This window comes from Bradyrhizobium sp. UFLA06-24 (assembly GCF_054967145.1).
On sequence record NZ_JADFUE010000008.1, the window covers coordinates 111,596 to 167,670 of the forward strand.

Below are 56,075 nucleotides of genomic sequence, written 5' to 3' on the forward strand. Positions count from 1 at the left end.
CGTGGCCCGGTGCAGGGCTACGTGGCCAGACGCAGCTCGTCCGGAACCAAGACCAACACGCCGATCATGGAGACGCCGCAGGCCGTCTCGGTGATTTCAGCGGATCAGATCAGCGACCAGAAGCCGAACAAGCTCGATGAAGCGCTGCGCTATACCGCAGGCGTGCGTGCCGGCACCTTTGGCGCCGATACCCGCAACGATTGGTGGCTGATCCGCGGTTTCAAGTCCGACGACGTCGGCCTGTTCCTCGACGGCATGCAGCTGTTCTACACGTCCTATGCGAGCTGGAAGCTGCAGCCTTCCAACATGGAGCGCGTGGAGGTGTTGCGCGGTCCATCGGCCGTGCTCTATGGCGGATCGAGCCCAAGCGGCATCGTCAATGTCATCAGCAAGATGCCGCCGGCCGAACCGATCCGTTACGTCGAAACCGGGGTCAACAATTTCGGCAACGCCTATGTCGGCTTCGATGTCGGTGGACCGGTCGCGACGCAGCCCCAGGACGGCAAGCTGTTCTACCGCCTCGTCGGCCAGGTCCAGAACGGCGGCACGCAGGTCAACTTCACGCCGGACAACAATTACTTCATCGCGCCGTCCTTCACCTGGAAACCGGACGCCGACACGACCTTCACGGTGCTGGCCTCGGCATCGAAGCAGGACACCCGCGGCATCAACTTCCTGCCGTACCAGGGCACGGTGACTAACGCGCCGTTCGGCAAGATCCCGACCAGCTTCTTCGCCGGCGACCCCAATGTCGACAAGTTCACGCGCGAGCAGGAGATGCTCGGCTATCAGTTCGAGCGCAATCTCACCGACGATCTGACGTTCCGGCAGAATGCGCGCTTCGCGCATATCGACCTGACCTATCGCGGCTTCGTCGGCAATGGGTGGGACAATATCAACACTGCCACCATGGCGCGCTACAATTGGTACGCGAAGAACACTGCCAACCAGGCCAATCTCGACAACCAGTTGGAGTACCGCTTCGACACCGGTCCGGTGAAACACACCATGCTGTTTGGAGTCGACCTGAAGGGATATCAGATCGACGATTACCAGGCGTTCAACTTCGGCACCGTTCCCTCCATCAACGTCTTCAACCCAGCCTATGGCCTCGACGTCCCGCTCACGGGCGCACCGTTCCGCAACTTCCAGATCACGCAGAAACAGGCCGGCACCTATCTCCAGGACCAGATGAAGCTCGGCAACTTCACGCTGGTGCTGAGCGGCCGCAATGACTGGGTCGAGACGACGCAGGCTGCGCGCGATACCGGCGCAACCGTGGCCCAACGCGACGACAGCAAATTCAGCGGACGCGCCGGGCTGATCTACAATTTCGACAACGGAATTGCGCCCTACGTCTCCTACGCAACGAGCTACAATCCGATCATCGGGCTCAATGCGCAGAACCAGCTGTTCCTGCCGGAGACCGGCCGGCAGGCCGAGATCGGCGTGAAAGTCGCGCCGAAGGGATTTGACGGCTACTTCACGGCCTCGGTGTTCGACCTGAAGCGTCAGAACGTGGCGACCACCGATCCGTCGAATGTTCTGCTGCAAAACCAGACCGGCGAGGTGACCTCGCGCGGCATCGAGCTCGAAGCGGTGGCCAACGCCAGCAGGGAGCTGAAGCTGATCGGCAGCTTTACTGCCTACCACCTCTTCACGAGCAGGGACCTCGACCCGTCCCTGATCGGCAAGACGCCGACCAACACGCCGGAGATGCTGATCTCGGGCTGGGCGGACTACACCTTCAAGGACGGGCCGCTGGAGGGATTCGGGTTCGGCGGCGGCGTGCGTTATGTCGGCTCGTCCTGGGCCGACACTGCCAACACCCTCGAGGTTCCCGCGGTCGTGCTCGGCGACCTCGCGCTGCATTATGAGTGGCAGAACTGGCGCACCGCGCTCAACGTGATCAACCTGACCGACAAGATCTACGTCGCGAGCTGCGCTACGGCCTCGTCCTGCTTCTACGGCGACCGTCGCCGCATCACCGCCAGCGTCTCCTATAAATGGTGAGGCAGGGGAGGCTTTTGTGAGAGCGCGCACCGTCAGGCGCTGGTCCGTGGTCCATACCTGGACCAGCCTGATCTCGACACTGTTCCTGCTGTTGCTCTGCCTGACCGGGCTGCCGCTGATCTTCCATCACGAGATCGATGAGCTCCTGGGCTACACCCCCCAGCCCGAAGCTCATGCGGGCGCGGCGCGTGCGACGCCCCAAGTCGTCGCCGCCGCCGCGCTCGCCGCCGATCCCGGCCGCGTCCTGCAATATGTGTCCTGGGACAAGGACGAGCCCGGGGTCGTGATGGCCTATACCAACAGCGTGCCTGATGGCGCGCCCGACAACGCGACCGTGCGCGCCTTCGATGCCGTCTCGGCCAAGCTGCTCGGGCCGGTCGGCGTCGGGCCGATGCTGATCGTGCTCAAGCTGCACACCGACATGTTTGCAGGCCAGGCCGGCAAGTTGTTCCTCGGCGCGATGGGACTGCTGTTTGCAACAGCCATCGTCTCCGGTGTGGTGCTGTACTGGCCGTTCACCCGCCGCCTGCACTTTGCCACCATCCGTGGCAGCGCCTCGTGGCGCGTCCGCTGGCTCGACTGGCACAATCTGATCGGCGTCGTGACGCTCGCCTGGGCGCTGGTGGTGGGCTTGACGGGCGTCGTCAACACCTGGGCCGAGCTGATGCTGAATCAGTGGAAGGCAACCGAACTCGCCAGCATGGTCGCGCCCTATGTCGGCAAGCCGCCGCCCGTCCATCTAGCATCGCTCGACGAGGTGGTGGCGCGCGCCAAGCTGGCCGCGCCGGGCATGGAGGTGGCCTTCATCGCGTTCCCCGGGACACCGTTCACGTCCTCGCACCATTTTGCAGCCTTCATGCGCGGCGACACGGCTTTGACTGCGCGGCTGCTCAAGCCCGTGCTGCTCGACGGCGAAACCGGGAAGGTGGCCGATACGAGGGCGCTGCCGCTCTATCTTCAGGCGCTGTTGATCTCACAGCCGTTGCATTTCGGCGATTATGGCGGGATGCCGCTCAAGGTGATCTGGGCCGCGCTGGACGGGCTCACCATCGTCGTGATCGGCAGCGGCCTCTATCTCTGGCTGGCGCGGCGGCGGAAGCGGGGCCCGGCCGCAGCGACGCATTCGCCAGACGAGCCCCGGTCCCGTCGTGATGCATGGCTCCTCTGACCTCGCGCGCCTGTGGATACGTGTCTTTGCTGCACCTGTCCTGCTCGCAGCCGCGACCATCCTTGGCCTCCTGGCTGCCCTGCTCTGGGGAACGGCCGGCCAGTATGTCGCCTGGGTGACAGTCGGGGCGCCGGTTGCGGTCGTCGGCTGGGTTTGGCTGCGGCGCTTCAGCCAATAACCCGACCAATTTCGCCGACGATCCCTGGCAAATAGCGCCCGCGGCGGCTGCGCCGCAATCTCGGAGCTGTTGCCCTGCAAAACCGTTCCCGCCCTTGTCGGGTCAGGCGATCTGCTCCATACCAGCCGCGGGGTGATTCCGGGATTTCCACCGGTCTGGAAGCAGCAAAGGGCCTGAAAAGAGCGTGTCTTGCGCCCATTGGTGCACTGCGCTAAGGCTCAGAATAATTCCAAATCGGACGAATCCGTGGCCGGCCCGAGGCTGCGGGAAAAAGGGCTCGTCAATGAGCGGCATTCTACAGAACTATCTTCCACTCGTCGTATTCATAGGGGTAGCTGCTATCATCGGCCTCGTGCTGCTGATCGCGCCCTTCATTGTGGCGTTCCAGCAGCCGGATCCGGAAAAGCTGTCGGCGTATGAGTGCGGTTTCAACGCCTTCGACGACGCCCGCATGAAGTTCGACGTCCGCTTCTATCTCGTCGCCATCCTCTTCATCATCTTCGATCTCGAGGTGGCGTTCCTGTTTCCCTGGGCGGTGGCGTTCGGCAAGCTTGGCGCGACCGGCTTCTGGTCCATGCTGGTGTTCCTCGCCGTACTGACGGTGGGCTTCGCCTATGAATGGAAGAAAGGGGCACTCGAATGGGATTGAACCCTGTATCGTCCACGGGTCCGGCGATCGCGCCGGCCCCCAAGGGCATTCTGGATCCGTCGACCGGCAAGCCGGTCGGGGCCAATGATCCGTTCTTCCTCGAAGTCAATCACGAGCTGTCCGACAAGGGCTTCTTCGTCGCCGCGACCGACGATCTCATCACCTGGGCCCGTACCGGCTCCTTGATGTGGATGACGTTCGGTCTCGCCTGCTGCGCCGTCGAGATGATGCAGGTGTCGATGCCGCGCTACGACGTCGAACGCTTCGGCTTCGCCCCGCGTGCGTCGCCGCGTCAGTCCGACGTGATGATCGTCGCGGGCACGCTGACCAACAAGATGGCGCCGGCGCTGCGCAAGGTCTACGACCAGATGCCCGAGCCGCGCTACGTCATCTCCATGGGCTCCTGCGCCAATGGCGGCGGCTACTATCACTATTCCTACTCGGTCGTGCGCGGCTGCGACCGCATCGTGCCGATTGACATCTACGTGCCGGGCTGCCCGCCCACGGCGGAAGCGCTGCTCTACGGCGTGCTGCTGCTGCAGAAGAAGATCCGCCGCACCGGCACCATCGAACGCTAAGGTTTTACGTCATGGACGACGCCAAGCTCGACGCCCTGGGGCAGACGATCGTGAGCGCGCTTCCGGGCGCCGCCATCGGCTATCAGGTGGCGTTCAACCAGCTCACGGTTGATGTCGAGGCCAGTAAGATCGTCGGGGTGGTCAAGTACCTCCGCGACGATCCGAACTGCCGTTTCGTCAACTTCACCGACATCACGGCGGCCGACTATCCGTCGCGCGAAAAGCGCTTCGATGTGATCTATCACTTCCTGTCACCGACCCTGAACACCCGCATCCGTCTGAAGGCCCAGGCCGACGAGACGACGCAGGTGCCGTCGCTGATCGAGGTGTTCCCGGGGGCGGACTGGTTCGAGCGCGAGGCCTACGATCTCTACGGCGTATTCTTCGTCGGCCACCCTGACATGCGCCGCATCCTCACCGATTACGGTTTCGAGGGGCATCCGCTGCGCAAGGACTTCCCGCTCACCGGCTTCCTTGAGGTCCGCTACGACGACCAGGAGAAGCGCGTGGTGTACGAGCCCGTCAGGCTCAACCAGGAATTCCGCAAGTTTGACTTTTTGTCTCCGTGGGAAGGCGCCGACTATCCGGTCCTTCCGGGCGACGAAAAAGCGGGACCGAAGGCCTGATCATGAACGAGCAACCTGAAAATCTCCGCAACTTCACCATCAATTTTGGACCGCAGCATCCTGCGGCCCACGGTGTGTTGCGTCTTGTGCTCGAATTGGACGGCGAAGTCGTCGCCCGCGTCGATCCCCATATCGGCCTGCTTCACCGCGGCACCGAGAAGCTGATCGAGCAGAAGACCTATCTGCAGGCGATCCCGTATTTCGACCGGCTCGACTATGTCGCGCCGATGAACCAGGAGCACGCCTTCTGCCTCGCTGCCGAAAAGCTGCTCGGCATCGAGGTGCCGCGCCGCGGCCAGTTGATCCGCGTGCTCTATTGCGAGATCGGCCGCATTCTCTCGCACCTTCTCAACGTCACGACGCAGGCGATGGACGTCGGCGCCCTGACTCCGCCGCTGTGGGGCTTCGAAGAGCGCGAGAAGCTGATGGTGTTCTACGAGCGCGCCTCGGGCAGCCGTATGCACGCGGCCTTCTTCCGTGTCGGCGGCGTGCATCAGGACCTGCCGCAGAAGCTGATCGACGATATCGAGGCCTGGTGCGATCCGTTCCTGAAGGTCGTGGACGACCTCGATCGCCTGCTGACCGCCAACCGCATCTTCAAGCAGCGCAACGTCGACATCGGCGTGGTGCCGCTCAAGGAAGCCTGGGAGTGGGGCTTCTCGGGCGTGATGGTGCGCGGCTCGGGCGCGGCCTGGGACCTGCGCAAGTCGCAGCCCTATGAATGCTATGCCGAGATGGATTTCGACATTCCGATCGGCAAGAACGGCGATTGCTACGATCGCTACCTGATCCGCATGGAAGAGATGCGCCAGTCGGTGCGCATCATGAAGCAGTGCATCCAGAAGCTGAATGCACCGGATGGCAAGGGGCCCGTCGTCGTCGCCGACAACAAGGTTGCGCCGCCGCGCCGTGGCGAGATGAAGCGCTCGATGGAAGCGCTGATCCACCACTTCAAGCTCTACACCGAAGGCGTTCACGTGCCGGAAGGCGAGGTCTACGCCGCGGTCGAGGCGCCCAAGGGCGAGTTCGGCGTCTATCTGATCGCCGACGGCACCAACAAGCCCTACAAGTGCAAGATCCGCGCGCCGGGCTTTGCGCATCTCCAAGCGATGGACCACATCTGCCGCGGCCATCTGCTCGCCGACGTTTCGGCCATTCTCGGCTCGCTCGACATCGTGTTCGGAGAGGTCGATCGGTGATGGCGCAGGCGCCGATCCAGTTTGACCGTGCCTCGGGGGCGCTTGAAGGGGCCAACCTGTGGGAGCGGACGGCTGCCTTGGCGCTGGTGACGGGATCGAAGATCTCCTCGCACTTCTCGCATATGGGCTACATCGCCTGCGCCAATCTGCTGCGGAAGACGCTGCCGGAGCGCAACATCGCGATCAGGCTCAATCCCGACGCCGTGTTCGAATTCCCCTACGGCGACGGCTATTGGAGCAAGCTGCTCAACCGCGCCTACAATTACGAGGACGAACTGGAGCTGCTGTTCGCGGACTCCATCGACGTCGACTACACGCTGCTCGATTGCGGCGCCAATTACGGTTACTGGTCGGTGCTGGTCTCGAGCAAGCCGTTCGGCTCGCACAAGGCGATCGCGATCGAGCCGTCGGGCCAGAACTATCCCAAGCTCGCCAACAATGCCGAGATCAACGGCAACCGCTTCGAGACCATGAAGTGCGCCATTGGTGCGGCCCGCGGCACCGCGCGCCTGTCGGGCACCAAGCACGAGGCCTTCAGCATTGCCGGCGCTCCGTCTGATGGCGGTGAGGACGTGCCCGTCCTCGCGCTCGACGATCTCATCGAGGATGGCAGGATCGCAGCATCAGGCAAGTACCTGATCAAGCTCGACGTCGAGGGCGTCGAGATCGAGGCGATCAAGGGCGGCACCCGGTTGCTCCAGGCCGACAGCGTCATCATGTGCGAGGAGCACGGCAGCGACCGCTCGCATGCTGTGTCGCGCTACATCCTCGAACAGACCCCGCTGAAGCTGATCGTGTTCGATCCGCGCAGCAACCGGATGGAGACCGTGACCGAGCTGTCGATCCTCGATCGCATCAAGGTCTCCACCCACGTCGGCTACAACGTTTTCGGCACCGCAAGCGCGTTCTGGCAGGACAGGATCGATGCCCTGAATGCGAAAAACGCGCGCCGTATGCAGTGAGAGATAACAGATGTCCGTTCGCCGATTAGCACCGAAGGAAGTCCAGCCCGCGAGCTTCGCGTTCACGGAGGAGAACCTCGCGTTCGCCAAGCAGCAGATCGCGAAATATCCGGCCGGACGCCAGGCCTCGGCCGTCATTGCCATCCTCTGGCGCGCGCAGGAGCAGAACGAAGGCTGGGTGTCGGAAGCCGCGATCCGGGTCATCGCCGACATGCTCGACATGCCCTATATCCGCGTGCTGGAAGTCGCGACCTTCTACACGATGTTCCAGCTCGCACCGGTCGGCAAGAAGGCCCACGTCCAGGTCTGCGGCACCACGCCGTGCCGCCTGCGTGGCGCCGAGGATCTCATCCACGTCTGCGAGAGCCGCATCCATCACGATCCCTTCCACCTCTCCAAGGACGGCAATTTCAGCTGGGAAGAGGTGGAGTGCCTGGGCGCCTGCGTGAACGCGCCGATGGTGCTGATCGGCAAGGATACTTATGAGGACCTGATCACGGAAAGCTTCGGCAAGGTGCTCGACGGCTTTGCCTCCGGCAATCCGCCGAAGCCCGGCCCGCAGAACGGCCGCCAGTTCTCCGCGCCGGCGGGCGGGCCGACCACGCTGAAGGAGACCTCCTGATGGGTCTTCCGTCTCAGGCGAAGCAGGGGAGCGAGGCCGTGAAGAAATGGGGCTTCGTCGCCATGCATGCCGCGCTCGCGGCCGCCTTCATGTTCCTGCTGCAGCGTTTCGCGATGAACGCGTCGCAGGAATCCAGTCTGCTCTGGGCGCTGACCTTCGCCGTCTGCGCCGCCGGGCTTGCGTACAAGCAGGCCAATCGTTGATCGGAAAGCACTGATATGCTCGAGGACAAGGACCGCATCTTCAAGAACCTCTACGGCCTCCATGATTGGGGGCTCGAGGGTGCGCGGCGCCGCGGCGCCTGGGACGGCACGAAGAACATCATCGACAAGGGCCGCGACTGGATCATCAACGAGATGAAGGCATCGGGCCTGCGCGGCCGCGGCGGCGCCGGTTTCCCGACCGGCCTGAAATGGTCCTTCATGCCGAAGGAGTCGACCGACGGTCGTCCCAGCTATCTCGTCGTCAACGCCGACGAGTCGGAGCCCGGCACCTGCAAGGACCGCGAGATCATGCGGCACGATCCGCATCTCCTGGTCGAGGGTTGCCTGATCGCCAGCTTCGCGATGAACGCGCACACCTGTTACATCTACGTTCGCGGCGAGTTCATCCGTGAGCGTGAGCGCCTCCAGGCCGCGATCGACCAAGCCTATGACGCCAAGCTGGTCGGCAAGGACAACGTCAACGGCTGGCCATTCGACATCTACGTCGCGCACGGCGCCGGCGCCTACATCTGCGGCGAAGAGACCGCGTTGCTCGAAAGCCTCGAGGGCAAGAAGGGCCAGCCGCGGCTGAAGCCGCCGTTCCCGGCCAATGTCGGCCTGTTCGGCTGTCCGACCACCGTGAACAACGTCGAGTCGATCGCGGTTGCACCCGACATCCTGCGCCGCGGCGCGGCCTGGTTCGCCGGCATCGGCCGTCCGAACAATGTCGGCACGAAACTCTTCTGCATCTCCGGCCACGTCGAGCGGCCTTGCAACGTCGAAGAGGCCATGGGCATTCCGTTCCGTGAGCTGATCGAGAAGCATTGCGGCGGCATCCGCGGCGGCTGGGACAACCTCAAGGCCGTGATCCCCGGCGGCTCGTCGGTGCGCATGGTGCCGGCCGAGCAGATCATCGACACGCCGATGGATTTCGACAGCCTGAGCAAGCTGCGCTCGGGCCTCGGCACCGCGGCCGTGATCGTGATGGACAAGTCGACCGACCTGATCCGTGCGATTGCCCGCATCTCCTATTTCTACAAGCACGAGAGCTGCGGCCAGTGCACGCCGTGCCGCGAGGGCACGGGGTGGATGTGGCGCGTGCTGACCCGCATGGCCGAAGGCCGCGCCCACAAGCGCGAGATCGACATGCTGCTCGAAGTCACCAAGCAGATCGAGGGCCACACCATCTGCGCGCTCGGCGATGCCGCTGCCTGGCCGATCCAGGGCCTGATCACGCATTTCCGTCACGAGATCGAAGCGCGTATCGACGAATATTCGCACAAGGCCGATGTCGACGATATCGGTGTCCGCGACCCCGTGAACATGGTCGCGGCGGAGTAAGAGACATGACCAAGCTCATCATCGACGGCAAAGAGATCGATGTCCCCGCCGAATACACGCTGCTTCAGGCGTGCGAGGCGGCAGGTGCCGAGATTCCGCGCTTCTGCTATCACGAGCGCCTGTCGATCGCCGGCAATTGCCGGATGTGCCTCGTCGAGGTGAAGGGCGGCCCGAAGCCGGTCGCATCTTGCGCTTGGGGCGTGCGCGACTGTCGTCCGGGCCCCAAGGGCGAGCCGCCGGAGATCTCCACGCGTTCGCCGATGGTGAAGAAGGCACGCGAAGGCGTGATGGAATTCCTTCTCATCAACCATCCGCTGGACTGCCCGATCTGCGACCAGGGCGGCGAGTGCGACCTGCAAGACCAGGCGATGGGCTATGGTGTCGACACCAGCCGCTTTGCCGAGAACAAGCGCGCGGTCGAGGACAAATATCTCGGCGCTCTGGTCAAGACCTCGATGAACCGCTGCATCCAGTGCACGCGCTGCGTCCGCTTCTCGGCGGAAGTCGCCGGCGCGCCTGAAATGGGCGCGACGGGGCGCGGCGAGGACATGGAGATCACGACTTATCTCGAGCACGCGTTGACGTCGGAACTGCAGGGCAATCTCGTCGACATCTGCCCGGTCGGTGCGCTGACCTCGAAGCCCTATGCGTTCGCGGCCCGTCCCTGGGAGCTCGGCAAGACCCAGTCGATCGACGTCATGGACGGCGTCGGATCGGCGATCCGCGTCGACACCCGCGGGCGCGAGGTGATGCGCATCCTGCCGCGCATCAACGAGGCCGTGAACGAGGAGTGGATCTCCGACAAGACCCGCCACGTCGTCGACGGCCTGCGCACCCAGCGGCTCGACCGGCCCTACATCCGCGAAGCCGGCAAGCTGCGCGCGGCGAGCTGGCCCGAAGCCTTTGCGACGATCGCGGCCAAGGCGGCGCGCACCGACGGCAAGCGCATCGGCGCGATCGCGGGCGACGTCGCCGGGGTCGAGGAAATGTTCGCGCTGAAGGATCTCTTGGCAAAATTCGGCTCGGCCAATCTGGCGGTGCAGGGCGGCGACGCCTTCGATCCCGCGCTCGGCCGCGGTTCCTACATCTTCAATCCGACGCTGGCGGGCGTCGAGCAAGCGGACGCATTGCTCATCATCGGCGCCAATCCGCGGAAAGAGGCGGCTGTGTTCAATGCCCGCATCCGCAAGCGCTGGCGCACCGGCGGCTTCAAGGTCGGTGTGATCGGTGCCAAGGCCGATCTCACTTACGATTACGATCATCTCGGCGCGGGCACCGAGACGCTGAGTGAGCTCGCGGCCGGCAAGCACTCCTTCATGGATGTGCTGAAGAACGCCAAGAATCCGATCATTCTGGTCGGCGCGGGCGCGGCCGCGCGTCACGACGGCGCGGCCATTCTCGCAGCCGCCGCCAAGCTTGCGCTCGACATCGGCGCGGTGAAGGACGGCTGGAACGGTTTTGGCGTGCTGCACGAGACCGCCTCCCGCGTCGGCGCGCTCGACATCGGCTTCGCCGCATCAGGCGGTGGTCTGAACGCCGCGCAGATGACGACCTTCGGCACGCTGGACCTCCTGTTCCTGCTCGGCGCCGACGAGATCAACGCGCCTGATGGCACCTTCGTCGTCTATATCGGCACCCATGGCGACCGCGGCGCGCACCGCGCGGACGTGATCCTGCCGGCAGCCGCCTACACCGAGAAGTCCGCGATCTACGTCAACACCGAAGGCCGGGTGCAGATGACCGGTCGCGCCGCGTTCCCGCCGGGCGAAGCCCGCGAGGACTGGGCGATCGTCCGTGCGCTGTCGGAAGCGCTCGGCAAGAAGCTCGGCTACGACTCGCTCAGCGCGCTGCGCCAGGCGGTCTTCAAGGCCGTGCCGCACCTGATCCGTCTCGACCAGATCGAGGCCGGATCGGCCGACCAGATCAAGAAGCTGGCGGGGAAGGGCGGCTCGCCGGAGAAGGCGCCGTTCAAGCCTCTGGTCGAGGACTTCTATTTGACCAACCCAATCGCGCGTGCGTCCGCCGTGATGGCGGAATGCTCGCGTCTCGCCTCCGGGCACATGCTGACCGCAGCGGAGTGAGCGTGATCTGATGGAATTCTTCGAAAGCGCATTCTGGACCGGTTTCCTTTGGCCGCTGATCATCATGATCGCCGAGAGCGTGCTCGTGCTCGTCGTCCTGCTGGTCGCGATCGCCTACATCCTGCTCGCCGACCGCAAGATCTGGGCGGCGGTGCAGATCCGTCGCGGCCCGAACGTGGTCGGCCCCTGGGGCCTGTTCCAGTCCTTCGCCGACCTCCTGAAGTTCGTGCTGAAGGAGCCGATCATCCCGGCCGGCGCCAACAAGGGCGTGTTCCTGCTGGCGCCGCTGGTGTCCTGCGTGCTCGCGCTTGCCGCCTGGGCGGTGATCCCGACCAATCTCGGCTGGGTGATCTCCGACATCAATGTCGGCATCCTCTTCATCTTCGCGATCTCCTCGCTGTCGATCTACGGCATCATCATGGCCGGCTGGTCGTCGAACTCGAAGTACCCGTTCCTGGCCGCGCTGCGCTCGGCGGCGCAGATGGTGTCCTATGAAGTCTCGATCGGCTTCGTCATCATTACCGTGCTGCTCTGTGCCGGCACGCTGAACCTCTCGGCCGTGGTCGAGGCGCAGCATGCGCGCGGCCTTGCCAGCCTGATCGGGCTGCCGCAGCTGACGATCCTGAACTGGTACGTCTGGCCGCTATTCCCGATGTTCGTGGTGTTCTACGTCTCGGCGCTGGCGGAAACCAACCGCCCGCCCTTCGACCTGGTCGAAGCCGAATCCGAGCTGGTCGCCGGCTTCATGGTCGAATACGGCTCGACGCCGTATCTGTTGTTCATGCTCGGCGAGTATGTCGCGATCGTCACGATGTGCGCGATGGCGACCATCCTGTTCCTCGGAGGCTGGCTGCCGCCGGTGGATCTGCCGCCCTTCAACTGGGTGCCGGGCATCATCTGGTTCTCGGTGAAACTGTTCTTCATGTTCTTCCTGTTCGCGATGGCAAAGGCGATCGTGCCGCGCTACCGCTACGACCAACTGATGCGCCTCGGCTGGAAGGTGTTCCTGCCGCTGTCGCTGGCGATGGTGATCGTGGTGGCCGGCGTGCTGCAATTCGCCGGCATCGCGCCGAAGTGAGGGCCGCCATGGGTATCAACGTCAACGCCACTGCACGCTCGCTTCTGCTGTCGGAATTCGTCTCGGCGTTCTTCCTCGCCATGCGCTATTTCTTCCAGCCGAAACCGACGCTGAACTATCCGTTCGAGAAGGGCCCGATCTCGCCGCGCTTCCGCGGCGAGCATGCGCTGCGTCGCTATCCGAACGGCGAAGAGCGCTGCATCGCCTGCAAGCTGTGCGAGGCGGTCTGCCCGGCGCAGGCTATCACCATCGAGGCCGGCCCGCGCCGCAACGACGGCACCCGCCGCACCGTGCGCTACGACATCGACATGGTGAAGTGCATCTATTGCGGCCTCTGCCAGGAGGCCTGTCCGGTCGACGCCATCGTCGAAGGTCCGAACTTCGAGTTCGCGACCGAGACCCGCGAGGAACTGTTCTATGACAAGGCCAAGCTGCTCGCCAACGGCGATCGCTGGGAACGCGAGATCGCGAAAGCGATCGAGCTCGACGCGCCGTACCGGTGAGGTGAGGGCATGATCCTTCCCGCGCTGTTCTTCTATCTCTTCGCCGGCGTCTGTGTCGCCTCGGCCGTGATGGTGATTGTCTCGCGCAATCCCGTGCACTCCGTGCTGTACCTGATCCTGGCTTTCGTCAACGCCTCCGGCCTTTTCGTGCTGATGGGCGCCGAATTCCTCGGCATGATGCTGATCGTCGTCTATGTCGGCGCGGTCGCGGTGCTGTTCCTGTTCGTGATCATGATGCTCGACGTCGACTTCATCGAGCTGCGCGAAGGGTTCATCCAGTACCTGCCGGTCGGCGTCGTGATCGGCAGCATCTTCTTGTTCGAGCTGCTCCTGACGGTCGCCGCCTGGGTCATCAACCCCAACGTGAGCAAGACCATCACGGCGCCCATCCCGACCAACGTATCCAACACCGAGGCGCTCGGCCTCGTGCTCTATACGAAGTACGTCCACTACTTCCAGCTCTCGGGCATGGTGCTCCTGGTCGCCATGATCGGCGCCATCGTGCTGACGCTGCGGCACAAGGCGAGCGTGAAGCGGCAGGACATCAACGTTCAGAACGCGCGTACGCCCGAGATGGCGATGGCGATGCGCAAGGTGGCGCCGGGGCAGGGGCTCTCGGACGCCGATGCGGCGGAGTGGGTGAAATGACGATCGGGCTCGGACATTATCTGGCGGTCGGCGCGATCCTGTTCACGCTCGGCATCCTCGGCATCTTCCTGAACCGCAAGAACATCATCGTCATCCTGATGTCGATCGAGCTCATCCTGCTCTCGGTCAACATCAACCTAGTGGCATTCTCGACCTTCCTCGGCGACATCGTCGGTCAGGTCTTCGCGCTGCTGGTCCTGACCGTTGCGGCCGCCGAAGCCGCGATCGGTCTCGCCATTCTGGTGGTCTATTTCCGCAACCGCGGCTCGATCGCGGTTGAGGACGTCAATCTGATGAAGGGCTGATCGCATGATCCGGAAAAGTGGGTACCGGTTTTCCGACCAGATCATGCGGAAAGAGTAAGACAAATGGTTCAGGCAATCGTTTTCCTGCCGCTGCTGGGCGCCATTCTGGCCGGCCTGATCGCGCTCGTCGGCGCCCATGGCCGCAACCCCTCGGGCGACGAGCTCGAGCATCACGGCGATCACGGCCATGATCACGGTGCTGGCGCACACGCTCATGCCTCCGACACGATCAACCAGGACGCGTCGGTCATCCACGAGACCCACCACGAGCCCGGCGACGGGCACGACGATCACGGCCACGGCCCGGTCGAGCCGCCGGCGGCGGGCTCGCGCGGCGCCGAGCTGATCACGACCGCGCTGCTGTTCGTCTCGGCCGCGCTGTCCTGGATGACGCTGGTGGATGTCGGCTTCAACGGCCACGACCTCAGGATCCAGCTCCTGCCCTGGATCTTCTCCGGCGAGCTCGAAGTCTGGTGGACGCTGCGCGTCGACACGCTTACCGCCGTGATGCTGGTGGTGGTGACGACCGTGTCCTCGCTCGTGCACCTCTATTCCATCGGCTACATGGACGAGGACCCGAACCGGCCGCGCTTCTTCGGCTATCTCAGCCTGTTTACCTTCGCCATGCTGATGCTGGTGACCGCCGACAACCTCGTGCAGCTGTTCTTCGGCTGGGAAGGCGTGGGCCTGGCGAGCTACCTGCTGATCGGCTTCTGGTACCAGAAGCCGTCGGCGAATGCCGCCGCGATCAAGGCCTTCGTGGTCAACCGCGTCGGCGATTTCGGCTTCGCCCTCGGCATTTTCGCGATCTTCATGCTGACGAGCTCGACGGATTTCGAGACCATCTTCCATGCGGCTCCCGGCCTCACCGGCAAGACCATCGACTTCCTCGGCTGGCATGCCGATGCGCTGACCCTGACCTGCCTGTTGCTGTTCATGGGCGCGATGGGCAAGTCGGCGCAGTTCCTGCTGCACACCTGGTTGCCGGACGCGATGGAAGGCCCGACCCCGGTCTCGGCGCTGATCCACGCCGCGACCATGGTCACCGCCGGCGTGTTCATGGTGGCGCGCCTGTCGCCGCTGTTCGAGCTCGCCCCGAACGCGCAGGCCGTCGTGATGTTCTTCGGTGCGACCACCGCGTTCTTCGCCGCGACCATCGGTCTCGTCCAGAACGACATCAAGCGCATCGTGGCGTATTCGACCTGTTCGCAGCTGGGCTACATGTTCGTGGCGATGGGAGCAGGGGCCTATTCGGTCGGCATGTTCCACCTGTTCACGCACGCCTTCTTCAAGGCGCTGCTGTTCCTGGGCTCCGGCTCGGTGATCTACGCGATGCACCACGAGCAGGACATCCGCAACATGGGCGGCCTCTGGAAGAAGATCCCGTACACCTTCGCGGTGATGACCGTCGGCACGCTGGCGCTGACCGGCTTCCCGCTGTTCGCCGGCTACTTCTCCAAGGACGCGATCATCGAGGCGGCCTATGCCTCGCATAATCCGTTCTCGACCTACGCCTACCTGCTGACGATCGTGGCTGCGGGTCTGACCTCGTTCTATTCCTGGCGTCTGGTGTTCAAGACCTTCTTCGGCGAACCGCACGATCAGGCGCACTACGAGGCCGCGCACGAGAGCCCGATCTGGATGCTGATTCCGATCGGCGTGCTCGCCGTCGGCTCGGTCCTGGCCGGCTTCCCGTTCAAGGAGTTGTTCACCGGGCCGCACGGCGTGGAGGAGTTCTTCCGCGAGTCCGTGAAGATGAATCCGCATATCCTCGAGGATATGGAGCACATGCCGCATCTGCTCGGCTGGCTGCCCTTCGTGATGATGGTCGGCGGCTTCCTGGTGTCCTACACCTTCTATATCCGCAAGCCGTACCTTCCGGTCGAGCTCGCGAACACCCAGCCGATGCTCTACAAGTTCCTGCTCAACAAGTGGTACTTCGACGAGCTCTACGACATCATCTTCGTCCGTCCGGCGAAGTGGATCGGTTACCAGCTCTGGAAGAAGGGCGACGGCTTCATTATCGACGGCTTCGGCCCCGACGGCGTCTCGGCCCGCGTGCTGGATATCACCCGCAACGTCGTGAAGATCCAGACCGGCTATCTCTATCACTACGCATTCGCCATGCTGATCGGCGCAGCCGGCCTGATCACCTGGTTCATGTTCGGCTTTGGAGGCCAGTAAATGACAACCTGGCCCATCCTTTCGGTCACGACGTTCCTGCCGCTGGTCGGCGCGCTGATCGTTTACCTGAGCCGCGGCGATGACGAGGCTAGCCGGCGCAACTCGCGCTGGATCGCGCTGTGGACCACGATCATCACCTTCGCCGTGTCCGTGATCCTGGTCATGCGCTTCGACCCTGCCAATGCCGACTTCCAGTTCGTCGAGAAGACGGCGTGGCTGGCCACCGGCATCACCTACCACATGGGCGTCGACGGCATTTCGCTGCCGCTGGTGATCCTGACCACGGCGGTGATGCCGTTCTGCATCATCGCGAGCTGGAAGGCGATCACCAACCGGGTCCGCGAATACATGATGGCGTTCCTGATCCTGGAAACGCTGATGATCGGCACCTTCTCGGCGCTCGATCTCGTGCTGTTCTATTTGTTCTTCGAGGGCGGCCTGATCCCGATGTTCCTGATCATCGGCGTCTGGGGCGGTCCGCGCCGGGTCTACGCCTCGTTCAAGTTCTTCCTCTACACGCTGCTCGGCTCGGTCTTGATGCTGCTCGCCATCATGGCGCTGTACTGGAACGGCGGCACCACCGACATCCCGACCCTGATGCACACCGCCGTGCCGCGCTCGATGCAGACCTGGGCCTGGCTGGCCTTCTTCGCCTCGTTCGCGGTGAAGATGCCGATGTGGCCGGTGCACACCTGGCTCCCCGACGCGCACGTCGAGGCGCCGACCGCGGGCTCCGTGGTCCTCGCCGCGATCCTCTTGAAGATGGGCGGCTACGGCTTCCTGCGCTTCTCGTTACCGATGTTCCCGCTGGCCTCGCATGATTTCGCGCCGTTCGTCTTCACGCTTTCGGCCATCGCCATCATCTACACCTCGCTGGTGGCCTTGATGCAGGAGGACATGAAGAAGCTGATCGCGTACTCCTCGGTCGCGCACATGGGCTTCGTCACCATGGGCATCTTCGCCGGCACCATGCAGGGTGTCGCCGGCGGCGTGTTCCAGATGATCTCGCACGGCATCGTCTCCGGCGCGCTGTTCCTTTGCGTCGGCATCGTCTACGACCGCCTGCACACCCGCGAGATTGCGGCCTATGGCGGCCTCGTCAACCGGATGCCGCTCTACGCCATGACCTTCATGGTCTTCACCATGGCCAATGTCGGTCTGCCCGGCACCTCCGGCTTCGTCGGCGAGTTCATGACGCTGCTCGGTACCTTCAAGGTCTCGATCCCGACCGCGTTCTTCGCCACCTTCGGCGTGATCCTCTCGGCGGCCTACGCGCTGTGGCTCTACCGCAAGATCGTGTTCGGCGCGCTGGTCAAGCCGTCGCTGATGAGCATCAAGGATATGACCTTGCGGGAGTGCGTGATCCTGTTCCCCATGATCGCGCTGACGATCCTGTTCGGCGTCTATCCGAAGCCGGTGCTCGACATGTCGGCCGCCTCGGTCCAGCAACTCGTCAACAACTACAACACCGCTGTGACGGCCGTGAAGGCCGCCGCACTGCTCCATTGATCGGGCAGGTCAGGATATCGCCATGAGCTTTACGACTGCAGGTTATCAACTGGCACCGGTGCTGCCCGAGCTCGTGCTCGCGATCGGCGCCATGGCGCTTCTGATGCTCGGGGCCTATCGCGGGCAGGGCACCACCAGCGCGGTGACCACGCTGGCGACCGTGCTCCTGATCGCGGTCGGCGTGCTCGAGTACATGCTGCCCGCGGGCAAGCAGGTGACCTTCGGCGGCAGCTTCATCGTCGACGACTTCGCGCGCTTCATGAAGATCCTGGCCCTGGTCGGCTCGGCGGTGACGCTGATCCTCTCGGCCGAGTTCCTCGCCGACCCGTCGCGTCGCATCTTCGAATACGCCATCCTGGTGCTGCTCTCGACGCTCGGCATGATGGTGCTGATCTCGGCGGGTGATCTGATCTCGCTCTATCTCGGCCTCGAATTGATGTCGCTCGCGCTTTACGTCGTGGCGGCCTCGAACCGCGACAACGCCAAGTCGACGGAAGCCGGCCTGAAGTATTTCGTGCTGGGCGCGCTGTCCTCGGGCATGCTGCTCTACGGTTCCTCGCTGGTCTACGGCTTCACCGGCACGGTGAGCTTCACCGGCATCGCCGCGGCGGCGACGATCTCGAACACGGGCCTCGTGTTCGGCCTCGTCTTCCTGCTCGCCGGGCTCTGCTTCAAGGTCTCGGCCGTGCCGTTCCATATGTGGACGCCCGACGTGTACGAGGGCGCGCCGACGCCGGTCACGGCCTTCTTCGCCTCGGCGCCGAAGGTGGCCGCGCTCGCCGTCTTCACCCGTGTCACTCTGACCGCTTTCCCCGGCATCGTCTCGCAGTGGCAGCAGATCCTGGTCTTCGTGGCGATCGCCTCGATGGCGCTGGGCTCGTTCGCCGCGATCGGCCAGAGCAACATCAAGCGCCTGATGGCCTATTCCTCGATCGGCCATATGGGCTTCGCGCTGGTCGGTCTTGCCTCCGGCACGGTCGAGGGCGCGCAGGGCGTCCTGATGTACATCGTGATCTATGTCGCGATGACGCTCGGCTCGTTCGCTGTCATCCTCGCCATGAAGCGCAACGGCCAGGCCGTCGAGCAGATCAGCGATTTCGCCGGCCTGTCGCGCACCAATCCGCTGCTCGCCTTCATGTTCGCGATGCTGCTGTTCTCGCTCGCCGGCGTTCCGCCGCTCGCCGGCTTCTTCGCCAAATGGTACGTCTTCGTCGCCGCCATCAAGGCGAACCTGTTCACGCTCGCCGTGATCGGCGTGCTGACCAGCGTCGTGGGCGCCTACTACTATCTCGCCATCGTCAAGACGATGTATTTCGACGAGCCCGCCGGCCAGGTCGATCCCGTCAGGGTCGAGGTCAAGACGGTGCTGGCGGTCGCTGGCCTGTTCAACATCCTGTTCGCAGTGTTCGCGGGTCCGGTGGTGAGCGTCGCTTCCGCCGCCGCCAAGTCGCTGTTCTAGGATGGCGTTCGCGCTCGGTCCTAGCGCATTGGCCGCGGGCTACAAGCTCGTGGCGCTTGAGCGGACCGGCTCGACCAACGCCGACGCGCTCGAAGCGGCTCGCGCCGGCGAGCGCGGCCCGATCTGGTTCGTGACCTCGGAGCAGACCGCCGGCCGCGGCCGTCGCCAGCGGCCCTGGATCGCACCCAAGGGCAATCTCGCCGCCAGCGTCCTCGAAGTGCTTGATGTCGCGCCTGCGGTGGCTGCCACGATCGGCTTCGCTGCGGGGCTGGCGGAAGAGGCGGCCTTGGAGAAGGTCAGCCTCGAAGCCGCAATGCGGCTCGGCCCCCACCGGCCTCGCTACACCCTGAAATGGCCGAACGACGTCCTCGCCAACGGCAAGAAGCTGGTCGGCATTGGCCTCGAGGCTGAAGCGGTCGGCGATCGCCTGGCCATCGTGACAGGCATCGGCACCAATGTCGTGGCGGCGCCCGAGGGCACGCCGACCCCGGCGGTGTCGCTCGCAGCCCTCGGCGTCCAGATCAGCGCGGAGGAGCTGTTTTCGGCCCTGTCGGACGCCTGGGTCGAGTTTCGTGGCCTCTGGGACAATGGCCGAGGCTTTGCCGAGATCCGTAAGCTGTGGCTGGAGCGCGCCGCCCGCCTGGGCGAGCCGATCGCGATCCACACGGGGACGATGGTGCTGGAAGGCATTTTTGACACGATCGACGAGACCGGCTGTCTGATCGTCCGCACGGCTGAGGGCCGCCGCGTGCCGGTGGCAGCGGGCGAGGTGTTCTTCGGCCCGGTCCGTTCGGTGGGAGCTGCGTGATGGCAAGGCCCGACGAACTGGTGTTTGCGCCGCTCGGCGGTGTCGGCGAGATCGGCATGAATTTGTCGATCTACGGCCTCGGAAACCGCCACCAGCGTTCTTGGTTGGCGGTCGATCTCGGCGTCTCCTTCGGCGACGAGGAGCATCTGCCCGGCATCGATCTGATCATGCCCGACATCAGCTTCCTGGAGAAAGAGCGCAAGAACCTGATGGGGTTGGTGCTGACCCACGCCCATGAGGATCATTTCGGCGCCATCATCGATCTGTGGCCGAAGCTGAAATGCCCGATCTATGCGACCCAGTTCAGCGCGGCGCTGTTCGAGGCAAAATGCGCCGCCGAGCGCAACGCGCCCGTCATTCCCGTCACCGTGGTCCCATCGGGCGGCCGCATCGATGTCGGCCCGTTCAATGTCGAGTTCATCCCGGTCGCGCATTCGATTCCTGAAGCGCATGCGCTTGCGATCCACACCGACGCCGGAGTGGTGTTGCACACCGGCGACTGGAAGATCGACCCGACCCCGACGCTGGGACGACCGACCGACGAGAAGCGGCTGCGCGAGCTCGGCGAGGAGGGCGTGCTCGCCTTGATCGGCGATTCCACCAACGCCGTGCGCGACGGCCGCTCGCCCTCGGAAGCTGAAGTCGCTCGCACCATCATCGATCTCGTGAAATCCGCCAAGGGCCGCGTCGCGGTCACGACCTTCGCCTCGAACGTCGCACGCATCAAAGCCGTCGCCGATGCCGCGAAGGCCGCCGACCGCGAGGTCGTCGTCGTCGGGCGCGCCATGGAGCGCGTGGTGCAGGTCGCGCGCGAGACCGGCTATCTCGACGGCGTGCAGAATTTCCGCTCGCCCGAGGTTTACGGCCATCTGCCGCAGGACAAGGTGCTGGCGCTTTGCACCGGCAGCCAGGGCGAACCGCGCGCCGCGCTGGCGCGCATCGCCAACGATGACCATCCCGAGATCACGCTCAACCGCGGCGACAGCGTCATCTTCTCCTCGCGCACCATCCCCGGCAACGAGAAGGCCGTGGGTTCCATCATCAACAATCTGGTGCTGCAGGGCGTCGAGGTCCTCACCGACCGCGACCATCTGGTCCACGTGTCGGGCCATCCGCGCCGGGACGAATTGCGCGACATGATCTCCTGGGTGAAGCCGCAGCTTCTGATCCCTGTGCATGGCGAAGCGCTGCACCTGAACGATCACGCAAAACTTGCGCGCGCTGCCGGTGTGCCCCGCGTCCTGGTCATTCGCAACGGCGATCTGGTCAAGCTCGGCCCCGGCGATCCCGGGGTGGTCGGCGAGGTGCCCTCGGGCCGGCTTTACAAGGACGGCACCATCCTTGAAGATTCCAAGTCCCGTGCCGTGGTCGAACGCCGCCGGATGGCGTTCTCGGGCTGCGCCTTCGTCGCCATCGCCATGACCGCACAGGGCGAGCTCGCGGACGAGCCCGAAGTCGATCTGGTCGGCATTCCCGAGAAGAACCGGGCGGGCGAGCCGTTCGACGACATCGTGTTCGATGCCGTGATGTCCACGGTCGAGGGCCTGCCAAAGGCACGGCGCAGGGATCCGGACGCGCTGGCTGAATCGGTGCGACGCGCCGTCCGGGCCGTCATCAACGAACATTGGGGCAAAAAGCCCCCCTGTCTGGTACACGTCCTGACAGTCTAACGGGGAGACAACCATGCTGGGTCGGCTCAACCATGTCGCAATCGCGACCAAGGACGCCGTCAAGGCCGCCAGGATCTACGGCGCGGCATTCGGGGCGCAGATTTCCGAGGCCGTCGCGCTGCCCGAGCATGGCGTCACCACCGTGTTCGCGACGCTGCCCAACACCAAGATCGAGTTCATCGAGCCGCTCGGCGAAACCTCGCCGATCGCAAAGTTTCTCGAGCGCAATGCCGATGGCGGCATCCACCACGTCTGCTACGAGGTCGTCGACATCATCGCCTCGCGCGACACGCTGGTGAAGGAGGGCGCGCGCGTGCTCGGCGACGGCGTGCCGAAAATCGGCGCCCACGGCAAGCCGGTGCTGTTTCTGCATCCGAAGGACTTTTCCGGCGCGCTGGTCGAAATCGAGCAGGCGTAAGATCGCCCATGGCCTATCAAATCTCAACCGGGCTCGCGATCTACTTCGTCATCTGGTGGATATCGCTGTTCCTGACGCTGCCGTTCGGCGTGCGCAGCCAGCACGAGGACGGCCTCGGCGCGCCGGGCACGGACCCCGGCGCCCCTGTTCTGACCGGCATGAAGCGCAAGCTGGTCTGGACCACAATCATCTCGGCGATCATCTATGGCCTCGGCATTGCCGCCTATCACGCCGGCTATCTCTCGCTCGACCGGCTATCGCGTTTGATGGGAATGCCGTTTTAGGAGAGTAAGCAACGAGAGATCTCAACCAAGCTCGCAATGACGGCGGAGCGAGTTCTGATACTGGGGGAACGAATGACTTTTCAGAGGATCGTCGTCGTGCATGTCGTCGCCGGCCTTGGCGGCATCGGCTATTTCGAATGGAAGATGGCCGTGCAGGTGCGAACATTGAAAGCGTTCGTCGAGGGCTATGTCTTCAACGAGGCGGTAATGGCCTGCGAGCAGGCCAAGAGCTCGACGCCCTTCAAATGGAACGGAGGCAAGAGCACCTCGGTGATCGGGTTGAACTCGGTCAAAACAGACAAATACACCGTCTATGCCAGCTACACACTGGTAGCGGACAGCGTCTATTGTGATTACGATCCCATCAAAAGAAAGGCCGAGATCGGCTCGAGCTTCCTGGAGCGGGAGTAACGATCCGGCCCAATTGGATGGGATGGATCGTCATGACGCAGGGGCGGGGGGATTATCGAATTTTGCAGGAGGCGGCCTTGCGGGATTATCTCGCGGGCATGCCTGACATCGCAGCCCAGCTCGGCGGCGAGCCGGCCGCCTGGGCCATCACCGAGGTCGGCGACGGCAATCTCAACCTCGTCTTCATCGTCAAGGGCGCGCGCGGCGGCGTCGCCGTCAAGCAGGCACTGCCTTACGTCCGCCTCGTCGGCGAGAGCTGGCCGCTGCCGCTGTCGCGGGCCCATTACGAATATCTCGCGCTGTCCCGGCAGGCCAAGCTCGCGCCCGGCCTGGTACCGGCGCTGCTGCACCACAACGAGACGCTGGCGCTCACCGTGATGGAGCTGCTCGAGCCGCACATCATCATGCGGAAGGGGCTCGTGGCGGGCATGCGCTATCCGCGCTTCGCCGACGACATCAGCACCTTCATGGCGCGGAATCTGTTCTTCACCTCAGACCTCGCGCTCCCGGCGGCCGAGAAGAAGGAAGCTATCGCGGCCTTCGCCGGCAACCACGCGCTGTGCAAGATCACCGAGGATCTGATCTTCACCGATCCCTACCGCATCGCCGAGCAGAACCGCTGGACCGCGCCCTATCTCGATGGCCTCGCAGCGTCCTTGCGCGATGACATGGAGCTGCATGTCGCGATCAGCAGGCTGAAGCTGAAATTCATGGCGAGCCCCGAGGCGCTGCTCCATGGCGATCTCCATACGGGCTCGATCATGGTGACGGAAAGCCAGACGCGGGTGATCGATCCGGAATTCGCCTTCTACGGTCCAATGGGATTTGACGTCGGCGCCGTGCTGGCCAATCTGCTGATGGCCTATTTCGCCTCCGCCGGCCATGAGCGCGCGGCGGGAGAGCGGCACGAGTTCGAGACCTGGGTGCTGGAGACGGTCGAGCAGGTCTGGAGCGAATTTTCGCGAAAATTCCTCGACCTCTGGCGCACGGAGGCGAGTGGCGATGCCTATCCTCTTCCGCTCTTCGCCGGCGATAAGGGCGCTGCGCGCCTCAAGGCCGAGCGGCAGGCCTACATGCAACGCCTCTTCACCGACACCGTTGGCTTTGCCGCCGCCAAAACCATCCGCCGCATTTTCGGCCTCGCCCACAACATCGATTTCGAGCTGATCGAGGACCCGAGGAAGCGCGCCATCAGCGAGGCCCGCGCCGTGCGGCTCGCGCGCGGGATGATGGTGGAAGCGGCGGCGTTTCGGACCATCGCCGACGTGACGGGAGCTGCGCGAAAGCTGCGGGATTGGCAGCCGGAATTGTCAGTCTGAAGACGTCGCGAGAGGGCTCCGTCATTGCGAGCGCAAGGGATGGTCGCCCGATGACGCACTGCGTCATCAGGCGGGCTTGCGTCGCGCAGGAATGCAACCCGTCATGTAGTCTCCGTCCCTGCCTCAGGAACCGGCATCGGCTGCCACCAAAACGAAGCTTGCATTCGACAGGCGACGGATGATCAAATCGCTGATCGGAGTAGCTGCGCTGTCGGGGGGACACATGATGTTCAGGATGTTGGCGATCGTCGCGGGCCTGGGATTGGCGCTCGCGGGACCAGCGGAGGCGCAGACGCCGCGCAAGGGCGGAACCATCCGCATGACAGCGCCCTATGGTTCGAGCTTCACCAGCCTCGACATTCACACCACCCAGCGCGCCCAGGACGAGATCTACGCCAAGGCGCTGCATCGCTCGCTCTACATCTGGAATTCCGCCGAAGGAAAGCCGGTGCTGGAGCTCGCGAAGGAGGACGTGGTTTCCGGCGGCGGCCTGGTTCACACCTTCAAGCTGCGCGACGACGCCTATTTCCACAATGGCCGCAAGATGACGGCCGACGACATCATCTGGTCCTTCAACCGCATCATGGACGGCACCAAGGCCTATCCGGGCGCGCGTTTCGTCCGCATCATCGAGGGTGCGGCCGCGGTCGAGAAGGGGCAGGCCAAGGAAATCTCCGGCCTGAAGAAGATCGACGACTTTACCCTCGAGATGAAGCTGACTGAGAAGGTCGATCCCGGTTTCTATTTCTTCACCGCGCTGACGTCGATTTATCCTGCCGACGAGGGTGCCAAGGAAAGTTTCATCCAGCATCCGATCGGACTGGGGCCGTTCAAATTCGTCGAGCACGTACCGGGATCGCGCATCGTCCTGGAGCGGTGGGACCGGTTCTACAAGCCGGGCAAGCCCTACGCCGACAAGCTCATCGTCTCGATCATGGGTGAGGCCGCGGCGCGCGATGTCGCATTCCGCAACAAGGAGATCGACACGTCGGTGCTCGGGCCGGCCCAATATGTCGCCTATCAGGCCGATCCCGACCTCAAGGGCACGCTCGTCGAAGTCGCCGAGGTCTTCACGCGTTACATGGGCATGAATCCCGCGTTCAAGCCGTTCGCCGACAAGCGCGTGCGGCAGGCGATCAACTACGCGATCGATACCGATCTGATCATCAGCAAGCTGGTCAAGGGCAAGGCCTACCGCGCCACCAGCTGGCTGCCGCTGACCTCGCCGGCCTACGACAAGACGATGAAGCCGTACCCCTACGATCCTGCCAAGGCCAAGCAGCTGCTTGCCGAAGCGGGCTATCCCAACGGCTTCGAGTTCGAATGGACCACCAGCCAGAATGAAAGCTGGGGCCTGCCGATCGTCTCGGCCGTCATCCCGATGCTGGACAAGGTCGGCATCAAGGCCAAGGTCAAGCAGGTCGAGACCGCGGTGCTGGCGGAGGTGGTGCGCACCGGCGACTACCAGGCCTTCATCTATTCGCAGCAGAGCGGCCCCGATCCGCTGGCCGCGCTGAAATGCTTCCACTCCGCAACGCCGCAGCCGGCCTGCAACTACATGAATTTCAAGAACGCCGATTTCGACAAGATCCTCGACGAGGCGGGGCAGGCCGATGACGACGCAAAGCGCACGCAGCTGCTGCAAAAGGCCAATGCGCTGCTCTACGAGGAGGCGCCGGTCTGGTTCTTCAACTACAACAAGGCGGTGATGGCCGTGCAGCCCTGGCTCCACGGCATTCAGAAGAACCCGACGGAGCTGACCCACCAGAACGCCGAGGAGCTCTGGGTCGACGACACCTCGCCCGCAAAGTGACACGCGTTCTCTTGGCTCCCTCCATCGCGATTGAGCGATGGGGGGAGGGAAGAAAGTGCCGATGCTCTCCTTCCTGATCCGTCGTCTGCTGCAGACCATTCCGACCGTGCTCGCCGTGGTGATGCTGGTGTTCGTGCTGTTCAGCGTCGTGCCCGGCAGCATCGCCTCGACCATGAGCGACGACGTCGATCCACAAGTCGAGCTGCGCCTGAAGCAGCAGCTCGGCCTCAACGATCCCGTCTATGCGCGCTTCGGCAAGTACATCGCCAAGCTCGCGACCGGTGATTTCGGAACCTCGTTCCGGACCCGCGAGCCCGTGACGACCATGATCGCCAAGCGCGCCTGGCCGACGCTGCAGCTGATCTTCGCGTCCATGGCCTTCGCGGTTCTGCTCGGCGTGCCGCTCGGTTTCGTCGCCGCATTGCGGCCCGGCGGTTTCGTCGACAGCGCGGCGATGTTCGCGGCGGTATCTGGCCTCTCGATCGCGAAATTCTGGCTCGGGCTGGTGCTGATGTATCTGTTCGCGTTGAAGCTCGGCTGGCTGCCGAGCTTCGGCTATGGCGACGGCGGCCTCAAATATCTGCTGCTGCCGGCGGTGACGCTCGGTGTCTCGCCGATGGCGCTGCTGGCCAGGACGACGCGCGCCGCCGTCCTCGAGATCATGACTGCCGATTTCGTCCGCACCGCGCGCTCGAAGGGCATGAGTGAGACAAGGGTCGTGAAGTGGCACGTGATGCGCAACGCGCTCGTGATCATTCTCACCACCATGGGTCTGCAATTCGGCGCGCTCATGGGGCAGGCGGTCGTGGTCGAGAAATTGTTCTCCTGGCCCGGCATCGGCTCGCTGCTGGTCGACAGCGTGCTCCAGCGCGACATTCCCGCCGTCCAAGGCTCCATTCTGGTCGTGGTGCTGGCCTTTCTCGCGATCAATCTCTTGATCGACGTGCTCTACGGCGTGATCGATCCCAGGATCAGATACGCATGAAGCTCCGCGCCAATCTCGTCATCGGCGGCGGCCTGTTCGCGCTTGCGATCCTGGTCGGCCTGCTGGCGCCGTGGCTGGCGCACACCGATCCGGTCCTCGACGCCAATCTCATGAACGCGGAGGAGCCGCCGAGCTGGACTTGGTGGTTCGGCACCGACGACCAGGGCCGCGACATCTACTCCCGCGTCGTCTACGGCGCCCGCGTCTCGCTGACGGTCGGCATCGTCTCGCAGCTCATCAACAGCGTCATCGGCGTCGCGCTCGGCCTCAGCGCGGGCTATTGGGGCGGCTGGTGGGACGATGTCGTCAACGCCCTCACCAATCTCATGCTCGCGATCCCCTCGCTGATCTTCGCGCTTGCCATCATGGCGGTGCTCGGACCGGGCCTGACCAGCCTCTTGATCGCACTCGGGCTGACCAACTGGTCGTTCACCTGCCGGATCGCGCGGGCCTCGGCGCTGTCGCTCAGGAACCAGGGCTATGTACAGGCGGCGACCGTTCTGGGTTACGGCGATCTGCGCATCATGATCACACAGCTGCTGCCGAACATGCTGGGGCCGATCGTCGTCATCGGCACGCTCGGCATGGGCAGCGCGGTGTTGTCCGAAGCCGCGCTGTCGTTCCTCGGTCTCGGCGTGCGTCCGCCGTTTCCGAGCTGGGGCAGCATGCTGTCGGACGCGCGCGAGCAGATCACGACGGCGCCTTGGCTCTCGGTCTTTCCGGGCCTTGCCATCTTCCTGACGGTGCTCGGCCTCAACCTGCTCGGCGACGGCCTTCGCGACATTCTCGATCCGCAATCGCGGAGCCGGCGGACATGACGGGCGCGCCGCTGATCGAAGTCGAGGATCTGCGCATCGATCTCGACGATGGTGAGAGGCGCGTCGCGGCGGCCGAGGGCGTCTCATTCCGCATCTCGCGCGGCGAGACGTTTGGCCTCGTCGGCGAATCCGGCTGCGGCAAGAGCATCACGGCGCTGGCCCTGATCGGCCTTTTGCGGTCACCACTGTCGATCGGCGGCGGCGTCATCCGCTTTGACGGGCGGGAGATCCAGCACCTGTCCGCGGCCGCTCAGCGCGATCTGCGCGGCAATCGCATCGCCATGATCTTCCAGGAGCCGATGACGGCGCTCAATCCGGTTTCGCCTGTGGGCCGGCAGATCGCCGAGATGTTCGTGTTGCACAAGGGCAAGAGCTGGCGCGAGGCCAACAAGCTGGCGGTCGAGGCGCTGGCGAGCGTCCGCGTCCCCGCGCCCGAGCGGCGCGTCAACGACTATCCGCATCAGCTCTCCGGCGGCATGCGCCAACGCGTGATGATCGCGATCGCGCTCGCCTGCGGGCCGGATCTGTTGATCGCGGACGAGCCGACCACCGCGCTCGATGTCACCGTGCAGGCCGAGATCATCGAGCTGATGCGAAATCTCTGCGCCCAGCGCGGGACGGCAATCCTGATGATCAGCCACGATCTCGGCCTCGTCGCCAATGTCTGCCGCCGCGTCGCCGTGATGTATGCCGGCCGGATCGTCGAGGAGCGCGGCTCCGCCGATATCTTCCGCAAGCCCTCGCACCCCTATACGCAGGGCCTCGTCGACTCGCTGCCGCGGCTGGGCAGCCGCGCAGCGCTTGGCCGCTCCAGACTCAAGGAGATCGCGGGCGTCGTCCCGGCCATCACGAACTTCCCGGAGGGCTGCCGCTTCAATCCGCGCTGCGCGCAGGCGACCGAGATGTGCCGCACGACCCCGCCTGAGACGGACATGCTGGAGGCGGGCGGGCTGGTGAGGTGTCACCACCATGCATGAGCCCAAGAACAAATCGGGCAAGGGGAGGCCGGACAACGATCTCATTCTCAGCGTCGAGGATCTCGCCGTTCATTTCCCTGTCGGCGGCGGCGTGCTGGGCCGTAACCGTCGGCTGCTCCGCGCCGTCGACGGAGTCGATCTCACCCTGAAGCGCGGCGAATGCCTCGGCCTGGTCGGCGAGTCCGGCTCCGGCAAGTCGACCGTCGCCCTGTCAATCCTGGGCCTGCTGGCGCCGACGCGCGGCCGGATCGTGCTGGACGGGCAGATCGTGACATCAAGGCCGTCAGCCGATCGCAAGGCGCTCGCCCGCACCGTCCAGATCGTGTTCCAGGATCCCTACGCCTCACTCAACCCGCGCCAGACGGTGCGGCGGACGTTGGAAGATCCCTTGCGTGTGCACGGCGTGACCGCGCGAAGCGAGATCGCGGACCGCGTCGCCACGATACTGCGGCATGTCGGCCTGCGGCCCGAGCAGGCCGACCGCTACCCGCACGAATTCTCCGGCGGCCAGCGCCAGCGCATCGGCATTGCGCGCGCGCTGATCCTCAATCCCAAGATCGTCATCTGCGACGAGCCCGTCTCGGCGCTCGACGTCTCGATCCGCGCCCAGATCATCAATTTGCTGTTGGAATTGAAGGAGACGCTCGGCCTGTCCTACATCATGATCAGCCACGATCTGGGCGTCGTCGAGCATATGAGCGACCGCGTCGCCGTGATGTATCTCGGCCGAATCGTCGAGAACGGCGATTGGCGCGAGATCTTCGAACGTCCTGCGCACCCCTATACGCAGGCCCTGATCGCAGCCATCCCCGATCCGCTGCGCCATGCTCCACTCGCCACGACCGGCGGCGACCTGCCCAATCCGCTCAATCCGCCGAACGGATGCGCCTTCAGCCCGCGCTGCCGCTACGCCGTAGACGTGTGCCGTCACGAGCCGGGGCCTGTGCTGGAGACGCGGCCCGACGGGCATGCGGTGCGGTGCTGGCGCGCCGATGAGATTGCCGGCCGCGCAGAACTGGCCGCGACTGAGGGTGAACCTCTCTAAAGCAGCGCCATCGCCGTTCCCGCGACGGCGCTGAAGCCGACGACCACGAGCGGAGGTGCGCGCCAGGCGACCAGCAGGACGAAGCCGACAAGCGCGATGCCGAAATCCTCTGGCGAATGCACACTGGTGGTCCAGACCGGACTGTACAGCGCAGCACCGAGCACGCCGACCACGGCGGCGTTGACGCCGCGCATCATGGCCTGGGCGCCGGCACGCTTCCGGAAAGAATCCCAGAACGGCAATGCGCCGAGCAGGACCAGGATGCCGGGCAGGAAGATGCCGACAAGGCCGAGCGCCGCGCCGGCCACGCCGTGCGGCTCCGGAGAGACCACTGTGCCGAGATAGGCCGCGAAAGTGAACAGCGGGCCCGGCACCGCCTGGGCCGCGCCGTAACCGGCAAGAAAGGCATCGTCGCTGAGCCAGCCCGGCGCGACGAAAGCTTCCCGGAGCAGAGGAAGCACGACGTGCCCGCCGCCAAAGACGAGCGCGCCGGAGCGGTAGAAGGCGTCGAACAAGGCGATGCCCTCCGATCCCGTCAGGCCCCGCAGCACGGGAAGCCCCGCCAGCAGGACGAAGAACGCCCCGAGCGTGACCAGCCCCACGGTTCGGGACACGGGCATCTCGACGTGCCCTGATGGCGCCGGCGCATCGCTGCGGCACAGCCAGAGACCTGCGAGCCCGCCGAGGATGATCGCGCCGATCTGGGCGATCGATGCCGTGCTGAACAGGATGATGATCGCCGCGACAGTCGCGATCGAGGCGCGCGCGCGGTCGGGACAGAGATTACGCGCCATGCCCCAGACCGCCTGCGCCACGATCGCGACGGCCGTGAGCTTCAGTCCATGCAGCAGGCCGGCACCGGCCGGCCCGCCCAGCGCGCCGGCACCATAGGCGAACAGGACGAGGATCAAGGCCGAGGGCAAGGTGAAGCCGGTCCAGGCGGCAAGCGCACCGAGGTAGCCGGCCCGCAGCAGGCCGATCGAAAAGCCCACCTGACTGCTGGCGGGACCCGGCAGGAATTGGCACAGCCCGACCAGGTCGGCATAGGCGTGCTCGTCGATCCACTTCCTCCGCACCACGAACTCGTCGCGGAAATAGCCGATATGGGCGATCGGACCGCCGAAGCAGGTGAGGCCGAGCTTGAGGAAGATGCGCAGGACTTCGAGTGGCGAGCCGGCGCGGGACCGCGACACGTCGGTTGGCGAATTGAGATTGCTCACGGGCGCGCGGTCCGGTTCCGGGACAGTTTTATCAAAGCTCTGTCAACGATGTCCAATCCGGTCAGCAAATGCTTGAAATTCATGCGGTCTTATCGAATTTCGTCATTGGAACGAGGCCTGCAATTATCAGTTGGTGCGCCGTCGCGCCGGACGCTTTTTCGAGTCCGGCGGGGCCATATTAGCAGCGAGGAGACTGAGCATGGCAAGTGCGGCAGATCGCGATCCCCGGCACCATACGCAGAAGATGCAGAAGACGTTCCAGGAGATCAGGAACCATCTGCGCGAAGACGTGCAGAAGGTGGATGAACCCCAGCTCAAGGCGATGTTCGAGACCTCAGCCGAGGTTCTGGGCGGGCTCGAGAAGGCCTTCAGGGATTACGAGCAGAAGAACGAAAAGGCTTGGCGCTGAGCGCCCCGGCGTCACAAGGGTTCGGATAGAGACGGGAGTGCCGCGATGGTCGTCATGCCAAGCAAGCGTCGCTTGCTGTTGCTCGGAGGAGCGCTGGCGGCGGTCGCGGCGCCCGCCGTCATCACAAGGCCGGCCTTTGCCGAACGCAAGAGCGGCGGCGCGAAGCAGAAGCGCGTGGACAAGAAGGATGAAGAAGTCACTCCGCCCGAAGACCTGATGCGCGAGCACGGCGTACTCGATCGCGTGCTGCTGCTCTACGAGGCCGCAATCCGGAAATTCGCATCGAACGAAGATTTCGATCCTGCCCTGATCACGCAGTCCGCCGGCATCGTCCGCGATTTCATCAACAACTATCATGAAAAATCCGAGGAGCAGCACGTCTTCCCACGCTTCAAGACAGCCGGCCAGATGACCGATCTGGTGGATACGCTGCTGCGCCAGCACGAGGCTGGCCGGAAGGTCACGGACACCATCCTGAGGCTCGCGCCGTCGGGCCGAAGCAACGCCGACGACCGCAAACAGCTGATCGGCGCGATGCAATCCTTCATCATGATGTACCGGCCGCACGCGGCGCGGGAGGACACTGATCTCTTTCCGAAGCTGAAAGACGTGGTGTCTTCCAACGAGTATGACGCGATGGCCGAGGACTTCGAGAAGAAGGAGCACGAATTGTTCGGCGCTGACGGTTTCGAAAAGATGGCGGATCGCGTCGCCCAGCTGGAGCAGCAGATGGGCATTCACGACCTCAACCAGTTCACGCCGCGCTAATGGGGGCCGGCAGCTCGCGGATACTGTGCGACGCCAGCCTCGACCGTTGATGTCTTCGAGTTGATTTCTTTGCCTGGTCCGGCACGGGCGGGTTGACAGCCCGATCACCAGGGTTTTTATTTCCGGTCCGGGGAATTGCGATCTCCCCGCGAGGCGACATGCCCAAGAATCGCGTCCTGATCACCAAGGGCGCAGCATGTCCACATCATACACTTCGATTTCACCCGACAAATTATCCCGCCTGATCGGCACGGCCAACGCGCCGACGCTGATCGATGTCCGCATCGACGAGGATTTCGCGGCCGACCCGCGTTTGATACCCGGCGCGACGCGACGTTCCCATGTCGACGTTCAGGACTGGGCCTCGTCCCTGACCGGGCAGTCCGTGGTCGTCATCTGCCAAAAGGGACAGAAACTCAGCGAAGGAACGGCCGCCTGGCTCCGTTGCAGCAACGTTGATGCAGAATCCCTGGAAGGGGGCCATCTCGCCTGGAAGGAAGCAAAGCTTCCGACCGTTCCAGTGGGCAGGATGCCCAAGCGCGACGGACGGGGCCGCACGGTCTGGGTCACGCGGGCACGACCCAAGATCGACCGTATCGCCTGTCCCTGGCTGATCCGGCGCTTCATCGATCCTGCCGCGGTGTTCCTTTACGTCTCGGCTCCGGAAGTCGAGGCGACGGCCGACCGGTTCAATGCCACGCCCTTCGACATTGAAAACGTGTTCTGGAGCCACCGCGGCGAACTCTGCACCTTCGACGTGATGGTGCAGGAATTCGGGCTTTCGACACCGCCGATGGTCAGGCTCGCCGAGATGGTGCGGGCCGCCGACACGGCGCGGCTCGATCTCAGTCCGGAGGCTCCGGGCCTGCTTGCAGCCTCGCTCGGCCTGTCGCGCATGTTCGATGACGACCTCGAACAGCTGAATGCCGGCATGCTGCTCTACGACGCGTTCTATCGATGGTGTCGGGACGCAACCGGAGAAACGCACAACTGGCCGACCAACAAGGGCAAGCGCTGACGGGCATGACTGCTCATGCCGCTGCAGCGCGCCATCGTCGCCCGAAAGGCGACGACACTGACGGAACCCGGGCTGGGAGCAAGACCAGGAGAATGATCATGCAAAAGCAAATCATCGCGTCTGCAGCTCTGTTGCTGGCAAGCGCGGGTGGACTCTCGCCCGCGCTTGCCCTGACTCAGGAGGAGCTCGTCGCCCGGATACAGGCGGCTGGCTATGCGCAGGTGAGCGACGTCAAGTCGACCGCCGAAGGCATCAGCGCCAAGGCGATCAAGGATGGCAAGCCGGTCCGGCTCGTCGTCGACAGCAGCGGGCAGGTCAAAGAGCAGAAATAAGGAGACGCGCGATGCGAAAGATCACCGCTGTATTGATCGGCGCAGCAGCCTGCGCCGCCGTTCTCGGCGCGAACGGCCTTGGCCGAGATATGCTCACGCCATTCGTCGCGATGGCTCACGCCGCTGATGGCATCGACTGGCAGAAGATCGACGACACGCTCGGCCGCAAGGCGGCTGTCTCGGACGACGTCCACCGTTACGGCTTTCCGCGCACCGATCTCGCGGTGACATTGGACGGGGTGGCGATCAAGCCGGCGCTGGCGCTCGGCGGCTGGGTCGCGTTCAAGCCCGGCCATGGCGGCGCGATGGTCATGGGCGACCTCGTGTTGCTCGAGACCGAGATCAACCCCGTGATGGCCAAGATGATCGCTGATGGTCTCGAGATCACGGCCGTCCACAATCATCTGCTGCGCGCGAGCCCGGCGACGTTCTATATGCATGTCGCCGGCCATGGGGATCCCCTTAAGTTGGCCACCGCGATCCACGCTGCGCTCGGCAAAAGCAAGACGCCGCTTACCGTCGCAGCACCGGCTAGCCCGCCGCCCGCCGTCGATCTCGATACCGCCAAGCTCGACCAGATCATCGGCGTGAAGGGCCAGGCCAACGGCGGCGTGTACCAGTTCAACGTCAAGCGGCGCGACCCGATCACGGAGGAGGGCATGCCGCTGACTCCCGTCGGCCCGATGGGCGTTGCGATCGGCATCAACTTCCAGCCGACGGGCGGAGGCAAGGCCGCCATCACCGGCGATTTTGTGCTGACAGCCGACGAGGTGAATCCGGTGATCCTGGCGCTGCGTACGCACGGCATCGAGGTCACCGCGCTGCACAGCCACATGTTGGACGAGCAGCCGCGACTGTTCTTCATGCACTTCTGGGCGAACGACGATGCGGTCAAACTCGCCGAAGGTCTGCGGGCGGCGCTCAACAAGACCGCCAGCACCAAGAGTTGAGGCAAACGGCCGCGAGATCGCGGCCGGCAAGAAGACGCACAGGAGCCGAGGCAATGTCCTACCAGGTCAAACCGCTGCCGTTCGATCCGAAATCGATCAGCGGCATCTCCGAGAAGGTTCTCGTGAGCCATTACGAGAACAATTACGGCGGTGCCGTGAAGCGGCTCAACGCGATCGGCGCGCAACTCGCCGAATTGGACTTTGCCAAGGCGCCGAACTTCATCATCAACGGCTTGAAGCGCGAAGAGCTTATCGCGATGAATTCGATGATCCTGCACGAGATCTATTTCGACAGCCTCGGAGGCGCGAGCGGGCCGGGCGGTGCACTCGCCGAGGCCATCGTGCGCGACTTCGGCAGCATCGAGCGATGGCGGGCGGAGTTCTCTGCGATGGGCAAAGCGGAGGGCGGTGGATCGGGTTGGGTGATCCTGTCCTATTCGCCGCGCAGCAAGCGGCTCGTCAACCAATGGGCTGCCGACCATACCACGACGCTTGCCGGCGGCCGCCCCGTGCTGGTGCTCGACATGTACGAGCATGCCTATCACATGGACTTCGGTGCGGCGGCGGCCCGCTATGTCGACATCTACATGGAGGCCATTCGCTGGGACAACGCCTCCGCACTCTACGATCAATATGCGAGGGAAAGCTGAGGAGGAGACATGACGGGGAAATTGCGGATGAGAAATCTTGCTGTCACGCTGTTCGCGCTGGCAGGCCTGCTGGCCAGCGAACATGCTGACGCGCAGACCTGCAAAGTCTGCGCCGAACAGCGCGCGGCATGCATGAAGAATTACGCCGGTCCGGCCTGCAAGACCGAGTACCAGATGTGTCTGAAAGCCTGCAAGAAGTGAGAATGGCGGAATCGAACGGCCCATTTGCGAGCTGCCTCGTCGCGGCACTCGCGACCGGCATCGGCGGACTGGTCACCCTCGATGCGGGCTCTGTCATGGCGGCAAATCTTCGCAAGCTGAGCGGGGCGGAAATTCGCAACGGCTTCGCCGGGAAGCAGCTGACGGACGAGGTTCATTATCGGCTTGTCTATGAGAAGGACGGGACGCTGCGAAGCTTCTCGATGGGCGTGAAGAAGACAGGCAAATGGGTCGTCGAAAAGGACCAGCTTTGCCTTTATCTCGGAGAGAACGACGACGGCTGTTACCAGGTGACGCGCAGCGGCGATCAGATCGAATTGATCCCGATGGGACTCGGCGGACCGCTCGATGGCATTTTGCAGCCAGCATTCTACGACAAGGGGGACAAGTGATGACGACGACAACGACGACGACCGAACGCGGCGGAATGGGCGAAATGGTTCGCTATTTCCTGCGACTTGGCTTTCTCGGCTTCGGCGGGCCGGTCGCCCTCGTTGGTCAGATGGAGCGCGAGCTCGTCAGCGACAAGAAGTGGCTCACCAAAGAGCAGATGCGCGAGACCATCGCCATCTGCCAGTCGCTTCCCGGTCCGCTCGCAATCCAGGTCGGCATCTTCATTGCTTATTTGCGTTGCGGCTTCTGGGGCGCCTGGGCCGGCGGCTGGGCGTTCATTCTGCCGAACTTCGTCATCGTCGCTGCCCTTGGCGCGCTCTATGTTCATCTCGGGGATCTCAAGGCGGTGACCGGCATCTTCTATGGCGTCAGCCCGGCCGTGATCGCATTGATCCTGCATTCCTGCTATCGCCTCGCCAAGCTCGGCATGGAAGATTGGCTGCAATGGGCGATCGCCGCGGTCTGCCTCGCCGTGACGGTGATCCTGAAGGCGGAGGTCGCATTTCTGTTCATCGGGGCAGGGATCGTCGGGATCATCTATTACGGCAACATCAAGCGTGCGCCGGTTGCCCTTCAGCTTGCGGTGATCCCCGCGGCGGCCACCGGTGTCGCGCCGGCCGCGACCGGATCGACCTTGGGGAAGCTGCTGCTGTTCTTTCTCAAAGCGGGTTCACTGACGTTCGGCAGCGGCCTCGTGATCGTCCCGTTCCTGGAGCAGGGATTGGTGCAGCAATACGGCTGGCTCAACGAGCGCGAATTTCTGGTCGCGGTCGCGATCGGCATGATGAGCCCCGGGCCGGTGGTGATCACGGCCACCTTTGTCGGCTACCTGGTAGCAGGCTTTTGGGGGTCGCTGATCTCGACGGTCGGGATCTTCCTGCCTTCCTTCCTGCTGGTCCTGATCGTTGCGCCCTTGCTGGCGCGACACCGCAACAATCCGAACGTGCAGGGGTTCGTGAAGGGCGCGTATGCGGCGGCGATCGGAACCATTCTGGGCGCATGCTTCCTGCTCGGCAAGATCGCGATCGGCGACTGGCTGACCGCGCTGATCGGCATCGTCTCGCTCGCCGTGCTGTTCCGCTGGAAAATCAGCAACCCCGCGCTGATTGCCGTCACGGCCGTTATTGGGCTGATCGCCTATCCGGTTCTTCAGCCGGAATGGGTGCTCACCGGGCTGAAATGAGATGACCAGGCTGCGAATACAGCGCTGGCGGGCTCGCGTGTGGCGTCACCTCGTGGCTGCCTTCCTCGACAACCATGAACACACAGCGGCCGGTACCGCTCCAACAAGCCCGACCATCAGAACCGAGAAGGCATCGCTGAACGGAAATCCGATGGAGAATGCCGCCACGTAGCAGAGAGCGGCTCCCGCGACGGTCGTTGCCCAGAGCCGGGTCTGCCACCAGTCGATCGCAGCCACGAGCCAGGAGGGAATGACCGCGATAATGTAGGCCGATTGGAGCGCGTTCAGGTCCATCAGACCAAAGCGTCCGGCGACCATGTCAGGCGTGTTGAAGACGACCAGCGCCAGCGGCGGAAAGAGGATCGTGAAGATCAGCAATCGCTTCATGCAACTCATTCCCGGATCGCTTGTCGCCGTTGCCAATGGCCTCGTTCAACCTGCCTCGTTTCAGCGCCAAAGTCGCAAGCCTCCGCATTTCATCTTCGAAGACGGTCTGCTCGCCGGCATCTGGTTCGATGAGGCAGAGCGATATTTGCTTTACGCTTTGCCGACCACGAGGATCAGGCGGCGGAGATGAAGAACAACCAAGCCTCCCACGTCGGCGCGATCGCCATGGGCATCCTCAAGCAGGAAGTCGGGATCGTGTTAGTCCTTCCGAATGCGCTTTAGGAGATCAAAGGCCCAACAGCCCCGATACGATCGGCATAAGGAAGAACAGCCCAATTCCTAGAAGCAACCCGATAATGAGTTTTGCAGTTCGTCCCTGAATCTTCGGCTCAAGCCAGGTCGCAAATTTCAGCCACAGGGAATACACGACGTCCCGAACAAAGGCGCCGACTATCGAGAAGAGCAACTCTCCAAAAAATTGGGCCATGCGTCCGGTTGGTCGCCCCAATCTCGTCCCGGGTTCAATCATTCCCATCGGCGGCTTTATAGCGCCATCTTCCTCGGCCGTGCGCGCCATCTTGGCCTAAGACCGAACGTCCTTACGCCCGGAATTGGCCCGTGGCTGACCTGAGCCTTAAGCGCAGAGATGTCCGCTCCGGGAAGATGACCGACCAGGGCATGCTGGCCTCCGAGGGCAGCCTTTGACCCTGAGCGGACAAGAATGTCCACTCGCTCGTGCGGTTCGGACATGGACGCTTAGTCTTGACCTCAGCTCTGGATTGCGTTTCTCCTTTAGTTAAACTTACGTCTCGATGAGGACGAAAAGCCTTGGGCCCTGTGTTCGATGTTTGGTTGGGAGGATCGGGAGTTCTGTGGCTGGTTCACCTCATGCTGCTGACCAAGATGCTCCAACACCGATTTCCTCGACGAGATCTAACATTTTGGGAATGGATGTCGCGCTCCCGCAGCGTTGCGTTTCTAACCGACCCCACAGACTTCGACTTGACCGGGCGTTTCTATCGCCGCTGGGCAATCCGCGTCGAAGCACCCCTACTGGTGTGGTTTGCGCTGGGCTTGATGATCCTATTCGTCAGCCAAATGCCATGATGCTGCGACGGATGATGCCTCGCGTGTCAGCTTGTGGCCCGTTGCTGACCTGAGCCTTGAGCGCAGAGATGTCCGCTCCGGGAAGATGACCGACCAGGGCATGCTGGCCTCCGAGGGCAGCCTTTGACCCATTGCAGACCTATGAGAGGTCTGCTCCTCTCTCTCTTTGTTGCTTTCGGAGACGATTATGGCGGGTGAGCGAGACAAGTATGGCCATCTGGTCGATCCAGCCGAACGATACCAAGAGTTCATGCTCCAGGTTTATGACCTTTGGTCGTTAGCCGAGGAATACGGTTATTCGAAAGAGGCTCGAGATATTCTCAACCAAGCCCGCCTCGTGTTTATGGATGAGTTTCAGGCTCGGCATCCAGATTTCGGGAGTGGCCGCGCGAAATGGAGGTAAGGCGGCCGCAGTTGGCGACTATCTTTTGTTTTCCAATGTCTCCTATTGGCCCGAGCAGACTTCGCAACTCACGCTTGCTATGAACAGGCGATGGCCCGAGAATCCACTTTGAGACAACGCCTTGCACTTGGTCTTCCTGACCTAACAGCAGAGGTCTACCTCTATCCAGCCGACGCAGGAGGGAGGAAGTCACCCGTCGGGCTCGGCTGGGGCTGTCCGTGCAGCATCACAAATAAGGCTCCAGTCGACGGTTGGGACGGCTATCCGCTGCTTCAAAGCGAAATGACGCCGGGCGAACGGCGAACGCTTGGCTTCGTTTTTCTATCAGGCGCAGAAGCTACTTCGGCACTCACTGCGAAGGGGAAGTTTTATCTTTGGGAGGCCGGCGTTATCGGCGAGGCCAACATCATTCGATAGAGCTCAGGTCGCCTGTTGGCCCATCTGCGACGTTGAAACGTGTCTGACGGAGGTCCGCTCATCGCGGCAGAGCGGACCAGATTTGCTCAACCTGAGTTCTTTGCGCTTTGACCCGAACCGGACATGTTTCCTTCCTCGGCGGTTAAGGAGGCTGGCTTACACGTTCTGATTGATTTAGGTGATCGCGGTCGTCTATTGGATTCTTCATGGCTACAGCTCACCGCCTTCATGGATACCTCGGTGCGGGAAGGACGACCTTTGCGCGCCGGTTGGAGGAAGAGCTTCCGGCTATCCGTTTCAGTCACGACGAATGGATGACCAGTTTGTACGGCGACGATCCGCCAATGGATCAATTTGCCGCATTTCATCAGCGCGTATCGGACCTGGTCGACAAAAACTGGACACGGTGTTTGAAACTTGGCTTAGACGGCGTGCTTGATTTCGGTTTTTGGTCGCGGCGCCAGCGTGATGAGACAGGGGCGACTGCTCTGGCGCTAGGCGCTCGCACGCGGCTCTACCATCTTGAATGCTCAGAAGACGAAGCGCGGCGCCGGGTCGATAAATGTAATGCGCATCTCGACGGAAGCCTCTTCATCGTCCGAAACACGTTCGAGATGCTCAAGAGCCGCTTTGAGCCGCTGGCAGACGACGAGGATCGGACCGAAATCGGGCAATGCTGACTTGGTTGCGATCAGGACGCCAGGCGAACGTGCTTGGCAGCAGATAGAATCGTCGGTGACGATCAGGATTCGTCAGGGTCAAGCGAGGATGCGAGGCGCAGCGGTCGCTTTGTCACCTGAGTTCGGCGTGCCCGTGGGTTCGATCAGCAGGATGTGCACTTCACCATGCGCCACGGGCCGGTGCTCGACTCCCTTCGGGACGACAAAAACCTCGCCGGGGTTGAGCCTGATCGTCCGATCCCGCAGCTCGATGTCGAGCGTACCCCTGAGCACGAGAAAAAAGTCGTCCGTGTCATCATGCTTGTGCCAGTGATACGGCCCCTCGAGCTTCGCCACCATGATGTCGTTGTCGTTGTAAACCGCGACAGTACGAGGCGAGAAACGCTCGGTGAAAGTGGTTAGCTTCTCCGCGAGATTTGCAGGTACGTTCATTGCATGACCTTGGACTGGAGGACCTGGCCCGCCTTTGCCATAGGCTGGCTGCGGCTGGAAGTGTGTGCTTGCGATGCTGGTGTTGCGCGCCCAACGGATGATCGGGAAGCGGGCGATCCTGCCGACGGCCCTTCGCGATGATGCCATCATGCTCCTGTTTTGCCCGACGTGTCAAACGCGGCTGAAGGCGCCGGCTCGCGTCGCTCCGCGCCGAATTCCCCAATGATTTGTACTGTGCATGGGGTTGTTTTCGCGACTTCGTTTTGGCGGCCGATCACTCCGCGGCTTTTTCTCTCAAGCGTTGCGCATAGACATTGATGACCAGGGCCGCCAGCAGGATCAGGCCGCGGATCAGGATCTTCAGGAAGCTGTCGATGTTGACGTGGTCGAGGCCGTTGTTGAGCACGCCGAGAACGAAGAGACCGACGATGGTGTTGCCGATGCCGCCGCGGCCGCCGAACAGGCTGGTGCCGCCGACCACGACGGCGGCGATGGAATCGAGCAGGTAGGTGTCGAACTCGTTCTGCTGCGCGCTGCCGAAATGGGCGACGCCCAGCATGCCGCCGATGCCCGAGCACACCGCGGAGATGATCATTACCGCGCCCAGGATGAGCTTGACGTTGAGACCGGAATATTCGGCCGCCTCGCGGTTGCCGCCGACCATGTAGACGTAGCGGCCGAAGCGCGTGTAGGTCAGCACCAGGTGGCCGCCGAGCAGCATGATGGCGGCGACGATGACGATCCAGGGGATGCCGCCGATCGAGCCGGAGCCGAGCGTCGAGATCAGGCTCGGCACCTTGTAGGCGATCTGGCCGCGCACCAGGAGCGCCGAGATGCCGGCTGCGATCTGCATCATCGCCAGCGTCATGATGAAGGAGGGGATGCCGATCACCGTCAGCCCCAGCGCGTTGACGAGGCCGAGCGCCGCGCAGAGCAGGATCGACAGGATGATCGCGACCGCGCCGGGCAGGGGGATGTTGGCGATGTTGACGTAGGATTCCTGCAGCGTGAAGTAGGCGACCGCGATGCCGGTGACGTTGGCGATGCTGGCGATCGAGAGATCGATCTCGGCGCAGAGGATCACGAAGGTGAGGCCGACCGCGATGATGCCGGTCACCGACACCTGGGTGAGGATGTTGCCGAGATTGTCGATCGTCGCGAAGGAGGGGCTGGCGAAGGCGAAGAACGCGGAGAGGAAGATCAGCGTCAGGAACGGGGCGATGTTGCGCATCTGCGAGCGCAGGAAGGACGCAAGGCCCCGTGCGCGCTGATCCGTCGCTGCTGCCGTCTCACTGCTCGCCATTGTGCTTCTCCGTCACGCCGCTTCCAGCAGGCGGTCCTTGCTGACCGGCTCGTTCTTGAATTCCCGCACCACCTCGCCGCGCTTGAGCACGAGGATGCGGTCGGCCAGCGACAGCACCGTTTCCGGCTCGGTCGACAGCACGATGATCGCGAGCCCCCTGGCGCGGAGGTCGCGGACGATGTTGATGACGTCGTTCTTGGCGCCGACATCCATGCCGCGCGTCGGCTCGCACAGCACCAGCAGCTTGGGCGGGTAGGTCAGCCATTTCGCCAGCGCGACCTTCTGCTGGTTGCCGCCGGACAGCATGCCGAGATCGAGGCCGACGACCGGCGGCCTGATCTGGAGCTGCTCGACCTGACGTTTGGCGATGTCGCGCTCCTGCGCGGGTTTGAGCAGCAGCGACGAGATGCGGTCGAGGATGCTGATCGAGATGTTCTTGTAGACCGGCTCCTGGTGAAACAGCATGGCGCGCCGGCTTTCCGGCACCAGTGCCACGCCCGCGCGCCGCGCCGCCGCCGTGCTGGTGAAGGTTTTCGGTGCGCCCTCGACGATCAGCGTGCCGGCGTCGGGCTTCAGCTTGCCGAACAGGATGCGCGACAATTCTTGTTGGCCGCAGCCCATGAAGCCGTAGATGCCGAGCACCTCGCCCGCGCGCGCCTCGAACGAGACGTCCTTGAGGCTGCGCGCCAGCGACAGCTGGTCGACCTTCAGCACGACCGAGCTGTCACTCGGCCGCGGCAACATGAGATCATCTGTGTAGCTGTGCTCGAGCGCTTCGCCGCCGCGGCCGATCATGGCCTCGATCAGCGCGCCCTTGCTGGTCGCGTCGCTCGCGGTTTCCGCGACCTTCCGCCCGTTGCGGAACACGGTGACCGTGTCGGAGACGCGAAGGATGTCCTCGATGAAATGCGAGATGAAGACGATGGCGGTGCCTTGCTCGCGCAGCCGCCGCAGCGTCGTAAACAGCCGCTCGACCTCGGGTGGGGAGAGGGCGGAGGTCGGCTCGTCCAGGATGACGATGCGCGCGCCGGAGAACAGCACGCGGGCGATCTCGATCAGTTGCTGGAGCCCGATCGGCAGGTCGCCGAGCCGTGACATCGGATCGACGTCGATCCCGAAGCGGGCGAGCTGCTCGCCGGCCTCGCGTCCCATGCGCCGCCACTGCACGAGGCCAAGGGCGTTGGTCGGCTGATTGCCGAGGAAGACGTTCTCGGCGACGGTGAGATCGGGTGCGACCGAGAGCTCCTGATGCACCATGGCGATGCCGGCCGTGTGCGCGTCGCGCGCCGAGCGGAAGTGGGTCTCCTGGCCGTCGATCAGGAAGCGACCGGAGAACTCGGTGTGCACGCCGGCGATGATCTTCATCAGCGTGCTTTTTCCCGCGCCGTTCTCGCCGACGAGACCGTGGATCTCGCCGGGGAGAAGCGCGAAGTCGACACCGCGGAGGGCTTCGACGCCGCCGAAGCTCTTCGTGATGCCCTTCAGTTCCATGATGGGCTGACGACCCTCAGGCATGCAAGTTCAGGTCTTGGAGGATTTCAGATCAGGAAATGGTCTTCCATCCACTGCATCCCGGGGGCATTGGCCTTGGTCACGACAGGACCGTCGGTGACGACGTTCTTGGGGATACCCTGGCCGCTCTTCTCGCCGCCGACCACAGCCGCGACGCCGGCGATGATCGCGCCGCCGTGGATGCGGCAGGACGGATTGCGGACGGTCGCGAACATCCGGCCCTCGCTGACCGCCTGGATCGCGGGCGGCATCGCATCCACGCCGCCGATCAGGATGTTGGTGCGGTTGTGGGCTTTCATGATGTTGGCGGCGGCCAGCGCCATGTCGTCGTTGTGGAAGAACGCGGCGTCGATCTGCGGATACTTCGTCAGATAGGTTTCCCACAGCCGCGCCGTTTTGGAGACGTCCCAATCGGCCGGCTGGGTGTCGAGCACCTCGATGCCAGGGAATTGCTTGACCACCGAGTTGAAGCCCTTGGCTCTTCCTTGCGCGCCGGTGTGGCCGAGCGCGCCCTGGGTCATGATGATCTTGCCCTTGCCGCCCATCGCGTTGCACAGCGCCTGTGTCACCGAGGCGCCCATGAATTCGTTGTCGGGAGCGAGGAAGGAGTGGACGTTGATCTGGTCGAGCGGTGCAATCAGCGTATCCATGTCGATGACGGGCGTGCCGGCGTCGATCATCTTCTGCACGGGTTGGGTGAGGGTGCCGATGCCGAAGGCCTGGATCGCGACGAAATCCCATTTCTGCGAGGCCATGTTGTCGATCGCCGCGCGCTGCTTCACGGCGTCGAGCTGGCCGTCGAACCAGGTGACTTCGACATTAAACAGCTTGCCCCAGAATTCCGCTGCCTGCTTGCCCTGTGCGCACCAGGTGGCCTGGAGGCCTGCGTTGGAGAACGCCGCCTTCAGCGGCTTCTCGCTCCGTCCGACTTCGGCGGCAAGTGCCGGGTTTATGCCCATGCTGCCGAGGATGGCAGTCGCGGCGCCGGCGGTCGCAGCCGCCTGAAGAAGATCGCGCCTCGTCGTCGAGAAATCTTTCGTCCCGGACATCGCTCGCTCCCATATATTTTGTCGTCGGCGCGTCATTGATTGCGCAACCGAGGCGCAAAGTGTCTCACAAGAGTTGGTGTCACTCAACAGTGGGATCGCAGCAGCGGTGGTGCAGCGCGAAGAACTACGCTGTAATGCGGGCGAAAGCTTCGATCGCGACGAGCAGCCGATCCCAGGCCCGCGTCATTTCGGGCGACCATTCATCGCCGAAGAGGTCGTGCAGCGTGTCCCTGATGATGCCGAAGAAGGCGACGAACAATTCGCGCGGCGTGCCATAGGCCTCGTGTGAGGCGATCTCGCAGGCAATCAGGCGGAAATGCCCGCGGCGCTCGCCGGCGAAGTCGAGGATCGCTTCGATCGTCAGCGCAAGCATCGATCCCATCACGAGCTCGCTGCCGTGCGACCGGAACATCGCCCGCGTTTCAGGACGCTCGCTGAACAGCCGTTGATAGACGAGGGGCGTGAGGTCCGCGCAGCGCAAGGCTGCGAGTTCAAAGCTTTGTTCAATCGGATTGGACGACGCGCTCACCGGCGCATCAGCCGCGCAGGCAAAAAAAGAGCGGGGCCCTGGCCCCGCTCAAAAATTGTGTCGACCCTATTATCCCCGATTCTAAGATTTGATCTTGATTGGCGGGGCGACGCTGCGTTTTGCGCGTCAGGGGCTCCTCCCGAGACTTGGACCACCAGACTTCGACCTCGCGGTCAGGCCTGAGCAAGAAGGATGCTAGATCAACTTTTCTCACTTGTCATCATTTTCGGCAACGATTGTTCAAAATATGAGCGGCTGACGCAACGATAGGCCTTTTTTCGTGTAAGTATATGACAAATATAGGAAAATGTGTGGGTCCGCATCCGATGGGCCAGGTTTTGACCTGCCTCAAATGCTGGACTGCAGTCCGTAGTGAACTGTCATAGCCACGATTCCTGAGAAAACTTGCGCTGGGCCAAGAAGGCGACGGAACCGATCTCGACTCGGAATGGGGGCGGTGTTTAATTAGCAGACGAACGAATGGTTCGGCAGATGCGCTCACGGCTGCAAAAATTCCTACCGGTCGTCCTGCTCGCCCTGGCGATGCAGGTACTGGCGCCGATTGCCGCCTGCTGGGCGGCCGGCCAGGCCGTTGCCGATCCGCTTGCCGCCGGCGGCATTTGTCACAGTATTAGCGACCCGAGCGACCAGAACGGTTCGCCCGCTGCACCTGCCGGCGCCTGCGCTCTGTGTTGTCTTGCGCAGGCCAGCGCGTCCTTCGATTCGCCGCCGTACACGCTACTCTCCGTTCCGCTCCGCCACGCGGAGCGCATAGTGTGGCGTGAAGCGGACGCTTCCCTGCTTGCGGCCCATAAGGGCTCGAGCGCCCAGGCGCGGGGACCTCCCTCCTTTTCCTGACGATGACCCTCGTGATCGCTTCCGTTCATCGGTTGACGATTGATGTTGTCGAATGGCCGGAAACAGAACCGGCGTCAGGAATGCCCCATGTTATCCCGTCATGCCCGTTGCGGCGTGAGCATCGTTGCCGCTCAGGCGGCGCTGCTTGCCTCATCGAGTGGCGTTTTCGCCCAGAACAGCGCGCGAGAATTACCTGCGGTGACCGTCGATGCACCCGCGACGCTGAAGCCCAAGCCGCGCAGGGCGGCGGTGCAAACGGCTGGCGCCAGGAGAAATTCAACAAAGCCGACTGTCGAGCGGTCGGCTTCGGTCGCTGCGGCCAACGAGCAGGGCGCGGGCAGTGCCCGTGCGTCGCTCGATCAGCCACCGGCAGTGGCGCGCTATCAGCTGCCGCAGCGCTCGTTCAGCATCACGGCAAAGCAGGTAGATGAGATCGTCAACCTCAAGGACCCCGAGGACGCCGTCAAATACATGCCGAGCCTGTTTGTCCGGAAGCGCAATGACGGAGACAATCAGGCCGTGCTTGCGACGCGAAGCTGGGGCCTGAACTCGGGCGCGCGCTCGTTGATCTATTACGACGACCTGCTGGTCTCGGCGTTGATCGGCAACAACAATTCCGGTGCCTCGCCGAAATGGAATCTGATTTCGCCCGAAGCGATCGGGCGGGTCGATTTCCTCAACGGTCCGTTCGCCGCCGCCTATCCCGGCAATTCGATCGGCGGCGTTCTGCTGATCACGTCCAAGATGCCCGACAAGCCGTTTGCGGTGGCGAAGGAAACCGTCTCGGTGATGCCGTGGAATCAATATGGCACCAAGGACGTCTATATAACCAGCCAGACCAGCACTGCCGCTGGCAATCGCGAGGGCAAGCTGTCCTGGCTGGTCAGCGCGAACTATCTCGACAGCCATCAGCAGCCGTTGAGCTACACGACGAATGCCTCGTTCCCGGCCGGCACGACCGGCGGCTTTGCCGCGCTCAACAAGACCGGGGGCGTGGCCAACGTCGTGGGCACCGGTGCCCTGGCGCACTCAGAGCAGACGTCCGGCAACTTACGGGTCGCTAACGATGTCACACCATGGGTGCAGGTAACTTACTCGCTCGGCATCTGGAACAATCACCAGACCTCCGATCCTCAGACCTATCTCAAATCGACCGCGACGGGCTTGCCGACGTTCGGCGGCATCAGCAGCTTTGCGAACAGCAGGTACACCTGGGATCAGCTCCACATGAGCAACGCGGTCTCGCTCAAGAGCGATACCAAGGGTGTGTTCGACTTCGATCTTGCGGCCTCGAGCTACAACTATCTCCAGGACAGCTTGGTCAATCCCTTCACTGTGGTGCCGTCGCCGGGCCTTGGCTATTCGTTGAATGGCAAAGTGACGCGAATGGACGGCACCAACTGGCAGAACGCCGACGCCAAGGGCATCTGGCGTCCGTTCGGCATCGATGGCCCGCATGAAATCAGCTTTGGCGTGCATGGTGACCGCTACCGGCTGGAGAACCCGGTCTACGCCTCGACCGTCTGGTTCAATGCGCCCGGGACCGGCAACGGCCAGCTCTATTCGACCGGTGTCGGAGAGACGCGCACCGAGGCCCTGTGGGTGCAGGATGCCTGGAAGATCACGCCAATCGTCAAGCTGACGCTCGGCGGCCGATTGGAAAGCTGGCAGGCGGTTGAAGGCTTCAACCTCAACACCACGACAACCAGCGCCGGCGTCGTCACGTCGGCAGTGCCAACTTGGCAGCCGGGCCTCTCCTCGACCAATTTCTCGCCGAAAGCATCGCTATCGTTCGACCCCAACAAGGACTGGAACGTCACCGCGAATTTCGGCGAAGCCTACCGCTATCCGACGGTGACCGAGCTCTACCAGAACATCAGCGTCGGCGGCGTCACCTATCTGGCTAATCCGCTCTTGTCGCCGGAACAGGACTTCACCGGCGAGCTCAACCTTGAACGGCGCTGGGTCAACGGGCGGGTACGGCTGACTGTTTTCAGCGAGCGGACCAACAATGCGTTGATCTCACAATCAACCACGGTGACCGACGCAAGTGGGGCGCAGTCTGTGCAGACAGCCGTCAGCAACGTCGCGGCGATACGTATGCAGGGTATCGAATTGTCGGCCGACAAGGACAATGTACTGGTGAGCGGCCTACAAGTCTTCGGCAGCGTCACTTACGTCGATTCCAGGATCGTCTCCGACCCGAACTGGAAAGGGCCAACCAACGTGGTTGGCAAGCGCGTGCCTTTCGTGCCCGATTGGCGCGCCAAGTTCGGCGTTACCTACCGGCCGAATGACAGCTGGGCCTATACGGTCGCCGCGCGCTACAGCGGCAAGCAGTATTCGACGCTGGACAACTCGGATATCATCCCGCACGTCTACGGCGCCTTCGATAACTTTTTCGTTGTAGACTTGAAGATCCACTACAACGCGACGAAGAATTTCGCGTTCGACTTCGGCATCGATAATCTCTTCAACGAGCAGTATTTCCTGTTCCATCCGTTCCCGGGACGAACTTTCGTTCTCGCGGGCAAGTACTCGTTCTGACGGGTGGGACACTCGCAATGACAACAAGGAAGGCAATCAGAATGAACCCTCTCTCACGTTTCTTCGCGCTCTCGGCCCTCTCGGCCGTTGTAATCGTAACCCCCGTCCGCGCCGACGACGTCAAGGCGGGCGATCTCGTGATCTCGCAGGCCTGGAGCCGGGCGACACCTGGAGGTGCCAAGGTCGCCGGTGGCTTCCTGACCATCGAGAACAAGGGGACCGCGCCCGACAAGCTCATCGGCGTCTCAGCAGAGATCGCAGGAAAGGCCGAAGTCCATGAGATGGCGACCGAGAACGGCGTGATGAAGATGCGTCCCGTGGACAAGGGCCTCGTCATCGAGCCCGGCAAGACCGTGAAGCTCGCGCCCGGCGGCTATCACCTGATGCTCCAAGATCTGAAGGGCCCCTTCAAGCAGGGTGAGAAGGTGCCCGTTACACTCGAGTTCGAGAAGGCCGGCAAGGTCTCCGTTTCGCTGGACGTCCAAGGTGTCGGCGCTCAGGCACCCGGTGGTGGCGCCATGATGAAGAAAATGCCCGATCATTCGGGAATGAAGATGTGACGCGTGTGATCCAATCTCGGGGAGATCGAGCATGTCGAAGATACCCTGGCTGATCCTGCTCGCTGCAGTTGCCGCATCGCCCACGGCGGCGCACGTCTATCTGGAAGGCAAGCAGGCCACGGTCGGTGCATCCTACAAGGCCGTGTTCGCCGTGCCCCACGGCTGCGCCGGCTCGCCGACGGTCAAGCTCCGCGTGCAGATCCCCGAAGGCGTGATCGCGGTGAAGCCGATGCCGAAGGCCGGCTGGAACGTCGATGTCATCGAGGGCGAATACGCCAGTGAATACGATTATCACGGCAATAAGCTCTCCTCGGGCGCAAAGGAAGTGGTCTGGTCCGGCGGCAAGCTGCCGGACCACAATTACGACGAGTTCGTCCTCAGCAGCTTCCTCACCGACAGCCTGAAGCCGAACACCACACTTTATTTTCCGGTCGTGCAGGAATGCGAGAAGGGAATCAGTCGCTGGATTGAAATCCCTGCGGAGGGAACAGCGCATCCGCATGAGGACAAGTCGCCGGCGCCCGGTGTAAAACTGCTGCCCAAGCCATAATGCGTCTTCTCGCTGCGCTTGCGACGCTGCTTTTCCTTGTTGGCACCTCGACGGGCGCATCAGCGCATGCCGCGCTGATCTCGGTCGAGCCAGCGAGCGGTAGCATCCTTGCCAGCGCGCCGAGGGCGGTGGAACTGCGTTTCAACGAGGCGGTCGTCCCGGGCGCGATCCAGTTGATCGACGGCGCGGCCAGGGCGCGTGACGACGCGCGCGTCACGGTGTCGGGCGAGAGCATTTCAGTTGCCATGCCGCCGGACCTGCCGCAGGGCACTGCGGTCGTGAGCTACCGGGTGATCTCGCAGGACGGCCATCCCGTCGCGGGATCGGTGATCTTCTCGGTCGGCGCGCCGACCGCTACGCAACCTCCAGCCAATCCGGATGGAAGGTTGAACGCGCTGATCTGGCTGTCGCGGATCGGGGTCTATCTTGGCCTTTTTGTCGGCGTTGGCGGCGTGTTCTTTGGCCGCTGGATTGCGTGGTCGATGACGGGTATGAGCCTGCCGCGCACGGCGCTCCTCGTGGGGCTCCCAAGCACCGTTGTCTCTCTCGGCGTGTTGGGTCTCGATCTCCTCGGTCTGCCGCTTGCGTCGTTCATGACGATGGCTCCTTGGACGATCGCGTTTGCAACCAGCGCCGGTCCGGCTTTGCTCGTCGCCATCGCAGCGATGCTGCTCGCGCTGATGGCGCTAGGCCGCGCGTGGTATGCGCGCGCCCTTGCGGCCATCGCATTCGCCGGTGTCGGCCTGTCGCTCGCCATGACCGGGCATGCCGCAACCGCGTCGCCTGAAACGTTGACGCGACCGGCGGTCTTCGTCCACGGGCTCGCTGTCGCCTTCTGGATCGGCGCGCTGGCGCCGCTTGCGGCGCTCCTGTCGAAGCCGAATCCGGCGGTGCTGCCGCTCCTGAATCGCTTCTCGCGTATCGCCGTGCCGGTGGTCGCCGCGCTCGCACTGACCGGCCTCCTGCTTGCGGTCATCCAGCTCGAAGAGCCACGAGCACTGGTCGAAACGAGCTACGGCCTCATTCTCTCGGTCAAGCTCGCGCTCGTCTTGTCGTTGCTGGCGCTTGCCGCGCTCAATCGTTATCGGCTGACTCCGGCGCTAGCAAAGGATCACGCGGCCGCGCCCGTGCTCAAGCGCTCAATCCTGCTCGAATGCGGAGTCGCGCTCGGCATCCTTGCCGTCGTCGCTGGCTGGCGCTTCACCCCGCCGCCACGGACCATTATTCCCGAGACGCCACTGGCAATCCATATCCACACCGACAAGGCGATGTTCCAGGTGTTGGTGTCTCCGGGCAGGGCCGGCGTGGATGATTTCGTGCTCCAGCTCATGACCGGGGAGGCGGCACCGCTGCAGGCCAAGGAAGCGACGCTGACGCTGAGCCTGCCGGAGCGCGGCGTCGAGCCGATGGAGCGGGAGGCTGAACTCGGGCCCGACGGCTATTGGCACGTGCGCAAGGTCGAGTTGCCTTTTGCCGGCCGCTGGCACATGCGGATCGACGCGCTGGTGACCGACTTCGAGAAGATTACGCTCGAGGACGACCTCGAGGTCGCCCCGCGGTAAGTTGGCAGGGTTCAAGTCGGACATGAAGTCGACGGAAAAAATGACAGGAATTCCGTCGTGTTAGCAGGTTTTCCTCATTCCCGGTCTTGTGTTTTCGCTCCCAATCCGGTTTCACTGCAACTCCTCACTGATTCCCAGAGTAACGCCATGCGGTTGTCGCGGTTCTTTCTGCCCATCCTGAAGGAAAATCCGAAAGAGGCTGAGATCGTCTCGCATCGGCTGATGCTGCGCGCTGGCATGATCCGGCAGGAGGCTGCGGGCATCTATGCCTGGCTGCCGCTCGGCTTCCGGGTGCTCAAGAAGATCGAGCAGATCGTGCGCGAGGAGCAGGATCGGTCCGGTGCGATCGAGGTGCTGATGCCGACACTCCAGCTCGCCGACCTCTGGCGCGAGAGCGGCCGTTACGACGCCTACGGTCCGGAGATGCTGCGCATCGCGGACCGCCACAAGCGCGAGCTCTTGTACGGACCGACCAACGAGGAAATGATCACCGAGATCTTCCGCGCCTACGTCAAGTCCTACAAGAACCTGCCGCTGAATCTCTACCATATTCAATGGAAATTCCGCGACGAGCAGCGTCCGCGTTTCGGCGTGATGCGCGGCCGCGAATTCCTGATGAAGGACGCCTATTCGTTCGACCTCAACGAGGCTGCCGCGCGCGTCGCCTACAACAAGATGTTCGTCGCCTATTTGCGCACCTTCGCGCGGATGGGGCTGAAGGCGATCCCGATGCGCGCCGAGACCGGTCCGATCGGCGGCGATCTCAGCCACGAGTTCATCGTGCTTGCGGAGACCGGGGAATCCGGCGTGTTCATCAATCGCGACGTGCTGGATCTGCCGGTGCCGGGCGAGGATGTCGACTATGACAGCGACCTCACGCCGATCATCAAGCAATGGACCTCCGTCTATGCCGCGACGGAGGACGTTCATGACGCCGCACGGTTCGAGCAGGAAGTCCCTGCCGAGAAACGCGTGAACACCCGCGGTATCGAGGTCGGGCAGATTTTCTATTTCGGCACGAAGTATTCCGAGCCGATGAAGGCGATGGTCGCCGGTCCTGATGGCGTCGACGTGCCGATCCATGGCGGCTCGTACGGTGTCGGCGTGTCGCGCCTGCTCGGTGCCATCATCGAAGCCTGCCATGACGACGCCGGCATCAAATGGCCGGAGGCGGTGGCGCCATTCCGCGTCGCCATCCTCAACCTCAAGCAGGGCGATGCGGCGGTCGATGGCGCCTGCGAGAAGCTCTATGCCGAGCTCACCACCAAGGGCGTCGACGTGCTCTATGACGACACCGACCAGCGCGCCGGCGCCAAATTCGCCGCCGCCGACCTGATCGGCATTCCCTGGCAGATCATGATCGGGCCGAAGGGGCTGGCCGACGGGAAGGTCGAGATCAAGAAGCGCAGTGACGGATCCCGCGAGACCATGTCGCCAGCGGACGCGGTCGCGCGCCTGGTCGGCTGAATATTGTTCATCGCCCGATACCGCGGCCGCCAATCCGGCCACAATTGACCCCGAATCATGGGATTATCGAGCGATGGATGAAACCATGACCGAAACCGTACAAACCGCGCCTTTCGCGCCCTTCGAGTGGATGCTGTCGGCGCGCTATTTGCGGGCGCGCCGCAAGGAGGGATTCATCTCGGTCATCGCCGGGTTCTCCTTCCTCGGCATCATGCTCGGCGTCGCCACGCTGATCATCGTGATGGCTGTCATGAACGGCTTCCGCAAGGAGCTGCTCGACAAGATCCTCGGGCTGAACGGCCACATCCTGGTCCAGCCGCTGGAATCCCCGCTGACCGACTGGAAGGACGTCGCCGAGCGTATCAGCCAGGTCGAGGGGATCCGGCTCGCCGCACCGGTTGTCGATGGCCAGGCGCTGGCGTCATCGCCCTGGAACGCATCCGGCGTGCTGGTGCGCGGCATCCGCTCCGACGACCTCAACAACCTCACCTCGATCGCCAAGAACATCAAGCAGGGCTCGCTCGAGGGCTTTGACGACGGGCAGGGCGTCGCGATCGGCCGGCGCCTCGCCGACCAGCTGTCGCTCCATGCCGGCGACAGCGTGACGCTGGTGGCGCCGAAGGGCGCAGTCACCCCGATGGGCACCACGCCGCGCATCAAGCCGTACAAGATCGTCGCCGTGTTCGAGATCGGCATGTCCGAATACGATCTCGGCATGGTTTTCATGCCGCTGGCCGAAGCGCAGGCCTATTTCAACCGCAGCAACGACGTCACCTCAATCGAGGTGTTCACCACCAACCCCGACAGGATCGACGTCTTCCGCAAAGCGGTGACGGAGGCGGCGGGCCGGCCGGTGTTCCTGGTCGACTGGCGCCAGCGCAACTCGACCTTCTTCAACGCGCTCCAGGTCGAGCGCAACGTGATGTTCCTGATCCTGACCATGATCGTGCTGGTCGCGGCGTTGAACATCGTCTCCGGCCTGATCATGCTGGTGAAGGACAAGGGCAGTGACATCGCGATCCTCAGGACGATGGGGGCCTCGCAAGGCTCGATCATGCGGATCTTCCTGATCACCGGGGCCTCGATCGGCGTGGTCGGCACGCTGGTCGGGTTCTTCGTCGGCCTCGTGATCTGCCTCAACATCGAATCGATCAGGCAATTCCTGTCCTGGCTGACCTCGACCGAATTGTTCTCGCCGGAGCTCTATTTCCTGTCGAAGCTGCCCGCTGAGATCGACGTCGGCGAGACCACGGCCGTCGTCATCATGGCGCTGACGCTATCGTTCCTGGCGACGCTCTATCCGTCGTGGCGTGCCGCGCGCCTCGATCCTGTCGAAGCGCTGCGGTACGAGTGAGGGGCTGATGGAGCAGCAGCAGGGGGCGGAAGATGTACCGGTCATCTATCTCCACGAGATCAAACGGCAGTATCTGCAGGGCGAGGCGGCGCTGACGATCCTCGACAACGCCAAGCTGGCGCTGTGGGCGGGTCAGTCGGTCGCGCTGGTCGCACCGTCAGGCTCGGGCAAGTCGACGCTGCTGCACATCGCAGGGCTGCTCGAGGCGCCCGATTCCGGCGAGGTCTATGTCAACGGCGCGCCGACCTCGCAGCTGCCCGACATCGAACGCACCCAGCTCCGCCGCAGCGATATCGGCTTCGTCTACCAGTCGCACCGGCTCTTGCCGGAGTTCTCGGCGCTGGAGAACGTCATGCTGCCGCAGATGATCCGCGGCCTGAAGAAGTCCGAGAGCGTCAAGCGCGCCAAGGAGATCCTCGGCTATCTCGGCCTCGGCGACCGCATCACGCACCGGCCCGCCGAACTGTCGGGCGGCGAGCAGCAGCGCGTCGCGATCGCGCGCGCGGTCGCCAATGCGCCGCGCGTGCTGCTGGCGGACGAACCGACCGGCAATCTCGATCCGCACACCGCCGACCACGTGTTCCAGGCCCTGATGCAGCTGGTCAAGGCGACCAAGGTGTCGATGCTGATCGCGACCCACAACATGGAGCTCGCCGGCCGCATGGACCGGCGCGTGTCGCTGTCGAACGGCCAGGTCATCGAGCTCGAATAACAAAATCGCGAAAACAACCCCATGCACAGTAGACCGCCATGGCCGTCTGCATCAGAGGCAAGGTCCTTCAACCATTTGAGATGTCGGACGAACCCGCTGCGACGGCGCATCGCCGCAGCGGGCAGGCCACTTAAGGCCTGATCACCGTCAGTTTGAACGGCCCGCTATTGGCGGCGGCATGCGCGACGGCCTCGTTGACGTGGTCGAGGTCGAAGTTCGTCGTCTGGTATTCGTCGAGCCGCAACAGCCCCGCGCGCACCAGGCCGATCAAACGCGTGGCCGCATCCGGCGGATACATCCAGACGCCGTGGATGGAGATGCAGTTGCGCATAATCCAGGGGTAGGGCAGTTCCAGGCCGGCGCCGCCCGCCATGCCGACGCCGCCCATCAGCGCGACGCGGCCGTAGGCGCGCACCGTCATCACCGCCGCCCGCACCACGCTGGGAGCTACCGAAGGCGGCATGATGTCGAGCACGCAGTCGATCGGGCTTCCTGCCGCTCGCTTCATCGCCTCGCGGTCATCATCCTCGTTGCCGGTGAGCCTGACCGGCTTCACCCGCGCGCCGAAGCGACGGACGAGATCGGCCAGAACCGCCTCGTTGCGGCCGGGCGTCACCACGCAGGCTGCGCCCATCGCGAGCGCGACGGAAACCGCGGCGCTGCCGAAATTGCCGGTGGCCCCGCTCACCAGCACGGTCTCGCCCGGCTGAAGCTTCGCGGCGAGAAAGCCGCCATAGGGCACCAGCGCCGTCCCCAGCGCGCACCATTGCGAGGCTTCCTCCGACGTGATCTGGCCGAGCTTCTTCACGTTCTCGGTCGGCACGCGCATCTGCTCGGCGTACGAGCCGTGGCGAAAATGCTGTTGCAGGCGCATGCCGCCGGGCCCGGCGGCCGTGAGCCCCTGCAGGGCGATATCGGGCGCCACGACATCGTCGCGCGAGCGCACGGTCGGGTCGCAGAACACCCAGTCGCCGACGCTAAGCTTGGTGGCGTCAGGACCGATCGCGCGCACCCGGCCGATGCCGCCGGGGCCGGGGATGATCGGCAAATCGAGGGCGTAATTGCGCATCCCGCTGAAAACCTCGTTCATGTAGGACAGGACGCGGGTGGCGACGACGTCCACGATGACCTCGCCGGTGCCGAGCACCGGCTCCGGAGCGTTCTCGACCACGAGCGGCGATCCCAGGGATTTGAGTACGGCAGCTTTCATGATGTTCACCTCAAAGTCTGATGATACCCATATGCGGCGCCCTTGAAGGGACAGGAAGGCCTGGTATTATCCTAGTATTCCAAGGGCCCTCCATCCATTCCGGGGAACACGCCATGGCCGATCCGCGCCGCGTCGAATTCGGCGATTTCCTCCGCTCCCGCCGCGAAAAGCTGTCGCCGAAGTCGGTCGGACTTCCGACCGGCCAGCGGCGGCGCACCGCAGGTCTGCGCCGCGAGGAGGTCGCCCAGCTCGCCGGCATCGGCGTCGACTGGTATATCCGCCTCGAGCAGGGCCGAACCGTCAGCCCGTCCGTCACCACGGTCGACGCGCTGGCGCGTGCGCTGCGCCTCAGCAAGACCGAGCATGCGCACCTCAAGGACCTTGCGCGCGACGGCGATCGGCGTCCCTTCACCCGCGAGGTGGTGCCGCCGCCCATTCTG

Annotated in this window: 58 protein-coding genes (2 of these 58 running past the window's edge); 49 read left to right on the top strand and 9 right to left on the bottom strand. The window is 63.6% G+C overall.

The features are described 5' to 3' along the window. From IF809_RS09670 to IF809_RS09810, 29 genes are all read left to right on the top strand, one after another. Positions 1-2,013 carry the 3' portion of a TonB-dependent siderophore receptor gene (locus IF809_RS09670; protein ID WP_462837455.1) on the top strand. It extends 237 nt beyond the left edge of the window, so only the last 2,013 of its 2,250 coding nucleotides appear in the window; its start codon lies beyond the left edge, outside the window; it ends in the stop codon at positions 2,011-2,013. Between the two features lie 16 nt (positions 2,014-2,029). After that, positions 2,030-3,181: a PepSY-associated TM helix domain-containing protein gene (locus tag IF809_RS09675; RefSeq protein WP_462837456.1), complete on the top strand. Its 1,152-nt coding sequence runs from the start codon at positions 2,030-2,032 to the stop codon at positions 3,179-3,181. 461 nt (positions 3,182-3,642) lie between these two features. Next, positions 3,643-4,008: an NADH-quinone oxidoreductase subunit A gene (locus tag IF809_RS09680; protein ID WP_092290902.1), complete on the top strand. Its 366-nt coding sequence runs from the start codon at positions 3,643-3,645 to the stop codon at positions 4,006-4,008. Then, entirely contained in the window at positions 3,999-4,586 is a 588-nt protein-coding gene (locus tag IF809_RS09685) for a NuoB/complex I 20 kDa subunit family protein (protein ID WP_453978662.1), read from the top strand. The genes IF809_RS09680 and IF809_RS09685 overlap by 10 nt, the downstream gene beginning before the upstream one ends. Positions 4,587-4,597: 11 nt before the next feature. Further along, positions 4,598-5,212, top strand: a complete 615-nt coding sequence (locus IF809_RS09690) for an NADH-quinone oxidoreductase subunit C (RefSeq protein WP_462837457.1) — start codon at positions 4,598-4,600, stop codon at positions 5,210-5,212. Positions 5,213-5,214: 2 nt separating this feature from the next. Next, entirely contained in the window at positions 5,215-6,411 is a 1,197-nt protein-coding gene (locus IF809_RS09695; RefSeq protein WP_453978664.1) for an NADH-quinone oxidoreductase subunit D, read from the top strand. Next, the gene (locus tag IF809_RS09700) at positions 6,411-7,373 is read left to right on the top strand and encodes an FkbM family methyltransferase (RefSeq protein WP_453983650.1); all 963 of its coding nucleotides are present in this window, start codon (positions 6,411-6,413) and stop codon (positions 7,371-7,373) included. Before IF809_RS09695 ends, IF809_RS09700 begins: the two co-directional genes overlap by 1 nt. Positions 7,374-7,383: 10 nt before the next feature. Then, a complete protein-coding gene (nuoE, locus tag IF809_RS09705) occupies positions 7,384-7,995 on the top strand; it encodes an NADH-quinone oxidoreductase subunit NuoE (RefSeq protein WP_462837458.1) in 612 nt (203 codons plus the stop codon). Next, the gene (locus tag IF809_RS09710) at positions 7,995-8,198 is read left to right on the top strand and encodes a hypothetical protein (protein WP_128966547.1); all 204 of its coding nucleotides are present in this window, start codon (positions 7,995-7,997) and stop codon (positions 8,196-8,198) included. Before nuoE ends, IF809_RS09710 begins: the two co-directional genes overlap by 1 nt. A gap of 15 nt (positions 8,199-8,213) precedes the next feature. After that, the gene (gene nuoF, locus IF809_RS09715) at positions 8,214-9,539 is read left to right on the top strand and encodes an NADH-quinone oxidoreductase subunit NuoF (RefSeq protein WP_128966546.1); all 1,326 of its coding nucleotides are present in this window, start codon (positions 8,214-8,216) and stop codon (positions 9,537-9,539) included. Between the two features lie 5 nt (positions 9,540-9,544). Next, positions 9,545-11,620, top strand: a complete 2,076-nt coding sequence (nuoG, locus tag IF809_RS09720) for an NADH-quinone oxidoreductase subunit NuoG (protein WP_462837459.1) — start codon at positions 9,545-9,547, stop codon at positions 11,618-11,620. Positions 11,621-11,630: 10 nt separating this feature from the next. Continuing rightward, on the top strand, positions 11,631-12,698 hold the full coding sequence (nuoH, locus tag IF809_RS09725) for an NADH-quinone oxidoreductase subunit NuoH (RefSeq protein WP_128966544.1): 1,068 nt from the start codon (positions 11,631-11,633) through the stop codon (positions 12,696-12,698). An 8-nt stretch (positions 12,699-12,706) separates the two neighbouring features. After that, entirely contained in the window at positions 12,707-13,201 is a 495-nt protein-coding gene (nuoI, locus tag IF809_RS09730; RefSeq protein ID WP_191093171.1) for an NADH-quinone oxidoreductase subunit NuoI, read from the top strand. A 9-nt stretch (positions 13,202-13,210) separates the two neighbouring features. After that, positions 13,211-13,849, top strand: a complete 639-nt coding sequence (locus tag IF809_RS09735; RefSeq protein ID WP_462837460.1) for an NADH-quinone oxidoreductase subunit J — start codon at positions 13,211-13,213, stop codon at positions 13,847-13,849. Further along, positions 13,846-14,154: an NADH-quinone oxidoreductase subunit NuoK gene (gene nuoK / locus IF809_RS09740; RefSeq protein ID WP_008547737.1), complete on the top strand. Its 309-nt coding sequence runs from the start codon at positions 13,846-13,848 to the stop codon at positions 14,152-14,154. The genes IF809_RS09735 and nuoK overlap by 4 nt, the downstream gene beginning before the upstream one ends. A gap of 63 nt (positions 14,155-14,217) precedes the next feature. Beyond that, entirely contained in the window at positions 14,218-16,338 is a 2,121-nt protein-coding gene (nuoL, locus tag IF809_RS09745) for an NADH-quinone oxidoreductase subunit L (RefSeq protein ID WP_453990656.1), read from the top strand. Then, positions 16,339-17,847, top strand: a complete 1,509-nt coding sequence (locus IF809_RS09750) for an NADH-quinone oxidoreductase subunit M (protein WP_128966541.1) — start codon at positions 16,339-16,341, stop codon at positions 17,845-17,847. A gap of 22 nt (positions 17,848-17,869) precedes the next feature. Then, positions 17,870-19,306, top strand: a complete 1,437-nt coding sequence (gene nuoN / locus IF809_RS09755) for an NADH-quinone oxidoreductase subunit NuoN (protein ID WP_128966540.1) — start codon at positions 17,870-17,872, stop codon at positions 19,304-19,306. Position 19,307: 1 nt separating this feature from the next. Beyond that, on the top strand, positions 19,308-20,114 hold the full coding sequence (locus IF809_RS09760) for a biotin--[acetyl-CoA-carboxylase] ligase (RefSeq protein WP_462837461.1): 807 nt from the start codon (positions 19,308-19,310) through the stop codon (positions 20,112-20,114). Further along, complete coding sequence (locus IF809_RS09765) at positions 20,114-21,784, top strand: ribonuclease J (RefSeq protein ID WP_128966538.1); 1,671 nt, start codon at positions 20,114-20,116, stop codon at positions 21,782-21,784. The genes IF809_RS09760 and IF809_RS09765 overlap by 1 nt, the downstream gene beginning before the upstream one ends. 13 nt (positions 21,785-21,797) lie before the next feature. After that, positions 21,798-22,202: a methylmalonyl-CoA epimerase gene (gene mce, locus IF809_RS09770; protein ID WP_092290870.1), complete on the top strand. Its 405-nt coding sequence runs from the start codon at positions 21,798-21,800 to the stop codon at positions 22,200-22,202. An 8-nt stretch (positions 22,203-22,210) separates the two neighbouring features. Further along, a complete protein-coding gene (locus IF809_RS09775; protein WP_128966537.1) occupies positions 22,211-22,486 on the top strand; it encodes a DUF1467 family protein in 276 nt (91 codons plus the stop codon). A gap of 72 nt (positions 22,487-22,558) precedes the next feature. Next, the gene (locus IF809_RS09780) at positions 22,559-22,897 is read left to right on the top strand and encodes a hypothetical protein (RefSeq protein ID WP_462837462.1); all 339 of its coding nucleotides are present in this window, start codon (positions 22,559-22,561) and stop codon (positions 22,895-22,897) included. 32 nt (positions 22,898-22,929) lie between these two features. Then, positions 22,930-24,216 carry an S-methyl-5-thioribose kinase gene (gene mtnK, locus IF809_RS09785; RefSeq protein ID WP_128966535.1) on the top strand — a complete coding sequence of 429 codons (1,287 nt, stop codon included), beginning with the start codon at positions 22,930-22,932 and terminating at the stop codon, positions 24,214-24,216. Positions 24,217-24,439: 223 nt separating this feature from the next. Continuing rightward, entirely contained in the window at positions 24,440-26,029 is a 1,590-nt protein-coding gene (locus IF809_RS09790) for an ABC transporter substrate-binding protein (protein ID WP_462837479.1), read from the top strand. 61 nt (positions 26,030-26,090) lie between these two features. Next, positions 26,091-27,014, top strand: a complete 924-nt coding sequence (locus IF809_RS09795; RefSeq protein WP_128969353.1) for an ABC transporter permease — start codon at positions 26,091-26,093, stop codon at positions 27,012-27,014. Then, positions 27,011-27,832 carry an ABC transporter permease gene (locus IF809_RS09800; protein WP_128966533.1) on the top strand — a complete coding sequence of 274 codons (822 nt, stop codon included), beginning with the start codon at positions 27,011-27,013 and terminating at the stop codon, positions 27,830-27,832. Before IF809_RS09795 ends, IF809_RS09800 begins: the two co-directional genes overlap by 4 nt. Beyond that, a complete protein-coding gene (locus tag IF809_RS09805; protein WP_128966532.1) occupies positions 27,829-28,809 on the top strand; it encodes an ABC transporter ATP-binding protein in 981 nt (326 codons plus the stop codon). Before IF809_RS09800 ends, IF809_RS09805 begins: the two co-directional genes overlap by 4 nt. Further along, positions 28,802-29,854, top strand: coding sequence for an ABC transporter ATP-binding protein (locus tag IF809_RS09810; protein WP_128966531.1), 1,053 nt, complete (start codon positions 28,802-28,804; stop codon positions 29,852-29,854). The genes IF809_RS09805 and IF809_RS09810 overlap by 8 nt, the downstream gene beginning before the upstream one ends. Here IF809_RS09810 and chrA (IF809_RS09815) read toward each other — a convergent pair. After that, positions 29,851-31,074 carry a chromate efflux transporter gene (gene chrA / locus IF809_RS09815; protein ID WP_462837463.1) on the bottom strand — a complete coding sequence of 408 codons (1,224 nt, stop codon included), beginning with the start codon at positions 31,072-31,074 and terminating at the stop codon, positions 29,851-29,853. The genes IF809_RS09810 and chrA (IF809_RS09815) overlap by 4 nt on opposite strands. Before the next feature lie 199 nt (positions 31,075-31,273). Here chrA (IF809_RS09815) and IF809_RS09820 point away from each other — a divergent pair, with 199 nt between their 5' ends. From IF809_RS09820 to chrA (IF809_RS09860), 9 genes are all read left to right on the top strand, one after another. Continuing rightward, complete coding sequence (locus tag IF809_RS09820; RefSeq protein ID WP_462837464.1) at positions 31,274-31,483, top strand: hypothetical protein; 210 nt, start codon at positions 31,274-31,276, stop codon at positions 31,481-31,483. Positions 31,484-31,528: 45 nt separating this feature from the next. Continuing rightward, on the top strand, positions 31,529-32,251 hold the full coding sequence (locus IF809_RS09825; RefSeq protein ID WP_462837465.1) for a hemerythrin domain-containing protein: 723 nt from the start codon (positions 31,529-31,531) through the stop codon (positions 32,249-32,251). Positions 32,252-32,447: 196 nt separating this feature from the next. Next, complete coding sequence (locus IF809_RS09830; protein WP_462837466.1) at positions 32,448-33,269, top strand: chromate resistance protein ChrB domain-containing protein; 822 nt, start codon at positions 32,448-32,450, stop codon at positions 33,267-33,269. 98 nt (positions 33,270-33,367) lie between these two features. Further along, complete coding sequence (locus IF809_RS09835; protein WP_128969352.1) at positions 33,368-33,601, top strand: hypothetical protein; 234 nt, start codon at positions 33,368-33,370, stop codon at positions 33,599-33,601. A gap of 11 nt (positions 33,602-33,612) precedes the next feature. Further along, complete coding sequence (locus IF809_RS09840) at positions 33,613-34,551, top strand: DUF1259 domain-containing protein (protein ID WP_462837467.1); 939 nt, start codon at positions 33,613-33,615, stop codon at positions 34,549-34,551. 53 nt (positions 34,552-34,604) lie between these two features. After that, the gene (locus IF809_RS09845) at positions 34,605-35,201 is read left to right on the top strand and encodes a superoxide dismutase (RefSeq protein WP_128966525.1); all 597 of its coding nucleotides are present in this window, start codon (positions 34,605-34,607) and stop codon (positions 35,199-35,201) included. A 27-nt stretch (positions 35,202-35,228) separates the two neighbouring features. Beyond that, a complete protein-coding gene (locus tag IF809_RS09850) occupies positions 35,229-35,402 on the top strand; it encodes a hypothetical protein (RefSeq protein WP_164938720.1) in 174 nt (57 codons plus the stop codon). A 2-nt stretch (positions 35,403-35,404) separates the two neighbouring features. After that, positions 35,405-35,812 (top strand): hypothetical protein, encoded by a 408-nt coding sequence (locus tag IF809_RS09855; RefSeq protein WP_164938719.1) that lies wholly within the window; start codon positions 35,405-35,407, stop codon positions 35,810-35,812. Further along, positions 35,812-36,996, top strand: a complete 1,185-nt coding sequence (gene chrA, locus IF809_RS09860; RefSeq protein ID WP_462837468.1) for a chromate efflux transporter — start codon at positions 35,812-35,814, stop codon at positions 36,994-36,996. Before IF809_RS09855 ends, chrA (IF809_RS09860) begins: the two co-directional genes overlap by 1 nt. Before the next feature lie 45 nt (positions 36,997-37,041). Here chrA (IF809_RS09860) and IF809_RS09865 read toward each other — a convergent pair whose 3' ends face one another. Both IF809_RS09865 and IF809_RS09870 read right to left on the bottom strand, forming a co-directional pair. Then, positions 37,042-37,383: a hypothetical protein gene (locus IF809_RS09865; protein WP_462837469.1), complete on the bottom strand. Its 342-nt coding sequence runs from the start codon at positions 37,381-37,383 to the stop codon at positions 37,042-37,044. 286 nt (positions 37,384-37,669) lie between these two features. Then, positions 37,670-37,960, bottom strand: a complete 291-nt coding sequence (locus tag IF809_RS09870; protein WP_244659355.1) for a hypothetical protein — start codon at positions 37,958-37,960, stop codon at positions 37,670-37,672. 717 nt (positions 37,961-38,677) lie between these two features. Between IF809_RS09870 and IF809_RS09875 the strand changes: the two genes are divergently transcribed. Both IF809_RS09875 and IF809_RS09880 read left to right on the top strand, forming a co-directional pair. Next, positions 38,678-38,893: a hypothetical protein gene (locus IF809_RS09875; protein WP_128966522.1), complete on the top strand. Its 216-nt coding sequence runs from the start codon at positions 38,678-38,680 to the stop codon at positions 38,891-38,893. Positions 38,894-39,516: 623 nt separating this feature from the next. Continuing rightward, complete coding sequence (locus IF809_RS09880) at positions 39,517-39,990, top strand: P-loop nucleotide/nucleoside kinase family protein (protein ID WP_462837470.1); 474 nt, start codon at positions 39,517-39,519, stop codon at positions 39,988-39,990. Between the two features lie 78 nt (positions 39,991-40,068). On the opposite strand, the gene IF809_RS09885 is transcribed toward IF809_RS09880, so the two are convergent. The 5 genes from IF809_RS09885 to IF809_RS09905 form a co-directional block, all read right to left on the bottom strand. Then, on the bottom strand, positions 40,069-40,422 hold the full coding sequence (locus IF809_RS09885; protein WP_453978687.1) for a cupin domain-containing protein: 354 nt from the start codon (positions 40,420-40,422) through the stop codon (positions 40,069-40,071). Between the two features lie 274 nt (positions 40,423-40,696). After that, positions 40,697-41,725 carry an ABC transporter permease gene (locus IF809_RS09890; RefSeq protein ID WP_128966519.1) on the bottom strand — a complete coding sequence of 343 codons (1,029 nt, stop codon included), beginning with the start codon at positions 41,723-41,725 and terminating at the stop codon, positions 40,697-40,699. A gap of 12 nt (positions 41,726-41,737) precedes the next feature. Beyond that, positions 41,738-43,240: a sugar ABC transporter ATP-binding protein gene (locus tag IF809_RS09895; protein ID WP_462837471.1), complete on the bottom strand. Its 1,503-nt coding sequence runs from the start codon at positions 43,238-43,240 to the stop codon at positions 41,738-41,740. Between the two features lie 23 nt (positions 43,241-43,263). Then, positions 43,264-44,286 (bottom strand): sugar ABC transporter substrate-binding protein, encoded by a 1,023-nt coding sequence (locus tag IF809_RS09900; RefSeq protein ID WP_462837472.1) that lies wholly within the window; start codon positions 44,284-44,286, stop codon positions 43,264-43,266. Positions 44,287-44,410: 124 nt separating this feature from the next. After that, a complete protein-coding gene (locus tag IF809_RS09905; RefSeq protein WP_462837473.1) occupies positions 44,411-44,815 on the bottom strand; it encodes a globin in 405 nt (134 codons plus the stop codon). Positions 44,816-45,295: 480 nt separating this feature from the next. On the opposite strand from IF809_RS09905, the gene IF809_RS09910 reads away from it, so the two are divergent. From IF809_RS09910 to IF809_RS09945, 8 genes are all read left to right on the top strand, one after another. Beyond that, on the top strand, positions 45,296-45,673 hold the full coding sequence (locus IF809_RS09910; protein WP_164938715.1) for a DUF2946 family protein: 378 nt from the start codon (positions 45,296-45,298) through the stop codon (positions 45,671-45,673). A gap of 87 nt (positions 45,674-45,760) precedes the next feature. After that, positions 45,761-48,220, top strand: coding sequence for a TonB-dependent receptor (locus tag IF809_RS09915; RefSeq protein ID WP_462837474.1), 2,460 nt, complete (start codon positions 45,761-45,763; stop codon positions 48,218-48,220). Positions 48,221-48,261: 41 nt separating this feature from the next. After that, positions 48,262-48,780: a copper chaperone PCu(A)C gene (locus IF809_RS09920; RefSeq protein WP_128966514.1), complete on the top strand. Its 519-nt coding sequence runs from the start codon at positions 48,262-48,264 to the stop codon at positions 48,778-48,780. Between the two features lie 31 nt (positions 48,781-48,811). Further along, positions 48,812-49,330: a YcnI family copper-binding membrane protein gene (locus tag IF809_RS09925; RefSeq protein WP_128966513.1), complete on the top strand. Its 519-nt coding sequence runs from the start codon at positions 48,812-48,814 to the stop codon at positions 49,328-49,330. Next, complete coding sequence (locus IF809_RS09930; protein WP_128966512.1) at positions 49,330-50,892, top strand: copper resistance CopC/CopD family protein; 1,563 nt, start codon at positions 49,330-49,332, stop codon at positions 50,890-50,892. The genes IF809_RS09925 and IF809_RS09930 overlap by 1 nt, the downstream gene beginning before the upstream one ends. A 147-nt stretch (positions 50,893-51,039) precedes the next feature. Then, positions 51,040-52,359, top strand: a complete 1,320-nt coding sequence (gene proS / locus IF809_RS09935) for a proline--tRNA ligase (protein WP_128966511.1) — start codon at positions 51,040-51,042, stop codon at positions 52,357-52,359. A gap of 73 nt (positions 52,360-52,432) precedes the next feature. Beyond that, a complete protein-coding gene (locus IF809_RS09940; RefSeq protein ID WP_128966510.1) occupies positions 52,433-53,713 on the top strand; it encodes a lipoprotein-releasing ABC transporter permease subunit in 1,281 nt (426 codons plus the stop codon). Positions 53,714-53,720: 7 nt separating this feature from the next. Beyond that, on the top strand, positions 53,721-54,425 hold the full coding sequence (locus IF809_RS09945; RefSeq protein WP_128966509.1) for an ABC transporter ATP-binding protein: 705 nt from the start codon (positions 53,721-53,723) through the stop codon (positions 54,423-54,425). A gap of 130 nt (positions 54,426-54,555) precedes the next feature. Here the strand turns inward: IF809_RS09945 and IF809_RS09950 are convergent, their stop codons facing one another. After that, the gene (locus IF809_RS09950; RefSeq protein ID WP_164938713.1) at positions 54,556-55,635 is read right to left on the bottom strand and encodes a quinone oxidoreductase family protein; all 1,080 of its coding nucleotides are present in this window, start codon (positions 55,633-55,635) and stop codon (positions 54,556-54,558) included. Positions 55,636-55,748: 113 nt separating this feature from the next. Between IF809_RS09950 and IF809_RS09955 the strand changes: the two genes are divergently transcribed. After that, positions 55,749-56,075 carry the 5' end (the start) of a helix-turn-helix transcriptional regulator gene (locus IF809_RS09955; RefSeq protein WP_128966507.1) on the top strand. Its footprint extends 447 nt past the window's final position, so the window shows 327 of its 774 coding nt (coding positions 1-327); it begins with the start codon at positions 55,749-55,751; its stop codon lies off the right edge, out of view.

What these genes read in the sequence shown, in the direction of transcription:
- IF809_RS09940 (WP_128966510.1), top strand. Translation starts at nt 52,433, where the DNA reads ATGGATGAAACCATGACCGAAACCGTACAAACCGCGCCTTTCGCGCCC.
- IF809_RS09900 (WP_462837472.1), bottom strand. Translation starts at nt 44,286, where the DNA reads ATGTCCGGGACGAAAGATTTCTCGACGACGAGGCGCGATCTTCTTCAG.
- IF809_RS09700 (WP_453983650.1), top strand. Translation starts at nt 6,411, where the DNA reads ATGGCGCAGGCGCCGATCCAGTTTGACCGTGCCTCGGGGGCGCTTGAA.
- IF809_RS09930 (WP_128966512.1), top strand. Translation starts at nt 49,330, where the DNA reads ATGCGTCTTCTCGCTGCGCTTGCGACGCTGCTTTTCCTTGTTGGCACC.
- IF809_RS09865 (WP_462837469.1), bottom strand. Translation starts at nt 37,383, where the DNA reads ATGAAGCGATTGCTGATCTTCACGATCCTCTTTCCGCCGCTGGCGCTG.
- IF809_RS09685 (WP_453978662.1), top strand. Translation starts at nt 3,999, where the DNA reads ATGGGATTGAACCCTGTATCGTCCACGGGTCCGGCGATCGCGCCGGCC.
- IF809_RS09765 (WP_128966538.1), top strand. Translation starts at nt 20,114, where the DNA reads ATGGCAAGGCCCGACGAACTGGTGTTTGCGCCGCTCGGCGGTGTCGGC.
- nuoL (WP_453990656.1), top strand. Translation starts at nt 14,218, where the DNA reads ATGGTTCAGGCAATCGTTTTCCTGCCGCTGCTGGGCGCCATTCTGGCC.
- IF809_RS09855 (WP_164938719.1), top strand. Translation starts at nt 35,405, where the DNA reads ATGGCGGAATCGAACGGCCCATTTGCGAGCTGCCTCGTCGCGGCACTC.
- IF809_RS09870 (WP_244659355.1), bottom strand. Translation starts at nt 37,960, where the DNA reads ATGGCGCGCACGGCCGAGGAAGATGGCGCTATAAAGCCGCCGATGGGA.
- IF809_RS09710 (WP_128966547.1), top strand. Translation starts at nt 7,995, where the DNA reads ATGGGTCTTCCGTCTCAGGCGAAGCAGGGGAGCGAGGCCGTGAAGAAA.
- chrA (WP_462837468.1), top strand. Translation starts at nt 35,812, where the DNA reads ATGACGACGACAACGACGACGACCGAACGCGGCGGAATGGGCGAAATG.
- proS (WP_128966511.1), top strand. Translation starts at nt 51,040, where the DNA reads ATGCGGTTGTCGCGGTTCTTTCTGCCCATCCTGAAGGAAAATCCGAAA.
- nuoG (WP_462837459.1), top strand. Translation starts at nt 9,545, where the DNA reads ATGACCAAGCTCATCATCGACGGCAAAGAGATCGATGTCCCCGCCGAA.
- IF809_RS09915 (WP_462837474.1), top strand. Translation starts at nt 45,761, where the DNA reads ATGTTATCCCGTCATGCCCGTTGCGGCGTGAGCATCGTTGCCGCTCAG.
- IF809_RS09875 (WP_128966522.1), top strand. Translation starts at nt 38,678, where the DNA reads ATGGCGGGTGAGCGAGACAAGTATGGCCATCTGGTCGATCCAGCCGAA.
- IF809_RS09775 (WP_128966537.1), top strand. Translation starts at nt 22,211, where the DNA reads ATGGCCTATCAAATCTCAACCGGGCTCGCGATCTACTTCGTCATCTGG.
- IF809_RS09920 (WP_128966514.1), top strand. Translation starts at nt 48,262, where the DNA reads ATGAACCCTCTCTCACGTTTCTTCGCGCTCTCGGCCCTCTCGGCCGTT.
- mtnK (WP_128966535.1), top strand. Translation starts at nt 22,930, where the DNA reads ATGACGCAGGGGCGGGGGGATTATCGAATTTTGCAGGAGGCGGCCTTG.
- IF809_RS09925 (WP_128966513.1), top strand. Translation starts at nt 48,812, where the DNA reads ATGTCGAAGATACCCTGGCTGATCCTGCTCGCTGCAGTTGCCGCATCG.
- IF809_RS09690 (WP_462837457.1), top strand. Translation starts at nt 4,598, where the DNA reads ATGGACGACGCCAAGCTCGACGCCCTGGGGCAGACGATCGTGAGCGCG.
- IF809_RS09845 (WP_128966525.1), top strand. Translation starts at nt 34,605, where the DNA reads ATGTCCTACCAGGTCAAACCGCTGCCGTTCGATCCGAAATCGATCAGC.
- IF809_RS09835 (WP_128969352.1), top strand. Translation starts at nt 33,368, where the DNA reads ATGCAAAAGCAAATCATCGCGTCTGCAGCTCTGTTGCTGGCAAGCGCG.
- IF809_RS09830 (WP_462837466.1), top strand. Translation starts at nt 32,448, where the DNA reads ATGTCCACATCATACACTTCGATTTCACCCGACAAATTATCCCGCCTG.
- IF809_RS09810 (WP_128966531.1), top strand. Translation starts at nt 28,802, where the DNA reads ATGCATGAGCCCAAGAACAAATCGGGCAAGGGGAGGCCGGACAACGAT.
- IF809_RS09850 (WP_164938720.1), top strand. Translation starts at nt 35,229, where the DNA reads ATGAGAAATCTTGCTGTCACGCTGTTCGCGCTGGCAGGCCTGCTGGCC.
- IF809_RS09735 (WP_462837460.1), top strand. Translation starts at nt 13,211, where the DNA reads ATGATCCTTCCCGCGCTGTTCTTCTATCTCTTCGCCGGCGTCTGTGTC.
- IF809_RS09825 (WP_462837465.1), top strand. Translation starts at nt 31,529, where the DNA reads ATGGTCGTCATGCCAAGCAAGCGTCGCTTGCTGTTGCTCGGAGGAGCG.
- IF809_RS09820 (WP_462837464.1), top strand. Translation starts at nt 31,274, where the DNA reads ATGGCAAGTGCGGCAGATCGCGATCCCCGGCACCATACGCAGAAGATG.
- nuoN (WP_128966540.1), top strand. Translation starts at nt 17,870, where the DNA reads ATGAGCTTTACGACTGCAGGTTATCAACTGGCACCGGTGCTGCCCGAG.
- IF809_RS09910 (WP_164938715.1), top strand. Translation starts at nt 45,296, where the DNA reads ATGGTTCGGCAGATGCGCTCACGGCTGCAAAAATTCCTACCGGTCGTC.
- IF809_RS09795 (WP_128969353.1), top strand. Translation starts at nt 26,091, where the DNA reads ATGCTCTCCTTCCTGATCCGTCGTCTGCTGCAGACCATTCCGACCGTG.
- nuoK (WP_008547737.1), top strand. Translation starts at nt 13,846, where the DNA reads ATGACGATCGGGCTCGGACATTATCTGGCGGTCGGCGCGATCCTGTTC.
- nuoI (WP_191093171.1), top strand. Translation starts at nt 12,707, where the DNA reads ATGGGTATCAACGTCAACGCCACTGCACGCTCGCTTCTGCTGTCGGAA.
- IF809_RS09945 (WP_128966509.1), top strand. Translation starts at nt 53,721, where the DNA reads ATGGAGCAGCAGCAGGGGGCGGAAGATGTACCGGTCATCTATCTCCAC.
- IF809_RS09695 (WP_453978664.1), top strand. Translation starts at nt 5,215, where the DNA reads ATGAACGAGCAACCTGAAAATCTCCGCAACTTCACCATCAATTTTGGA.
- nuoF (WP_128966546.1), top strand. Translation starts at nt 8,214, where the DNA reads ATGCTCGAGGACAAGGACCGCATCTTCAAGAACCTCTACGGCCTCCAT.
- IF809_RS09840 (WP_462837467.1), top strand. Translation starts at nt 33,613, where the DNA reads ATGCGAAAGATCACCGCTGTATTGATCGGCGCAGCAGCCTGCGCCGCC.
- IF809_RS09950 (WP_164938713.1), bottom strand. Translation starts at nt 55,635, where the DNA reads ATGAAAGCTGCCGTACTCAAATCCCTGGGATCGCCGCTCGTGGTCGAG.
- IF809_RS09895 (WP_462837471.1), bottom strand. Translation starts at nt 43,240, where the DNA reads ATGCCTGAGGGTCGTCAGCCCATCATGGAACTGAAGGGCATCACGAAG.
- IF809_RS09680 (WP_092290902.1), top strand. Translation starts at nt 3,643, where the DNA reads ATGAGCGGCATTCTACAGAACTATCTTCCACTCGTCGTATTCATAGGG.
- IF809_RS09880 (WP_462837470.1), top strand. Translation starts at nt 39,517, where the DNA reads ATGGCTACAGCTCACCGCCTTCATGGATACCTCGGTGCGGGAAGGACG.
- IF809_RS09760 (WP_462837461.1), top strand. Translation starts at nt 19,308, where the DNA reads ATGGCGTTCGCGCTCGGTCCTAGCGCATTGGCCGCGGGCTACAAGCTC.
- IF809_RS09780 (WP_462837462.1), top strand. Translation starts at nt 22,559, where the DNA reads ATGACTTTTCAGAGGATCGTCGTCGTGCATGTCGTCGCCGGCCTTGGC.
- IF809_RS09885 (WP_453978687.1), bottom strand. Translation starts at nt 40,422, where the DNA reads ATGAACGTACCTGCAAATCTCGCGGAGAAGCTAACCACTTTCACCGAG.
- IF809_RS09805 (WP_128966532.1), top strand. Translation starts at nt 27,829, where the DNA reads ATGACGGGCGCGCCGCTGATCGAAGTCGAGGATCTGCGCATCGATCTC.
- IF809_RS09800 (WP_128966533.1), top strand. Translation starts at nt 27,011, where the DNA reads ATGAAGCTCCGCGCCAATCTCGTCATCGGCGGCGGCCTGTTCGCGCTT.
- IF809_RS09790 (WP_462837479.1), top strand. Translation starts at nt 24,440, where the DNA reads ATGATGTTCAGGATGTTGGCGATCGTCGCGGGCCTGGGATTGGCGCTC.
- IF809_RS09750 (WP_128966541.1), top strand. Translation starts at nt 16,339, where the DNA reads ATGACAACCTGGCCCATCCTTTCGGTCACGACGTTCCTGCCGCTGGTC.
- nuoH (WP_128966544.1), top strand. Translation starts at nt 11,631, where the DNA reads ATGGAATTCTTCGAAAGCGCATTCTGGACCGGTTTCCTTTGGCCGCTG.
- mce (WP_092290870.1), top strand. Translation starts at nt 21,798, where the DNA reads ATGCTGGGTCGGCTCAACCATGTCGCAATCGCGACCAAGGACGCCGTC.
- nuoE (WP_462837458.1), top strand. Translation starts at nt 7,384, where the DNA reads ATGTCCGTTCGCCGATTAGCACCGAAGGAAGTCCAGCCCGCGAGCTTC.
- IF809_RS09890 (WP_128966519.1), bottom strand. Translation starts at nt 41,725, where the DNA reads ATGGCGAGCAGTGAGACGGCAGCAGCGACGGATCAGCGCGCACGGGGC.